The organism is Acinetobacter sp. UC24323 (assembly GCF_024151445.1).
GTDB classification, from domain to species: Bacteria; Pseudomonadota; Gammaproteobacteria; order Pseudomonadales; family Moraxellaceae; genus Acinetobacter; species Acinetobacter baumannii.
Map to the genome: position 1 here is coordinate 115344 of NZ_JAHIBY010000009.1, position 57545 is coordinate 172888.

Here is a 57545-nt window from a genome sequence, read left to right on the forward strand (position 1 = left end):
TGATTTTGGCTTGTTCAAACATGCAGCGTGCTTATCCGGCTGTGGCAATTGAAATCCAGTCAGCACTTGGTATTCAAGGTTATGCTTACGACATGAACGTGGCATGTTCAGCTGCCACTTTTGGTTTGAAACAAGCGGCAGATGCAATTCGTTCAGGTGCTCGCCGTGTTTTATTAGTGAACGTTGAGATTACATCTGGTCACCTAGACTACCGTAACCGTGATTGTCACTTCATTTTTGGAGATGTGGCGACCGCTTCTATTATTGAAGAAACCACTACTAAAACTGGTTTTGAAATTTTAGATATTTATTTATTTACCCAATTTTCAAACAACATTCGCAATAACTTCGGTTTCTTAAACCGTAGCGAAGATGCAGTGGTTGATGACAAGTTATTCCGTCAAGATGGCCGCAAAGTATTTAAAGATGTTTGTCCGTTGGTGGCAAAAATCATTAATGCGCAGTTGGAAAAAATGCAGTTAACTGCAAACGATATTAAGCGTTTCTGGTTACACCAAGCCAATGCCAACATGAATGAATTAATCTTGAAATATGTGGCAGGTAAAGATGCAGATCTAAGCCGTGCACCAATTATTCTAGATGAGTTTGCCAATACCTCTTCAGCAGGTGTAATTATTGCTTTACACCGTACAGGCCACGAAGTGGATGATGGCGAATATGGCGTGATTTCATCTTTTGGCGCTGGCTATTCAGTAGGTTCGATTGTTGTACAAAAGCATGTTGCTTAAGTTACTAGATTAATTAAAAACGCTCGTAAGAGCGTTTTTTTATGGCACAAAAATAATAAAGCGAGCCAAAATTAGCCCGCTTTAGTTGAATCAAAAATGATTAAAACTTTTTAGTGTAGTTTACAAACAAGCGATCTTCACCAAAGTCATTGCCATGTTTTACGTTGTAATCAATTCGAATATATTGCAGGGCAAAGCCTTTCAAGAAAGGCTGTTGAAACGCATAGTTTAAAATCACATTCGACTCGGTTTCGTGGTTTTTCTCCCCATTGGCTGCTTTAAAGTCATGACCGTAAACATATTTCACCATTGCATTTAAGCCCGGAACGTAATCTTTAAAGTCATAGCCATACATCACATGATAAGACTTCTCATCTTCTTTAAAGAAACCTGTAGCATTCCAGTTAATGAAATAGGTTTCTGGTAAAAAACCATCCGGTAATGGATAAGCCGACTCACCAATAATTTGCTGGTACCCCAAACCAAAGGTATGATTTTTTACTTTAAGTGTTTCTAGCACCCCGATGTTTTGCGCATCAATATCAAAAGTATTGCCATCATCTTTTGCATTGAAGTATTTAAACTTAGAGGTGAGGGCAAAATTAGGTTGTTTCCAATTATGCTCAAGCCCTACATAGTGTTTATTGTAGAGGTCTTCTAAGTTACCAAAGTAATATTCACCCTTGAGTGACGGCGTAAATTGATAACGTAGGTCAATGTAGTTCAGGCCATCGGATTCTTTGGTCATTCCATTTGCCGTGAATGAAAACTTTTTAAAGTCCTCTTCATTTCGTGGCGACACTTTTTCAACTCGACCAATTTCTGCATAAAGCTGATCTGAAATTTGCGACTTAAGATTGGTTCCCCAATAAGAGGCAAGCAATTGTCGGCTGGCATCCACAGCCGTTACTGGTAAGTCTAACCAGAGTTCACCGACACTTAAAAGGGTTTTGTCGTAGCCTAGTTTTAAAGTTGCGCCGTATTTTAAAAAGTCAGATGCTTGAGATTGCGTTTCCTTATTAAAAGGTAAGACCGTGTCCGCAACATGTTTGTCTGAACTCAAGCGCACGGCGTATTGAACAGAAGCATCGGCACCAATCGTAATTGGCTTGTCTGCAATTTGCAGAGGGGTGTCATGCATTTTCGATTTATAAAATAATAAGGCTGCCTGAGACCAGCTACCCGTATCTTTGAGTGCATCATTGTCAAAATTACGGTTGATATAGGCATTCTTTAGCGTGAATTTCCATTCATCTTCGCTTTGTTGAGTGGTGTCTGCTGCCCATAAACTTGAGCTAGTTAATAAACCGAATAATGTGGCTATTGCTAAATTACATGGTTTAAAACGGTGTAAAAATTCCATAATCCATTTCCAAAAAGATGCGCTACTCCTCGGCGCATTTGTGTTTACTGCTGGGTAAGCGTGTTTTGAGGGTTAAACGTTGATGGTGTTTGTGCAGCAACAGAGGCTTTTAAATTGACCATAAATATTGCAAGTGCAGCAATCACACCCGGAATAGCAATCGCCAAGAAATTCATTTGGTGAGGAAGTTCAAATGAAAGTAAAGCACCTGTTAAAACTGGTCCAATAATCGCGCCAATACGGCCAATTCCCGATGCCCAGCCCATGCCAGTTGAACGAAGTGCTGTCGGATAGAACTGCGCAACAAAAGTGTAGAGTAAGATTTGTGAACCAATTGTGGCAGCACCGGCAATCGCAATCAGGCTATATAAAATAAGTTGTGGACTATTAATGCCAAGCAGAATTAAAGCTGCTGATCCCACAATAAACATAATGGTAATGACAGGTTTTAAATGAAATCTGTCTGCTAAAGCACCGCCACCAATTGCACCGACCATGCCGCCAATATTAAGTGCAAAGAGGAACAACATGCTCGCACCTAACGAATAGCCCGCTTGCAGCATGAGTTTAGGCAACCAGCTTCCTAAGGCATACACCATGAGTAAGCACATAAAGAAAGCAATCCAGAACATAAACGTGCTGAAGGTACGGCCTTGTTGGAAAAGCGCACGGACAGGTGCATCTGTTGTTGTACTTTCATTTAACACCAGTTGAGTATTGGCATTGACTTGAGTTTGAGGCGCAATTTTACTCACTATATTTTTTGCCTGTTCGCTATGATTAGATTTCACTAAAAAGGCGAGAGACTCTGGTAAAAATTTCCAAATGAGCGGGAGCAGTAACAAGGGAATACCAGCAATTAAAAACATGATTTGCCAGCCCATATCTTTTACGAGCCATGCACCGAGTAGCGCAGATGTCATGCCACCAATTGCATAGCCACTAAACATAATTGCGACCAATGTACTGCGGATTTTTTTAGGTGCATATTCGGTCATAAGCGCTACAACGTTTGGCATAACGCCACCAATCCCAAGACCTGCAATAAAGCGCAAAATAGCAAACTCAGTTGGTCCTTTGGCAAAGGCACCTATAAAGGTAAATCCGCTAAATAAGGTGACACAAATCAGGATGGTTTTTTTACGTCCAAGTTTGTCTGAAAGTGTGCCGAAAATCATGGCACCAAACATCATCCCGAATAGTGCAGCACTGGCGAGCAGGCCTGCTTCTACCGCAGTTAACGACCATTGCTGCATTAATAGAGGAAGAGCAACCCCATAAATAACTAAATCATATCCATCAAAAATAATAATAAGTAAGCACCAGATTAAAACTTTCCAATGAAAAGATGTAAAACGGGCTTTATCAATTAAATCATTAATATTAACCTTGCTTGTATCCATTTTCTTCACCTCCAATTTGTGAAGCATCGCGTTATTTTTTAATAAACTATTTTGTTATTGGAATAGAGTCAAAAACCTAATTGATATATCTTTATGTCTTTAAGGTATTGTCTTTTTATTGGGTTAAGGTATTGAAAATTATAATTTATTTTAATAATTTTAGTTGTTGATTTTGTTATGTTTAAAATAGGGTTGAATATTGTATTGTGAGAATTTTAAGGATTTTATAGATATCTTTTTATAGATTTTATTGCTGAGAATCACAGCTAGAAATATAGCTAAATTTATATTAGGAATTAAAGTGGAAATAAATAAAACATATAAAGTCTATTATTTTAGAAACTCGTCTTAAAAATGAAATTGAATTTATATTAAATAAAAAATGCCAAAACAGGGATAGCGAATTATTTGCATCCTGATTTGGCGTTTGAAGCTTTATTTTAGTGGTGGGCACTTAGATAAAAATTTAATTTGTGGCTGGAGTTGAGCGTGGGGTAAGAATGAAATGGGCGATTACACCAATACAAATACCCCAGAAAACTGAGCTTAATCCAAGAAAATGCATACCTGATGCGCTAGCTAAAAAGGTAATAAGTGCAGCATCACGTTGACCATCATTTTTCATGGCAACAGAAATATTGGTGGCAATTGCACCAAGCAAGGCTAAACCTGCTAGTGCTGCCACCAACTCTTTAGGAAGTAAGCTAAATAGCATGACAATACTGCCAGCAAATAAGCCTCCTAAAATATAAAAAATTCCGTTGGCGATTCCTGCAATATATCGTTTTTCTTTAAGTTCATGTGCATCTTTACCCATACATAAAGCCGCGGTAATTGAGGCAAGCACAATGGTAATACCACCGACACAGGCAACGGCTAACGAGGCAATACTGGTGGCCGTAATAATGGGTTTGGCTGGCGTGTCATAACCGCTAAGTTTCATAATCGCCATACCCGGTAAAAATTGGCCGGTTAGACTGACTAAAATAAGAGGAACAGCGAGATTCAGTGTTGAGTTCCAAGTCCATTCCGGGCTAATCCACTGGGGGATTGCTAAATTAAAACTCACATCAACCGGATTCATTTTGCCTAAAATGAGGCTTAATAAAACTCCGGCAGCTAACACCCAAATCATGGTGTAGCGAGGCATTAAACGTTTGGCAATTAAAAAGACAATGAGCATACTAAAGACAATCAAAGGCATGCTATCAGATGCGGTAAATAGGCTAATACCAAACTGAAAAAGAATACCTGCCATCATGCCTGCAGCAACGTCTTGCGGAATCCACTTCAGTAATTTGTCGAAGTAACCTGTAATGCCAATTAAGAAAATAACGATGGCAGAAGTAATATAGGCGGCTACTGCTTCATTTAATGAGATGTTTGGAAATAGGGTAACTAACAGGGCAGTGCCTGGTGCAGACCACGCGGTAATCACAGGAGTTTTATATTTAATCGAAAGATAAATACCTGAAACGGCAGCGCCGATTGAAATTCCCCAAATCCATGACACCATCATATCTGTGGACACATGAGCACGCTGAGCAGCTTGGAAAAAAATAATCAGTGGGCCTGAGTAAGAAATTAAAACTGCAAGAAAGCCCGCAACTGTTGCTGATATGGACCAGTCATTTTTTAATGTCTTGAACAGGGTTGCCATGTCTGATTGCCTCCATGCAAATCATGTTATTTATCCAAATATATAAAAAGATCAGGGTTAACCCTGATCTCCACCTCCGACCGGAATGACCGATCCCGTCATATACGATGCTTCGTCTGATGCAAGAAATAAAATTGCATTGACTTGTTCTTGAATTGTGCCATAACGGCCCATAAATGTTCGATCTTTTGTTTGATCAACTACTTGTTGCATCCAGTCTTTTTCATTTTGACTTAACGGGTTGGCATTGCGTGGTACTTTGCGAGGTGGCGCTTCGGTTCCACCAGTCGCAACAGCATTGACTCGAATCCCGTCTTTAGCATGTTCAAAAGCAAGAGATGCTGTTAGGGCATTTACCCCACCTTTAGATGCGGAGTAGGGAATACGATTAATACCACGGGTGGCAATTGAAGAAACATTTACAATAACACCCGCTTGTTGCTTAATCATGGCAGGCAACACAGCGCGGCAGCACCATAAAGTTGGAAACAATGAGCGATTCACTTCTTTGATGATTTCTTCTTCGGAAAACTCTTCAAAAGGTTTCATCCAGATCGCGCCACCTACATTATTAATCAGGACATCGACCCGACCATAGTGTTCAATAGCTTTTGCAACAACAGCTTGCGCGCCTGCATAGGTTTCTAGGTCAGCATTAATCGTGACAGCTTCACCACCTGCACGCTGAATTTCTGTGAGAACCTCTTCAACATATTCAGAGCGGTCAGCCATGACGACTTGTCCACCTTCAGCTGCAACTTGCATTGCCACTCCGCGGCCAATACCTTGGGCACTACCCGTAATAATCACAACTTTATCGGTAAATCTTTGACGGTTTGACATAGATAATTTCTCCACCTGTTAATTCGCAGAGAATTTTTCAAACAAGAAATTAGCTGGTTTGATATTTTCAGTTTCTAACCAACCACGTACAGCTTCTACCATTGGCACTGGACCACATAGGTAAACATCAACGTCGCCACCGTTTAACCATTCACTTTCAATATGACCAGTAACATAGCCTTTGCGTTCATGATTGCTCTCAGGGCTTGCAACTACAGTGCGGTATTCAAACCATGGGAATTTCGCCTGCAACTCATTGAGTTTTTCTAGAGCAACCAAATCAAAGTCATTGGTGACACCAAAAACCAAGCGAACAGGCTGTTCAGAACCTTTTTCTTCAAGCACTTGTAACATCGACATAAATGGGGCAATGCCAGTACCGCCTGCAAGCATCAACACTGGACGAGCTACATTACGTAAATAGAAGCTACCGAATGGACCGGTAAAAGTCATTTTGTCGCCAGTTTTGGCATTCTTGCTTAAGAATTCACTCATTTTGCCATTCGGTACGTTGCGGACCACAAAACCAGTTAAACGATTACCCGGTTTTGAGCTAAATGAATAAGAACGTGTTTCGCCAGTTTCAGGAATTGCCACATTCACATACTGACCTGCAAGGAAATGAATATCCGGTTGGCCTTCATCAAGTTGAATATCAAATGTGATGGTTGAGTCTGATAAGTTTTCAACACGGGCTAAAGTACCTTGGAAGCTATGAATTTCTGTTTTGCAAACATCTGAAGATGCTTGAATCTGAAATACGGCATCTGAAGTTGGGCGACATTGGCAAGCAAGAATATAGCCTTGTTCAGCTTCTTCAGGGGTTAATGCATCTTCAATATAAGTTTCTTCTGGCATGTCATAACTACCGGATTCGCAAAATGCGCGGCAAGTTCCACATGCACCATCACGGCAATCCAAAGGAATATTAATTTTTTGGCGATAGGCTGCGTCAGATAGGGTTTCGCCTTGAGCTACGCTAATGAAACGTGTAACACCATCTTCAAATTGAAGAGCAACATTGTGGTTTGACATGGCATGCATCCTACAAAATATTTGAAACTTTTACCCTCAGACAACAGTCCGTTTAACTGAGGGGGTATGTCTTAAAGGTGGTAGATATCAATGACTTGATTGATGTAGTCATTTTTCAAAACGACATACTTGCTCAAGATTTTTGGTTGATCACTTGAAAAATCGATCACATAACGTGACATACCGAAATAGCTGTAATTTGTCTTGTAACGGAAACTCAAGGTATTCCAGTTAAAGCGAACAGTAACTTTGTCGCCGTCGCGATCGAGAACTTCAACGTTGGCAATATTGTGGCTTGTACGTGTGTCCGGCATGGTTGCAGATGAGCGCTCGGTTTTAATACGGAACACTCGATCTTCTAAACCTTGACGGTCTGGATAATAAATAAGTGAAATTTCAGATTGCGGATCTTCAGTTAATCTATCGTCGTCGTCCCAAGCTGGCATCCAGAAAGAAGCTTCCGGCGCATAGCATTCAAGCCAGTCATCCCATTGTTCATCATCTAAAAAGCGCGCTTCACGATAGAGAAACTGAGCAATATTTTCTAAAGTTGCTTTGTCTTGAGCACTCATGCTGTTTCTCCTTGATCAGCAATTTCTTTCTCTGATGCAATCGCGTGTTTCATGGTTTTTAACCAATATTGATGCTGGGCCAGATACAGGCCTTCATCTTCAGTTTTAATCCCACTTAACATCGGTTTTAAACCGATTTCGTTTGCTGCATCATCCGGTCCATAAATCCAGTGTTTTGAACCGCGGCACATGTCATTCCATTCAAGTGCAATACCGGCGTAGCCTGCCTGACAAGCACGGAATTCTTCTAAATCGTCTGGTGTTGCCATACCTGAGGCATTAAAGAAATCTTCATATTGACGGATACGGCGTGCGCGAGCTTCAGGTGCTTCACCTTTAGGCGCGATACAGTAAATGGTGACTTCGGTTCGATTGACTGAAAGTGGGCGAAGTACACGAATTTGCGAACCGAATTGATCCATCAAATAAACGTTTGGATAAAGGCACAAGTTACGTGAACGCTCAATCATCCATTTCGACATCGCTTCACCGTATTTTTCGGTATATTCATCTGCTTTAGGAAAGTTTGGGCGGTCTTCTGGGTTTGCCCATTGTGTCCATAGCAGCATGTGGCCATTTTCAAAGCCATAAGAGCCACCGCCTTGTTTACCCCAAGAACCTGCACTCATTGCACGGATGTTATCGGCAGCTTGAGTTTCTTTACGGTGTTGAGTCGTTGCTGCGTAGTTCCAGTGCACAGCAGAAACGTGGTAACCATCGGCACCATTTTCAGCAGTGAGTTTCCAGTTGCCTTCGTAGGTATAAGTAGATGAACCACGCAAAACTTCCAGACCATGTTCAGACTGATCAACAATCATGTCGATGATTTTGGTGGTTTCACCCAAGAATTCTTCAAGTGAAGGAACATCGGGATTTAAGCTACCAAATAAGAAACCTTTGTAGCTCTCAAAACGAGCTACTTTTTTAAGGTCGTGTGAGCCGTCTTGGTTAAAGCAGTCAGAATAGCCTGCTTCACTTGGATCTTTAACCTTAAGCAATTTACCTGAGTTATTAAAAGTCCAGCCGTGGAAAGGGCAAGTATACGTTGCTTTGTTACCACGCTTGTAACGGCAAAGTTGTGCTCCGCGGTGTGAACACGCATTGATCATGGCATTAAGTTCGCCGTTACGGTTACGGGCAATGATAATCGGCTGACGACCAATATAAGTCGTATAGTAGTCATTATTATTTGGAATTTGGCTTTCGTGTGCCAAGTAAACCCAGTTACCTTCGAAGATATATTTCATTTCGAGGTCAAATAAGGCTTCATCAGTAAAAACTGAGCGGTGAAGTTTAAATTCACCTGTATCGATATTGTCTACAAGTAATTCATCAATACGGTCAAGATGGCTGGTATTGATTACAGGAATACGTGGCATGTCCGTTCTCCGACTTTCCAAAGGGTGGAAGTCATCAAGACCTTCGCTACGATTTAAAAGGTCTTGATATCCTAATATGTCAATGAAGCGCATAAACGCGTCGGGTGTTTAACCGCGAATGGATAAAGATAGATAGATCGAATGTTGGCCAGTATGATTTCAATCGGTGCTATACAAGTGATCTATAACTTCATCGGGTTATTGCTTGTATATACCTTAAAAGAATGGTTAAACTGTGTCTAAGACTGAATTTGCATTTTAATATATCTTAAAGGTATGGAAACCTGATGGAACTAAGACATTTACGGTATTTTGTGGCTGTTGTAGAAGAACAGAGCTTCACCAAGGCAGCCGAAAAACTATTTATTGCTCAACCTCCTTTGAGCCGGCAAATCCAAAATTTGGAAAGCGAGCTTGGCATTCAACTGTTTGAGCGAGGAAGCCGTCCTTTACAAACCACACCAGCAGGGCATTTCTTTTATCAGCACGCTGTTAAACTTTTGTCGAATGCTGAAGAAATAAAAAGCATGACCAAGCGTATTGGTCTCATCGAAAGAAGTATGACCATTGGTTTTGTCGGGTCTTTACTCTATGGTTTATTGCCTCGAATCATTTATTTATTTCGCCAGCAGCAGCCGCATCTGAATATTCAGCTCATGGAATTAAGTACAACCGAACAGTTACAGGCATTAAAAGAAGGCCGTATTGATGTCGGTTTTGGGCGTTTAAGAATTAGTGATCCCGCGGTGAGACGCATTCTGCTACGTAAAGAGCGTTTGGTCGTTGCCGCGCATACCAGCCATCCAATTGCTCAGCGCACAGAAGGGGTATATCTGGCCGACCTCATTGATGAAAAGATGTTTATGTATCCCACCTCGCCAAAACCGAACTTTTCAACCCAGCTTTTGAATATTTTTGCCGAACATAGTTTGGTTCCCAAAAATATGCATGAGATACGAGAAATTCAATTGGCTTTGGGCTTAGTCGCAGCGGGAGAAGGGATCTGTATTATTCCGGCAAGTGCCGATACCATTCGATTTCCCCACTTAAACTATATTCCGATTTTAGATAACGGCGCGGTCAGTCCAATTTTTATTACTGCACGGGCAATGGACAGAAGTGAAGACTTACAATCATTGTTCGATTGTATTTATCAGGTTTATGACTTAGAAGGGATACCTTATCAACGGACTGTTTTTACACTCGATCAGAACCCGATAGATGATTCAAACGGTATCGATTTTTAAATAAAGAGAATGCATAGCCTCAAAAGCTGAAGCTATGCGGTTTTATATCTTATTGCACTTTCGCTGGGAAACCATCTTCTTCAAGTGCTTCGGTAATTTTATCGACGCTTTCACTGCTTTCAACAGTCACGATTTTGGTCGCTAAGTCTACATCTACTTTTGCATTTGGATCGACGTCCTGAATCGTCGCAGTCACGCCACGAGCGCAGCCACCACAAGTCATATTTTCAATAAGTAGTTTCATGTTCATACTCCATCAAGAATGAGATGTTTGTTTGGATAATACTGAGTCTAAACCTTGTCATGATTGTAAGGTCAAGACCAAATTTTTAAAAAAATATGCTTGACCTTCCCATGATGGGAATCTGTATGCTCAATACAGAATATTAAATTTTGCAGATTTGCAGAGGTGTTTGATGGACTCAAAAACCACAAAATTGCCAGCATATAGTGAAACACTCTCAATTGAGGGCATGACTTGTGCCTCTTGTGTTGGACGTGTCGAAAAAGCACTTAAGAAAGTTGAAAATATTGAGATTGCCAATGTTAATTTGGCAACAGAAAAAGCTGTTGTTTATTCAAGTCAACCGATTCAGCGTGATGCACTGGTTAAAGCAGTTGAACGTGCGGGTTATGATGTTCCAAAAGCTGCGCCAGTGGAGTTGTCTATTGAGGGCATGACCTGTGCATCTTGTGTTGCACGTGTAGAAAAAGCCCTAAAAAAAGTAGACGGTGTTCAAGAGGCAACCGTCAACTTAGCAACAGAGCAAGCTTGGGTGCAGGCAGATAATTCAGTCAATGTTGAAGACCTAATTCGCGCTGTTAAAAAAGCAGGTTACGACGCGAAAGCATCTGAAAAAAATCAAGATGAACAACTCGATAAAAAAGCTTCAGAGTTAGATCAGCTTAAAAAAGATTTGATCATTTCGATTGTATTGGCCTTACCTGTGTTTATTTTGGAAATGGGTTCACATCTCATTCCAGCTTTTCACATGTGGGTCATGCACACCATTGGTCAATACAATAGCTGGCTTTTACAGTTTGTTTTGACCACATTAGTTCTCATTTTTCCTGGTCGTCGTTTTTACCAAAAAGGGATTCCAGCTTTATGGCGTTTAGCACCAGATATGAGCTCGCTAGTGGCTGTTGGAACTTTGGCTGCCTACAGTTTCTCGGTCGTAGCAACCTTTATGCCGCATGTGTTACCACAAGGCACGGTCAATGTTTACTTTGAAGCGGCTGCCGTTATTGTCAGTTTAATTTTGCTCGGGCGATATTTTGAAGCCAAAGCTAAAGGACGAACCTCGCAAGCGATTCAACATTTGGTGGGAATGCAGCCAAAAACAGCCCGTATTCAACGTGGTGGACAAATAGTGGAAGTTGCAGTTGCCGAAGTGGTCAGTGGAACTATTGTAGAAATCCGTCCGGGTGAGCGTGTGCCAGTCGATGGTGAGGTAGTTGAAGGGCACAGCTATATTGATGAATCTATGATTACGGGTGAGCCTGTTCCTGTTGAAAAAATAATAGGGCAACAAGTAGTTGGGGGTACAGTTAATCAAAACGGTACTCTAAACATTCGGGCAACCGCCGTTGGTTCTTCGTCTGTACTTTCACAAATTATTCGCATGGTTGAGCAGGCCCAAGGTTCTAAACTTCCGATTCAGGGCTTAGTTGATAAAGTCACCATGTGGTTTGTACCGGCTGTCATGCTAATTGCTGCAATTACTTTCTTGGTTTGGTTTATTTTTGGGCCAGAGCCTGCGCTGACTTTTGGCTTGGTGAATGCTGTTGCGGTACTGATTATTGCGTGTCCTTGTGCGATGGGGCTTGCAACACCAACTTCTATTATGGTCGGTACTGGACGTGGTGCTGAGCTAGGTGTCTTGTTCCGTAAAGGTGAAGCTTTGCAGCTTTTACAAGAAGCGCAAGTGGTTGCCGTTGATAAAACAGGAACGCTCACCGAAGGCAAACCGACACTGACAGACTTTAATGTGCAATCTGGCTTTGAACGTAACCAAGTGCTGACTTTAGTTGCCTCTGTTGAAGCCAAATCTGAACACCCAATTGCCCTTGCGATTGTTCAAGCAGCAGAAAGCGAAGGCCTAAACTTATTACCAGTAACAGCATTTAACTCGATTACAGGATCAGGTATTGAGGCGGAAGTTTCTGGTCAAAAAGTACAAATTGGCGCAGACCGTTATATGCACCAACTTGGTTTAGACACCAACTCATTCCAAGCGACTGCTGCTCAATTAGGTGAAGAAGGCAAAACACCACTCTATGTTGCCATTGACCAGCAACTTGCAGCAATTATTGCCGTGGCAGACCCAATTAAAGAAACAACCTATGCTGCGATTGAGGCCTTACATCAGCTTGGGTTAAAGGTTGCCATGATTACAGGAGACAACCGTCATACGGCGCAAGCGATTGCCAAAAAGCTGAACATTGATGAAGTTGTGGCAGAGGTTTTACCCGAAGGCAAAGTGGACACAGTTCGCCAATTGCAAAAACAGTATGGTCGCTTAGCTTTTGTTGGTGATGGTATTAACGACGCACCAGCCTTGGCACAAGCGGACGTGGGCTTAGCCATTGGTACAGGAACAGATGTTGCTATTGAAGCTGCCGATGTGGTGCTGATGTCAGGTAGTTTAAAAGGCGTACCGAACGCAATTGCGCTAAGTAAAGCAACTATGCGAAACATACGCCAAAACCTGTTCTGGGCATTTGTATATAACGTTGCACTTATTCCAATTGCAGCAGGTGCCTTATATCCAGCATTTGGTGTATTACTTTCACCGATGTTTGCAGCAGGTGCGATGGCACTTTCTTCGGTCTTTGTTTTAGGCAATGCGTTACGCTTAAAACGTTTTCATGCGCCAGTACAGTAAGCGTGCTGAAAATCAACTTTTGGTTTAAGATCATGACAGCAGGTCTTAAACCAAATTTAATATTTGAGGTGTGAGATGAATATCGGTCAGGCATCCAAACATTCGGGCATTTCAGCGAAAATGATTCGCTACTATGAAGAAATCGGTTTACTTGAAGCAGCTCAGCGTTCTGCTTCTGGCTATCGTATTTATTCAGAAACAGACCTTAAAACTTTAAACTTTTTAAAACATGCCAGAGAATTAGGTTTTTCATCCGAACAGATGAAAGAGCTTATTTCGCTTTGGAAAAATACCGATCGGCATAGTGCAGAGGTGAAAGCTTTAACCGTAAAACACATTGCCGAATTAAAGCAAAAAATTGCTCATTTACAGGAAATGGTTAATATTTTGCAGGCTTCAGCTGATGATTGCTGTGGTGACCAACAGGCTTCGTGTGCGATTTTAGACCACATTGAAAAAGGTGTAGGCGTAAGTTAAACCTTATAAAAATAAAAAGGAAAAATCATGGCTTATACAGCTTCTTGTCTTTGTAATGGGATTCAACTTCGTATTAATGCCGAATTAGAACCCATCATGGTCTGTCATTGTAAGCAATGCCAAAAAGCACAAGGGGCTGCCTTTGCGGCCATCACTCAAGTACAAAAAAGCGATTTAGAGATTGTACAGGGTGAAAATCTTTTGCAAGCGTATTTTGCATCGCCTAATAAAAAGAGAGTGTTCTGTAAAATCTGCGGTTCACCTGTCTGGAGTGAACGTTTAGATAAACCTGATGTGGTGCGTTTAAGGGTAGGGCTCATTAATGAAGAAATATCGACGCCAGTCATCTCTCATGCATTTGTCAATTCACAAGTGAAGTGGTATCCAATTTGTGATACGGCTCGCCAGTACCCAAATGGCATCGAAAACCCTTGAAATATGAAGGTTTGAAGTATTTTATTCATTTGTAAAAAAACGTGAACAGCACTAGCCATGAATAAATAATGTGCTATAAATGTACTTAAGGTAATCGTAATATCTCCTCGATCCACAGGGAAAACTTGGGACAGGGCAAAAGATACGATAAGACCTTATAAACAGCTAGCAAAGAGCAAATAAAAATGGATAGACACATTTTTTGAGTGCTCAACGTTGCAGAAAAGCCCGTGAAACGGGCTTTTTTAATGCCTATGAAAAGTTATTTCTAAGTGTGGGATAGCTTATGTTTTTAAACTATTTAAGAAAAAGTAATGTAAAAATAATAAAATATTTCAAATATACAGACTATTCTGTATTGCAATTTATTTTTATTAAGGGTACATTTAGTTAACGGTTTAAAGTTCAAGCTTAATAATGAACTCATGGTCGTTGTGGGAGATCTAAGAGCCTGCATTTTCCCCAAGATGCGGGTTTTTTTTTATGCCTAAAAAAAGTAATGACTCATCTGATCTAAAAATTTAATTCTTTGTTCTATAAAGTTTAAAAACCTACGAACGTAATAGGCCGTAGGTTTCTAAACACGTCTAAAAATTAAGCACGATATGCCTGACAAGCTTGAGCACACGCTAAACATGCTTTTGCACAAACCTGACAATGCTCATGTTCGTGTTTACTACACTCAGCTGCACATAGTTGACATGCATTAGCACATAGCTGCATGGCTTGTTCAGCAAGCTCGGAATGTCTTAGTTCTAAAGATGTGCATAACTGACAGGTTTCTACACAGGTTAAGCAGTGTTTGATACACTCACGCATCATATGCACATGCTCTTCTTGTAGGCATGCAGAGGCACAATACTTACAAGCAAACATACATTCAATGCAGGCTTGAATAGAGGTAGATGCTTGATTAAACAGAGATTGATTTGGTTCTTGTGAGCTATTCATTTTAATATTCTCCTTTTGAAAGGCTATTATTAAAAAACCGAATATTGTTATCTTTTTTCATTTTATAAAATCATTTTTCCTATCGGGCACTTTGAAATGAAAGATCTACAAATGCTCAATACGAGATTAACCTCGTATAAGAATGTTACAGGTACTTTGTTAGCTAAATTCTAAAAAGACAGTAAAACCTTAAGAAGAGATACCTAAAAACAAAAAATAAAATTTGTTTGGATATAATACTTTTGGCTAATTTTTTAATGTATGAAAATTAGGCAAATTATTAGTGTGAACTTTAAGGGCACACGTAATGGAAAACATAGAACAGTACGCTCACGGAGCTGAGCATGAAGTCCACGTACACTGCAAACGATCATTAAGCACTTTAATACTGAGCTTGTTTGTATTAATTGCAACTGGTCGATAAAGAAAAAGCACCCACGGGTGCTTTTTCTGTATGACTTGACTATAGGTAAATTGAATTAAGAGCCTGTAAAGCCGCGGCGCTTTTTGTAGGCTTTACGATCATAAGAGGGAATATTGGACTTTTGAAGATCAATAGCCAATTGTTTTCTGCGTTGAAATTGCACTTCATTTAAAAGCGCATCATAGATTTTAGGTCGGTCAGTTTTAAACTTTTCTACATCCAGTGGAATCTTACTTTCCTCTTTAACAATATACAAAACTGAAACATTGGCATTGGTTTCATATACTGTCCAACCAACCCGTACTGTATAGAGGCCGGTTTTCTGATCCTTTCCTAAATAAGATTTAAAACCATCGGGATGAGGGCGTACATAAGCATTCATCATGCATCCTCCATCAACTATTTAATTCGATGAAAGCGGCGATCAATGAATTGATGGGAACGATACATCTATTCAGTAAAATCACGATTTTCATGTGTATATATATTGATCAATTTGATAATTTCAAGCTTTGTAATTTTTCTTTTTTGTGGGATGAAAAACGTAAGAATTTGTCTAAAAAAGATACAAAAATAACCACTTCATTTTTATAGATAAATTAAGTCTATTTTTAACTTAAATTTGGTTTTTTTTAAATTTATGTGACGTATTTTGCAAATTTAAAATTGAATAATTTATAGTGAAGCTTGAGTTCATTTTTTGTTAATGATTTGATTTTAAAAAATAAAAAATATTTGTAATATTTCTTGTTACAACGATTTTGTCGACAATACAGGATTGTTTTTGACATATTTCGCCTAGCGTAATCAATAGAGTTTTTTGCCTATGGTGTCATTTTTATTTATTGGACTTGTAGTCACTATTTTGTTGACTCCAGGACCAACAAATACATTATTAGCCTCGGCTGGCATACAAGCAGGGGTAAAGCATTCTCTTAAGTTGATTCCGGCAGAGGTCATAGGTTACCTGATCGCAATTACCTCATGGGGTGTTTTACTTGAATCGGTGTCTCATTTCATTCCATGGCTTCCAGCCATATTAAAGCTGATGAGTGCGGGCTTTATACTCTATCTTGCTTTTAAACTCTGGATGACATCGTCTGAAGATATTAAGTTAGACCGACCCCTTATTACACCAAAAGCTTTATTTCTTGCGACACTTTTAAATCCGAAAGCTTTACTTTTTGCTTCAGCGATTTTTCCACATGCAGCGTGGGAAGTTCCTCATTTATATTTTATTCACATTGTTGTCTTTTTAGCTTTAATTACCCCAATTGCTTTTTTATGGATTATGTTTGGTACAGTATTAATCTCAAATAAAGTCACTTGGTTAAATCAACGTAACTTACAACGTATTGCTGCATTTATTTTAACTTTTTTTGCCATGCCAATCGGCTATTCAGCGATTAGCTCATTTTAGACCTAACAAATTAATTTATATTAAAAAATTTAGTATACAGGAGTTTTTTCATGAAGAGATTAAAAGTTGTTATTAAAGATCAGTTTGACCAAGAAAGTATTGCTTTAGCAAAGGTTAGGCCTGCGAATGATCAGAAATTAGAGCTGTATAAAAGTGTAGAGCATATCGAAATTGATGACGATATTATTCTACCGAATATGGATTTACTCTATGAAAACCCAAAAGATGGAAAAATTTATAAATTAGTTGGCCCGTTTAATGAAGATGAATTATAGAGGGGCGAAGGAAAATCGATTTTTTCATCTGTTTTTAGTGTTGCTTAAAATAAAAGCAAACTAACGTATAGACACAATTAAAATCTTGAACACCAAGGGGTCCTTATGGGACTATGTTTTTGCAAAAATGTGACCTAATCCACATTTTTGTATTTCAGGACTAAGTGGTGTTCACTAAGCCCATTTCTTCAATGAGAAGTAGAAATGGGCTTTTTTTATGGAAATTTATTCTTTAAAAGTTTCATCTAAAGCTTGCTGGACTGCTTCAATGCGAGATTTGCAAGCTTTATAAGCACCAATGGATTCTTCAACAATCTTCATCAAATTATCAATATCCGGGCTTTCCTGAGATTCAAGTAATTCGGCATTTCGCTTTAAAATGTCATGACCTTCTTTAAAAGTCAGTTCTTTATCATTCATTTGGAATTACCTCGGTAATATTAGCGTTAATTGCTCCATCTTGCATATCAACAGTAATGGTAGAGCTAGTGATTTGGTGAATGGAACGAATTGCTTTGCCTTCTGATCTTACAATTGCATAACCTTTTGCTTGAATCTGTTTCGGGTTTTGCAAAAGAATTTCTCGCATAAGAGATTCAGTTTGCGATAGAGAAAATTTAACTTGTTGCTGTGAAACAAATTGAATGCGTTCCTTTATCTGCTCAAGGAACTGGTGAGCTGAATTAAGCTGAGCTTGGGCAGAGGATTTAATATGTTGTAGATATTGATCACTCTTACTTTGGTAGGTCGTAATTTGATGTTGTGACAAGAGTTTGATTGTTTGTAGGTTGTCTACAGCTTCTTGTACACGTTCAACAATATGGTTGCGAATACCCGCAATCACTTTACTTGGAGTGTCAAACGAACGGTGTGCAATCTCGTCAAGGATAGTACGATCTTTTTCATGTCCAATACCGACCCAAATCGGCACGCTGCGTTTACAGAGGAGGGCGGCGAGCTCATAATCATTTAAGTAAGCTAAGTCATTTACAGCGCCACCCCCGCGAATAATTACAATCAGGTCGGGTGGAAAGTTAAAATTATTTGCCCATTGTTTTAAACCTGTTGCCAACGACTCCATAAGACTGACGGCAGCCGTATTTCCCTGAAAGGTCGCACTTTGATAAACAAAATGACAAACCCCATTTCGCTCAAGAGCATCCGCATCCTTTTTAAAGTCACCTAAACCCGCAGCATTTTGAGGAGCAATAACTAATACATTTTGAATATCAAAAGGAGTAGGGAGAAGTTTATTCTTATGTATTAACCCTTCTTGAGTTAAACGTTCAACAATTTGTTGATAACGTTTTGCAATTTCTCCAAGTGTAAAACTTGAGTCTATTTCTTCAATATTGACTGAAAATCCATATTGTGGATCGAAACGCGCTCTAATTTTGATTAAAACGTTTAAATCACTAGCTAACTCAATACCTGTTTCACGTTCAAACTTTAGAACAATTTTACTGGCTGAAAATTTCCAGATGGTTGCTTTACAGCTTGCAATGACCTTGTCGGTGTCAGCATCTTTTTCTGCAAGCTCTAAATAATAATGTCCACCTTTAACATTTAAATTACGAATTTCCGCTCTCACCCATACAGGCTCGTCAAAAGTCAGGCGTATGACTTCTTGCACTGTACCGAGATATTCACTAAGAGAGAGCTGAGGATCAGACATATAAACTATAAATGATGGGTTGAGACTAGATAGTATAAAAGCTACCCAAGCATGGCAATTGTTGTCTATGGAATAACGGGTTCTGTTTAAAATAAATACAACAATTTAGAGTGATAAAATTGAAATTGAGGGGGCTTATTTAATTTGAACGGATAAAAAGAAAAATTAATAAAAAGATAATTCTTAATAATTACAACCGATTAAAAAATAAAGTTTGCTTTATAAAATATATAAGCGTATAAAGCTTACTTCCAATTGCGGGGTGGAGCAGTCTGGTAGCTCGTCGGGCTCATAACCCGAAGGTCGTTGGTTCAAATCCGACCCCCGCATCCAAAATATTATGCTCTGTGATGTACTACTTTTCATGATACGAAATCATGGAAAGCAATTAGCTTATAAATAACCCTATATCAAGCTAAATATTAAATTCTAGACGAATTGTCCATACCTTAAATCTAGCGTTCTAATTAAATACCGTTAAATCACATGAGCTCAGTGATGAGTGAATGATTGTGAATATAGTAAATGAGTGGCAAATCGCCACAGCCGTAAATGGCAATGAAATTAATGTGAGGATTGTTCCTCACGTCCGTAAGCAAAACTCGCTTGATGGTTATCGTTGGGTTGAGGTTGGAAAGAAAATTCAGCTTCAAACTGGTGAAGAAATTGAGTTAAACCAAGATGGAAAAAGCTTCTATGCTGGGTTTAATCAACTTTATCGTTTAAATACATATTGTTGATAAAATCATGGTAATAAAGCAAAAAAACCTATCCCTTTTAAAGGAGATAGGTTTTTTTATATCGAGAAGAAAGCTAAATAATTAAAGTTATAAAAAGACGAAAGTGATTAAAAAGGTCTTATTATTATTTTAGCTATATTTAATAACTAAATTAGCCTGCTCTCCAGAACTGACGCCCCATGACCTTAAAGTTTTTACCGTTCTCTTCAGTGACACGTCGGTCTCTAAATTTTTCATTTAAACTATGCAAAATTAAAGAGCCATCTGCCTCTTTAAAAATTTGTTTAATCATGCCTTCACCAGCAAAATAAACGGCATAGATTTCACCATCAATTACTTCTGTTTGAGAAATATCAATACCGACCAGATCACCATCTTTGATGTAATCGGTCATACTATCGCCCTTAGCTTTGATAATACGCATGCATTCCTGAGCAACACGTTTTTCTTTAAAGAATGAAGCGGGGAAAGGAATTTTTCCGTTAATTGCATCAAAATGAAATTCAATTGATTCGCCTGTACCACAAGAAAAACTCGCTTCAACTACTTCGATCCAGACATATTGGTCTGCTGCATCGTTATTCACGACAGTAGGACTAAATACATCACTTTCTCTAAAAGAGTCTTCTGAGTTTCCTGTAGTAAGCCAATAAGCATCTACACCTAAAAACTGTGCAATGAGTGGAAGAAAAGCAGATTTTAAATTCTTCCCCGATTCTAAAGCTTGATAAGCAGGCTGAGACATTTTTACTGCTTCAGCAACCTCTGCCTGTGTTTTTTTAGCTTTAATCCTTGAATCTTTTAAACGGTCTTTAAGAGCCATAATGATCGCACCAGCTAACTTATAACAAATATATAACTTAAGTTATATTTAGTAAAACAACTATAGTTATTGACTAATGATAACTATAGTTATAATATCAGTTATAAGGACATATTGATAGAACGAAAATAATATTTTATTTGAAATTGATTTCTTAATTTTATCAATACCTTATTAAGAAAGTAATGATTATTCTGCCTCACTGGACGACAGAATATAAAAATGGCGATAGTCGATGAGTGGTTTATACAGACTATTAAAAACAAGAAATGGAATAAAAAAAGCCCGATTCCGTGGATCAGGCTTAATGTTCGTCGATAAAGGGTATCAAGAACATGAAGAATCTAACAAAGAATTTAATGCGTCACAAAAGTTTCCGATATACGGCAACGTGTTATCTCAACTTTATGGTCAAAAAAGAGAGGTTATCTAGCGGTGCAGTTTTACTGAGGCTTATGTCATTCATAGCGGTTTAAAAAGAACAAGAGCGACTAGATTAAATCTGTGTACATAGCAGAGTTAGATATAAAAATATGAAAAATAACAAAGCAGTAGCCATGATTATTTTTCAAAAAATTACGCTTTAGGCAGGATTAAATTATGGAAAATTTTTTAACTTCAAATGGGCTAGCTGCCGCTTTTAACCTTTATGGCACCGTCATGATGGTGGTTTTAGCAGTGAGCTTAGTTGTTGCAGTAGTTTTAATTATGCGCTTTCCACGTTCACCTCAAGAATGGGTCGTTGGTTTGATTTGTACGGTTGTTTCAAGCTTGACTGGTGGCTCATTCATTATCATGAAATGGAATTTACATGAGTGGGTGACAGATATATGGGGAATGATCACTTTAGGTGGATTCTTCTTTATTTGTGGCTTACCTGGTTGGGCAATTGTGAGGTGGATATTTAATTTCATTAATAAACAAGAAGGAAAAACCATTGTTGAAGTCATGAAAGATCTAAAAAAAGCGAAAGATGATATCCAAAGCTAATAGCTGTTTGGCCCTAATAAAGATGAGGACAACTCTTATGAATATTGAACAATATTTAGATGCACTAATAAAACGCGAAGGTGGCTATGTAAATGATCCACTTGATCATGGGCATGCGACTAAATTTGGAATTACACAAGCCGTTGCTCGTAGTTATGGTTATCAAGGTGCAATGGAGAATTTAACGTTAGAGACAGCCAGAGAAATTTATAGGAATCAATATTGGCTTGAGCCGCGATTTGATCAAGTTAATTTGATCAGCGCACTTATTGCTGAAGAGTTATTCGACACGGGTGTGAATTGTGGCATTAGTTTCACAAAACCACTTTTACAACGTGCATTAAATTTATTGAATAGGCAGGGCAAAGAAGGCTGGGTAGACCTTAAGGTAGATGGTGAATATGGGCCAGCCACTTTGCAGGCTTTAATAAAATATATTAAAAACCGTGGTAAGGAAGGTGAAAAAGTGCTGGTACGGCTTCTTAATATTATGCAAGGCCAACGCTATATTGAAATTACGGAAACAAATCCGAAGCATGAGCAATTCTTTTATGGATGGCTTGCTAATCGTATCAGCTTATAAAAAAGCCAACTTGCTAAAGCTATTGAGTTATAGCCTTACAAGTTGGTTCACTTTCATAAAATAGTTTTATTGAGTAATAAGTAAAACTGCTAAAAGAAAAAATATACAACCACTGACTTTATTGAGCTTAGAAAAATTATTTCCGGCAAGCATCTTCTCTTTGAATATTGAGGAAAAGTTGGCATAAACTAAATGAATTAAAAATCCGATCAAGCAGAATGTTAAAGATAAAACCAAAAACTGATTTAATATTTCTTTTTTAATATCAATAAACTGTGGGAAAATGGCAATAAAAAAGACAATTGTCTTTGGATTAAGTAGTGAGGCAAACAACCCTTGATAGAAAAGCTTTGATTTCTTTATCTCTTTTTCATTATGTTCAGTTTCTAATAAGTCTTGAGTTGGGGATTTTTTAATAAAATTTTTATAACCTAAGTACATTAAGTAAAAGGCCCCAATAAATTTTAAAGCAGTGAAGATAGTAGGGTTGCTAGTAATAATAAGCCCGACACCGCTTGCAGAAATCACAGCGATAATAAACATACCAATAATTAAACCACTAATGCCAAATAAAGCTGTCCTCACACCATAATTTATTGAATTTGTTACTGTAAATAAAACGCTTGGGCCTGGGCTTGATAAAGTAAGAAAAGCAATGGTTATAAAAACTAAAAGACCACTCACGTTGATACTTCCTGTTTATCATCAATATGTTAATTGCATGCCTACTTTAAAGCAGAATAGGAATAGTGTATACAGACAAGTATGTATAACTTATAAAAAGGTAAATTAATAGGATAATATTTGAAAGTTCCTACACAATCTTATTTTTTAAACTCTAAATTATTTGAAAATTAAAAATCCAATGCTTTAAAAAGCATTAAATATGTTTAATTAATATATAGATACAGTGCTAGAAAATTATATTTAAATATCATTGAAAATCAGATAGAAAGTTAAAATTTGATACCTTTGTATTCAATAAGAAATGAATTAATTAAGATATCGATTGCAATTCGTTAAGAAGCGTGTATAGTCGACACTAACTACAAAAATATTCATGTTACCCAAAGTCTCTCTTTTCGCAGTTTTATTTATAATCCTCCGTATATTTTTAGATATTTAAGTAGAATGTGTATTTTTTAGTTCTATTGGTTTGCCCAATAATAAATGATAATGTTTTTAAAAGTTAGGATTAATTTATGTCTAATACTACTGGTACAGTAAAATGGTTTAATGAAACTAAAGGTTTCGGTTTTATTCAAACTGATGAAGGTAAAGATGTTTTTGCACATTTTTCTGAGATTCAAACACAAGGCTTTAAAGTTCTTTTAGAAGGTCAGCGTGTTCAGTTTACTGTAACACAGGGTAAAAAAGGCCCACAAGCTTCGAATATCACAATTGTGACGAATGCTTAAACTAAAGTAATTTGATGATTTTAGACGATTTGATCTGTAGTGATTTGCTTAATTAAACGGCTCTAATCATCAAGATAGTTAAAAAACCCACTTCTTCCTTTGTGGGTTTTTTATATGAATAATTAAATAAGTTGATTATTTGTTTTATATAATATAGAAATTAGAATTGTGTTGTATAAGTTGACTTTATAACTGGTATAAAAATGGATATTTGTATTGGCGGTATTTTAAACGGTAAAGTAAGAAAGAATAATGAAAATTATTTCTCTATAGGAAATCCTCATTCAGATGATGTAACGGAGTATCACAAGCAATATTTCCAATTGGATGGAAAGCTTTTATCATTTTGGGTGTGTAATGAAATCAATTTTCAAGAAGCCTCCAGAATAGCTGAAAGTTTCTTTAAAAAAGAACAAAGTTTTTATTAAGTAAATTTTAATTAAATACTTTAAGTCTGGATAAGCTTATTTCTTCAATGAGATAAGCTAAAAATTATTTTTAATTACATATTTTTAACAATTTAGATTAATTTGTTACTTATAAAGCCATAAGTAAAGAGTAATCTTAGCTCATAATATAAAATCGTTGTAAAATTAAACTTAACATTCATGAAAATTTATTAAATTTTTCTTGTCTTAACGGTCATGACTTAAGTCATAAATAATATTTCTTTTTGTAGTATATCTAAAGGAAGGAAATAATTCTAAATGTTGAATATAGTACAGCCTAATATTTGCTTCATGGGTAGCAGCAATTTGTCTTTAGCTTTAATTGGAGGTTTAGTTTTAAAAGGCTTTCAAAGAGAAAAAATTAATCTAATAGAGGAAGTCAAATTTGAAAATCAAATCATTCTAAAGCAAAAGCAACATGAGGTGAAAAAGGCAGATATAGTTGTTCTATTACTAGACCCGAAAGACTTAAAGGCCATACTAGCGCCATTAAAAAAATGGTTAGCTGATAAAACTATTGTGTCGATGATGGCCGGAGTTAATATTCAACAATTAACGAGCATTACGGGTTCAAAAAAAATTATAAGAGTCATTTCTAATCCCCCTGTATTAACTTATACAGGTACCCATGTGTTAATTGGTTCAGACTATTTAGAGCCTCTAGATAAAGAAGTGATAGAAACAATTTACTCAGCAACAGGGCGAACCTATTGGGCAAATTCAGAATCCCAAAGTGACGCGATTATTGCTTTATCCGGTTCAGGGCCAGCTTACTTCTTCTATATTCTGGACAGTATGGTGAAAACAGGTGTTTCTATGGGGTTAGATAAGCAATTTGCTTTAGATCTAATACTTCAAGCTGCATCAGGCGCTGTAGAAATGGTTCGTAAAAGTAATGTTCAGCCTAGTGAGTTATGTGGCAAGGTCACATTAGCGAATGGCATTACAGAGTCTGCATTACGAATGTTTGAATTAGGCAACCTCTCTGATGATATTCGGCTGGCTTTAAAAGCAGCTTACCATCGTAGTAAAGAAATAAGCTTAGAAATTAGTGCAGAAATTACGAGACACTAGCTTTAGCTGATTGCAAAGTACCTTCCAAATATTAACACCTTATATTTGGAAGGTACTTTTTTAACCAACCTAGTTTAGCCGTATAAAGGTAAAGCAAACATTATCTTTCAAAGAACCATCAAAACGTCTACTTTAAAAATCAATTATTAGCTTAAGTTATGGAATTTGTAGGAAATACTCCCAAATAATAAAACCTAAGCCAAACCCTAGCATTGAATAGAGGGTAATAATAAATAGTACAAAACTAGCTTTATTTTTCTTTCTTAAAAAACTCATGTTAGCTACCTCGTGTCTAGATACTTACTATCATGAAGAAAGGCAAGGTGTAATCATAGATACAGAATTTTTTCAAAAAAATATAACAGATGGGTAGGTGTTATAACCTCATCTTTAATTAAGTTTTTCTTCAAATTTATGACTGAAAAAAGACTAAAGTATGGTGAATCTAGAAGCATGAAAGGTACTTATAAAAATTATTTCTACATTGTTTTTTAATGATAATTTATTACTCATGTTGTGTGAAAAATAATCATTTACAATTGAAAGAAAACATTTCTAATTAGTTAAAATTATTAAATAAAAATGCGGATCAGTTAACACAATCTTAATTTTTTTGGGGTCCGTTATGGTGCGATTTTACATAATATCGGTAATCTTTACATTGAAATCTAATTTGTTTTCACTCAATTACAATTAATTCATCATAATCAGAAGATGAATTTTTTTTATTTTCAATTGTTTATAAGAATATTGAGGAGGAAGAAATGCCAAAGTATTTAGCTATAGCAGATAAAGTATATAAGGAAATTAAAAAAGATAATTTATTTACTGAAGATACGATTCAAAATTTAAACTGTTTAATTAGCTTGATTCGCAAAGCAATTAAAGGTACTGAGTTCAAACTTAAGTACAATTTTATAAATTTTGAAGAATGCTTAAATCAATTTAATAAAGAAAAATCAGTGCATATTGATTTAAGTCTTATGCCCAAGTTTAAAAATGAAGATGAATTCATTTTGTGGCTTGCAGGCTTTATTGAGCGAATGACGATTGGAGGGAAAGAGAAGCTTCCTCCAATTTCAAACTATATTCCAAAAGGCTTTAAAATTGATCAAGCTGAAATTCCTGTGGCTGCAGAACCAAGCAAAGAAGAAAATGCTGAGATGATTGTTAACTATTTTAAATCTGAGGATTTCATTAAAAATAATAAAATATCCTCTTAAATATAGAAGTATTTGTCCACCTTACTTCTATATCTGGCTGATAATATTCAGCTACCGCCTTCTGAGGCGGTTTTTTTATTTAACAAGTTTAAATGATCAGCATATAAAACTTATCAAAAATGTCAGTAAATATGGAAATGTTTTATAAAGAATTAATAATGACATAAAAAATAATAAGTTGGAGATTATATTGTTATTTTTATTAAAATATTTTTCACATAAAAATAATCTTAAATTACGTATAGAAACATTTACTGGTACATAATTTCCAAAAAAATAGGATGATGAAGAGATGAATGAGAATGCTGAACTCATTAAATATTTAGATATTGCCGAAAATGTATACGAAAATATGTATGAAAAGTACCAGATTACGGATAACCCTATAACCAATCTCAATAGAGTGATGGCAGAAATTAGAAAAGAAGCCGAACAAAATGATTTAAAGTTAAAATATACCAAAATTGATTTTGAAGAATGTTTGACTAAGCCTCTTTCTGAAAGAGAGATAAAAGTTGACTTAAGTCTACTTCCTCGTTTTGAGTATAGAGATGAATTTATTTTATGGCTCACTAATTTTATTAGAAATATTAGTGTGCAAAAAAAGTTCGTAAAACAAAAGTACTATTTTAATTAGCTTTATAAACTTTTTAACTACTCAAAACTATTAATAAATTTTATAGAACAGCGATATAAAAAGAAAAATAAAGTGCACCTTTGTAGAGGTAACTTACATGAAGAATATTACTGAAAAATCACTTTTTGATGTTTTTACCCAGCATCAAGCTTATCTCTACCGAGCATCATCGCGATCGGTAAATGAACTTTATAAGTTTTTTAATAGTGAAACGATGGATATGCTTGATCGGTTAAGCAATTTAATGAAAGAGCTGAATGAAACTGAGAGGTTTGCTCTTGCTGGTGGAGAGTATACAACTCAGCATCTAAAAAACATTCAACTTGTTATTTCGAACTGGTTTAATTCAATTAGCACTGTTTTACCGGAAATTTTTACTCACTCGGCAATTGCTTTGGCTATATATGAGTCAAACTATATGGCCAAACTATTTGGTAAGGTTATTAAAGATTTAGAGGGAGAGCAGCTTTATCAGTCAATAAAACGAGTGCCTTTGGCTGGAGGTACCTTGGTTGATGAATCCTTAGCTCAAATTGGTGAAAATGCCCTTCAACGCATTGAATATGCTATTCGGGATGGCATGAATACCAGGATGACGCCTCAGCAAATCATCAAACGTATTACAGGTACAAAACGCCTTAAGTACGAAGATGGATTGCTCAACAGTACCAGAATCGATATTGAAAGAATTATTAGAACGCTACGTAGTCATATATCAAATCAGGTCTATTTATATAATTTCAAAAATTTTAATTTTGAGTATGTAAGGTTCGTGAGCGTTTTAGATGGCAGGACTTCTAAAATCTGTGCAGCCGTTGACGGTTCTATTTGGAAACTGAATGACCCGGCGAAAAGAGTGCCACCTTTGCATCCGAACTGCCGAAGTATTCTGGTCCCTGTAAGTAAGGATGGAAGGCTTATTGGGAACCGATCTTTCGTTATGGATGAGAGGAAAGTACGAGATATTCCTAAAGATGAGCGGACTCAGTTAATGGGTCAAATAGATGCAAATATTTCCTTCAAAGAATTTTTTAATCTGACCGATAATTTTTTCCAAAAAGAATGGTTAGGCCCTAAACGTTATAAGTTATATAAAGAAGGGCAATTTGATTTTGATAAATTTTTTGATCCAAAGGGGCGGCTCTATACTTTGGATGAATTGAGAGAATTAGATGAACGAACTTTTAAAATACTTGGGTTATAGCTTCATTGTTCTCCACCAAAATAATAATGCCAATAAACTCACACATGCGCCTAGACTACATACACCGAGCCATCCTGCATAAGCATAAGTCGCTGTTGTGCTGATTGCACCCAGTCCACTACCTATTGCATAAAAGAGCATGTATAGACCCACAAGCCGACTATGCGCTTCTGGGCGAGTACGAAAAATCATACTCTGGTTGGTCACATGCAGGGCTTGTCCACCTAAGTCGAGCAATACTATGCCAATCACCAGCGCCCAAAGTGAGTAGGCCATGAGTGAAAGCGGCCACCATGCGAGCAGCAATATTAACAGTGCTGCCAAGCTTGTGCGCTGAGCATATCCGCGGTCGGCCCATTGGCCAGCACGAGTGGCGGCTAGAGCACCGATTACACCGAACAGTCCAAAAGACCCAATTACAGTATGTGAAAAGTTATAGGGTGGTGCACTTAACGGTAGTACCAATGCGCTCCAGAAAATATTAAATGCCGCGAACATGAGTAAAGCTAATACGCCGCGCACCTGTAGGACTTTTTCTTGGCGCAGTAGCTTTAACATAGAAGATAGAAGTTGCGGGTAGCGCATGGTAATAGGCTGAACATTTAAATGAGGAAGTCGCCTCCAAAGTGGTAAGGCAATCATGAGCATAATGATAGCTGCGCAAAAGTACACGCCGCGCCAACCCGCCACATCACTAATTCCTCCTGAAAATACACGGGCAAGCAGTAACCCAATGAACACACCACTCTGTGCAGTACCAACCACATGCCCTTGCTCATGTGGGGCCGCAGCACTTGCAGCATAGGCAATAAGTCCTTGTGTCATGGCTGTGCCGAGTAGACCCACCGCAAGCATTCCTGTCAAAAGAACAATTGTAGAGTGGGCAAAGGCAACCATTAGCAATGCAGATATTAAAGCCAGTAACTGTATAGCCATTAACTGACGCCGATTTATAAGATCACCCAACGGCACTAAAAACACGAGGGCAAGTGCACAACCTATTTGAGTGGCTGTAACCACACCACCAATGGCGGCATGACTAACATTAAAGTCACTCGCTAAGACGTCGAGCAAAGGCTGTGCATAATAGACATTTGCTACGCTTGCACCACTTGCTATAGCAAATAGTAAAACTACGCTACGAGGTAGGTTCGAATGCGTTTTATTGTTGTTTACCGGAGACGTTGAAGATACAAGAGAAGCTTTCATTATTCTAAATCCATCCAATCTAGTTTTAAAATGCAACTAGTTGAATGTTAGATCGACTGGTTTTAAAATGCAACTAGATATCTTGTTACTGATTATTGGTAAGGAAACTCAATGGCTAACTCTACATTGATGAAAGAAGAACCTTGTCCTGTTGCACGCTGCGTCAATCTCATAGGAGATCGCTGGTCACTGCTTATTGTGCGCGATGCATTTGACGGAATGCGCCGTTTTGGAGATTTCCAGCGGAGCTTAGGCGTTGCACGAAATATTCTTTCTGACAGGCTGAAAAAGTTGGTGGATGTTGGTGTTCTTGAAATGCAAGATGCTTCAGATGGTACGGCTTATCAGGAATATGTGCTAACCCCTAAAGGGGAGAGTTTATTTCCTGTGATTGTTGCTCTACGTCAATGGGGAGAACACAACTTATTCGAAAGTGGTGAGCGCCATTCTCTGTTAATTGATAAAAATACAGGTCAGCAAATTCCATTTATGGCACCAGTCACAGCAGATGGAAAAGTGCTAAAAGCCTCTGATACTCAAGTGCAAAAGGTGAAATAAAATAAGAGAATAGAAAAATTAACCTTTTTTAACTTAAATTTTGGGAGATTAGTTGCTAACCTTGCGCGTCAAATTAAGGTGAGATTATGAGATTTATATTCCTCTTTATAAGCGCAATTTCAATTCAATGTTATGCAGCATCGGAAGCGATGGAACTTCATTACTGTGAAACTGTGAAAAAAGCAGCGAGTGGCGTGATGGATGCTAGACAACATGAAGTGCCAGCTAAAGAGTTACATGACATCGCCAATCATCTTGAAGAGCAACAAGCCAAACAACTTTATCAAGAGCTTATCAAATCTGCATATTCTTCAAAGCTATTTGAAGACCCTCTCATTAAGTCAAAAGCTGTCGAGAATTTTCAAACCACTTGGCATGAACAATGTTTGGCAAAAGAATTAGCTAAAAATATGTGAGTGTTAGGGGGAAATGGCTAGCTTAGGTTGGAAGATAGAACTTTATTTCTTACTTACCTCTTCGCTAACACTGGCTAAGCGCGGTAAAGAAGGGGAGAAGGTATTAGTTCGGGTTCTTAATATCATGCAAGGCCAACGTTACATCGAAATTTGTGAGTGAAATCCCACGCAGGAACAATTCCTTTATGGCTGGATTGCTAACCGCGTTTCACTATGAAGGCTCTGATTTCGCTGTGTATTCTACTTTCAGGTTGCACAGCTCATACGATATCTACAAAAGTGCATGTCACTGTTTGTGTGCAGTGTGTGAATTAAAGTCTTTAGAAGAACGCTTTTTTATAGATGGGTGAATAAGTTAAATTGGTTTAAATTTTCTTTAAATATATTTAATTTTAGCTTTAGTATCTATAAGTTAATATAACGAGCTTTATTGTTATTTTCGTAAAAATAAAAAATAAAAATTGTTTTTAAGTTAATGTTTTTTAAAATTATATATATTTTATATTTACATTAATAAGATTGGATACAGAGGCATGATTCATTATTAAATTTATATCATCTATAAGTAGAAATACTCATGAATTAAGTTAAAGGATATTGGTATGAAAGCTATTTTAACGAAGAAAATTATTAGCTGTATCGCAATTAGTGGTGTTTTAAGCTTCAGTGCATTTGAGATTATGGCAGCGAATCAACAAACTATAAATGATGGGAAGAATCACTCTAAAATATTAAATGAAAACCATGAAAATTTGACTGATAGTCAAATTTTCAAGATATTAAGTACAGCTAATAATGGTGAAATTAAGCAGGCAAAAACTGCATTGCCAAAACTAAAAATGGATGAAGCTAAGAAATATGCTGAAATGATGATTAAAGAACATTCTGCCAATGAAAAAAATGCACAAGCGTTGGCAAGTCGGTTACAGTTGATTTCACAAACCAGTAATCTTAGTAAATCATTGCAAAATGATAGTGATAAAATTGTTAGTAAGCTTAATCAAATAACATCAGATACTGATAAAAATTATATGATGAGTCAAGTTAAAGTTCACCGTAAAGTTTTGACGATAATTGATAAGCAGTTAATACCAAACACGAAAAGTTCTGAATTAAAAAATATGCTCGTACAAACACGTGATGCTGTTGCGAAACACCTAAAAGCAGCTGAAGATATATTTAAAAATATGAAATAATATAATTATTTTCTTTTAAAAATACATTTAAAAAGCCTAGTATTAATTAACTAGGCTTTTTTAAATTGCATATACATAAAATCATAATTTCCTGCAGGACAGTGTAAAACTAGAATGTTATGGGTAATGTTTAATCTAGCGAAATATAATAATTATGGGGTAAAGGATGATATAATTGTGATGTCTATTTGAATAAGAATTTTTATTGATGAGAAATAATTTCTTTAATTAATAACATCTCCTTACTTAATAGGGGTATTTATAAAACATAACTAACCTAAAGGTGAATTATAATAATAATTGTCAAGCATATTTCAAAAGTTCTTTTAATATTCTAGCTCTTTTGAAAGACACTAGATTTTAAAATATAGGGAGTAAGAAAATGGTAAATATAAAACAATCAAATTTAGATGGTAATCATACGACTCAAAAAGAGCCATCTTCTAATGGTAATGTATCAAATAGCAAACCATTACAAGACATTTCATCCACAATTGATAATGCTCGTCCAGATTTAAACTCTCCACCGACTAATACCGATATGAATGAAGGGGGAGAGAATTTGGTTGCTACAGGTGCAGGAACCTTGGGAGGAGCGGCGGTAGGTGCTGCATTTGGTGTTGTTGGTGGCCCTCCAGGTGCTGTTGTTGGGGGGATTATTGGTGGTGTGGTAGGGGCAATAGCAGGTAATGATATAGCTCAAACAAATAATCAAAAAGATGATAGTAATTACTGGCAAGAAGAAGATAATTATTGGCGAGAAAACTATAAAAAAATGCCATATTATACTGAAGACAAGAATCTAGAATATGATCGTGATTATCGGGCGGCTTATCGTTTAGGTTATGAAAATCGTGTACCTAATAATGCAGAAATTAATTTTTCCGAGGTTGAATCTAAATTGAAAACTAAATGGGAACAAGTTAAAGGCAGTTCACGTTTGCAGTGGGAGGAAGCTAAATTTGCTGTAGAAGATGGATTGAAAAAAATTCATCCTTAAGTCATTTAATACTTAGAAAGTCTCCTCAATGGGGGAGACTTTGCGATAATATACTTTTAAGCTAATTTTTAATTTCAATATCAATAAAAACTTAATGATGGGTTTAATCATAAAATATTAATTATATTTTCATTATTCTTTTTTCTTTAGGCATTTAAGTATTTGAACAATTAAGCGGGCACTCTTCATTTTTCTGCCTTCTTCTTGATAGTACTGTTCAAAAAGGGCATAGAAGGGGATATGGATTTTTCAGACTCAGGATTAGCCTGTTAAGATTGTAATTCTAATAATTTTTTAGCGGCCCATTGTTCACACTCACTCGCAGTATCTCGAGTAGCTGTATAATGTTTACCTAAATAACGGACAGTGATGCGCCACGCGTCTCCGCGCTTAACCGGCTTTTGCATAATAACACTCCAAATTTCATGGTACTGCAATGGAAATATAAAGCGTTTTTTAATGCGAATTTTGAATTGACCTATAGACAATAAAAAAACCACCTAACTCTTTCGAATTAAGTGGTTTTTGAATTTTGGAGCGGGAAGTAGAGTTCAAACTCATAACTCCAGCTATGGCTGGATCAAAAGAGTTTTACCGGCACTCCTTCTGGCGCATATAGTAATTCAGTCACGGCTTAAGATGATGCGAGAAGACTATTCGCAGTCAGATGCATGTAACGATGTTAAAAGTGGCTTGGCAGTGTTGCATTGTGGAGATGAGGTTATAAATTTTTAAAATTGTTTTACATAGCTTGGATAAGTGTTTTTTGTATTTGCATATATAACAAAATAATATTTTTCGACGGAAAAATACCCATTATGGACAGGGAAGTTCAATTTGCCTCTTGAAACACTTCATTTATCCTGGCACTCTTGCTTCTACAAAAAAAGGTGTATTTGTGGTATGACTGCCGTTAGCTCTTCTTTCAGATTTTTAGATGTATTTGCCGGTGCTGGAGGGCTTTCAGAAGGATTTATTCAAGCTGGTTTTATGCCGGTAGCGCATGTGGAAGCTGATGAAGCGGCTTGTGCTACTTTAAAAACACGTCAAGCATATCATTGGTTAAAAGATAATAATAAAATCGATATTTATAAAGACTATCTAGAAGGAAATATTACACGTAATGAGTTTTGGGGAATGGTGCCTCAAGAGGTTCTAGACTCAGTTATAAATGAATTTATTGGTCCTGAAAGTTTAAAATCTATTTTTGAAAAAGTTGATAAATTTTTAAATGGTAAAAAATTAGATATTATCGTTGGAGGACCACCTTGTCAGGCATATTCAGTTATCGGCAGGGCACGAGGAAATATGGAAAATGATCCTCGTAATCATTTATATATTTATTACGCTGAATTTTTAAAAAAATATGAACCTGAATATTTTGTTTTTGAAAATGTACTCGGGCTCTTATCTGCAAAAGATAGAAATGGTGATTCATATTTTAAGAAGATGTGTAATCTCTTCAATGAAATGGGTTATGCTGTTGAATATAAAGTATTAACTGCTGCAGATTATGGGGTTTTACAGAATAGAAAGCGTGTAATTCTAATTGGTAAAAGAGGTGTAGAACACAAGGAATTCTATCCAGAGCTTTTGAAAGTTGATTTAAACGCTATGGTTTGGGATGCATTGGAAGATCTACCAAAAATAAAAGCTGGCGAAGGAAGTCATTTACCTTGTGAAGTTTCCCAAAATTATAGTCATTGGTTATTACAAGCGAATATACATACAGATTTACCAGTAACATGGCATCAAGCTCGTCCAAATACTACACAAGATTTGGAAATTTATCGTATAGCAGTGGATATTTGGAATAATAGTAAAAAAAGATTAAATTATAATGACTTGCCAAATAAATTAAAAAGTCATAAATTTAGTGAATCTTTTACTGATCGTTTTAAAGTGGTCGCTGGTGATTTAACTGCGTGTCATACAGTAGTTGCACATATGGCAAAGGACGGACATCATTATATTCATCCTGATATTGAGCAGAATCGCTCTTTAACTCCACGTGAGGCTGCACGATTACAAACTTTTCCTGATGATTATTTCTTTGAAAGTCAAAGCGGGAAACCTAGTCGTACGAGTGCCTATAAACAAATTGGTAATGCTGTGCCCGTTCTATTAGCAAATAAAATTGCAGAAAAAATTATGGAGTATTTAAATGGCTGAAGATAAAAGAATTATAATAAGACCAGCTGGGCGACACATACTTACGATTGGAAGAGAGTTAATTCAAGACCATGCCGCTGCAATAATTGAATTGGTTAAAAATGCTTTTGACGCTGATTCACCGGCAGTAGATATAAAAATTAATAAAGATAATTCAAATAAAAATTATAAAATTATCATAACTGATTATGGTCATGGTATGTCTCGTGATGATGTATTATTAAAATGGTTAGTTCCCTCTACTGATGATAAGCTTAAGAGAAAATCCACTAGAAATGGACGAGTAATGCAAGGCCGTAAAGGAGTCGGTCGATATGCAGTAGCATTATTAGGAGATCTTTTAAAAATTCAAACAGTAACTGAAAAAGGAGAGTGTACTACAGTTTCTTTGTGCTGGAGTGAGTTTGAGAAAGCCCAGTATCTAGATCAAGTTGATATTAAAGTAGAGACAATTACTGATAATAATTTGAAGAAAGGTACAACAATTGAGATTTTTGGTGATGAAAAATTTTATGGTGAATGGACTGAAAAACAAGTTAATAAATTGATTTTTGAATTAAAAAAGTTGGTAGTGCCTTTAGATTTAAGCAGAAGTAATGAAAATAAGAATTTAAATTTTAATATTTATCTCGAAGTAGAAAGTGATAACAATGATGAGGTGATGAAAAAAACTGAAATTAAATCATATCCGATTGTAGATTATTTTGATTATCGAATATCTGGAACAGTTGAAAAAGATGGTACAGGGAAATTAATTTATTCTTGTCAAAAGGCAGATAATATCCCGAATGAAGAAATCAGTTTCCAATTTAAAGAAGCTGTAACTATTGATAATAAATCTTATATGAGAAACTCTCCTCTAAATTGTGGAAAGTTAATTTTTGATATTAGGGTTTATGACCGTGATCCTGAATCACTGTTATCATTAATTAAGCGAGGAAGCCTAACTAAAAATATTGAAAATACTCAATTAGAATTGGGTGAGCCTAAGGGGAAGAAAAAAGTTCAAGAGTTTACTAAGACTGATGCGAAAAATTTATTAGATGAATACAATGGTTTGGGAGTTTTTAGAAATGGCTTTCGTCTTAGACCTTTAGGTGATCCTGGATATGATTGGTTACTATTAGATAGCCGACGTGTTCAAAATCCTTCAATGAGAATCGGTATTAACCAAGTAATTGGTTATGTAAAGATACAATCAGAAGAAGACTCTAATTTAATAGAAAAAAGTGCTCGTGATGGTTTAAAAGATAATAGAGCCTATGAGGATTTAATGAATGCTACTCAGCAAGTAATTGCTGAGTTAGAAACCCGAAGATTTAATTATAGAAAAATTAATGGACTTTCGAGACCTGCTTTAAAAATTGAACAAGAGTTCGAAAAGTTATTTAATTTTGATGATTTGAAGTTTGATATTAAGAAATCTTTAGATGAAGAGGGTGTCTCTTTGGAGACCTCTGATAAAATTTTAAAATCTATAGATGAGAAATCAAAAGAGCAGAATAAAGCCGTAGAAGAAATACGCAAAGCCGTTTCTGTATACCAGACTCAAGCTATGTTAGGAAAAATTATAAATCAGATTTTGCATGAAGGCAGAAGACCTTTAAATTTCTTTAAAAACGAAATACCTAGTTTTAAATTCTTCTTACAAAGTTATATTGAAAACAATAATGAAGATGATTTGAATGAAATTTTGAGTATAGCTGAAGGAATTAATAAAAACTCAAAAGATTTTGTAGAGCTTTTTAGCAAAATATCTCCTCTAGCCGCTGCAAAAAGAGGGAATAGAAAGCAAGAGTTTATCTATAAATGTATTGATGATGCTTTAAAATTATTTTCTAATGATTTAAATATTTTAAATATTGAGGTTAAAATTAATATAAATAAAAATCAAACCCTACTTTGTTGGAAGCAAGACATAGATATTATATTTGCGAACTTAATTGAGAATAGTATCTATTGGTTAAGTCAGATTAATGAGTCTCGTAAAATTGAGATATATGAAGGCTTCGATGAAGGTAAACCAATAATTTTATATAAAGACAATGGACCTGGGATTGATGTAGATAGTATTAAATCAAATGCTATTTTTGAACCAGGTTTTACTAAAAAGACTGAAGGTACTGGATTGGGGCTTTCTATTGCAGGTGAGGCTGCTGATAGAAATGGTTTGGAGTTAAAAGCACAAGAGTCAGATGAGGGTGCTTTATTTTTGTTGTTAGGAAAATAATATGAATTATTTAAAATTAGCTTTAATTGAAGATGATCAAACTACAATTGAAACTTTTGAAAGATCTTGTAAGGTTTTTGAGAGACAGGTTGAAGTCAAAATAGATATTATTAAATGCAGAAATTTATCTGAATTTCAATCAAAAATTTTAGATATTATAGGTTGTGATGGATTAATTGTAGACATGGCATTAACACAGGCTTCAGAAAATGAAGAAAGTGGTTTGCAAGTAATTGAATATTTTTCTAATAATAAAATTATTATTCCAACAGTGGTCTTTACTGGTACACAAGATCCGGTAATATCAAGCCATCCATTCATTGATATAATGGTTAAAGGGGAGGTTGCTAATGAAGAAATTATAGATAACTTTCTAAAAATAAAATCTTCAGGAATATTAGATATTTTAGGGGGGAAAGGATTGTTAAAAGAATACATGTATAATGTTTTTCATAATAACATTAATAAACAAAAGAAAAGATGGATTGACCATTCAGGAAATAACTTGGAAGAAACAAAAAAAGCTTTATTAAGACATACAATAAATCATTTATTTCAATATCTTGAAGAAGATTCAAGTAAAGTTTTTGTTGAAGAAATGTATATTTATCCGCCTATTTCAAAAATCATAAGCCCTGGATGTATTGTTCGTAAAGATAAAACAGATTATTTAGTTCTTACACCTGCTTGCGATCTCGTACCTAGAGCCTACAAAGAAAAAGATGAAAATGGAGAGGTTAAAAAATCATCTGAAGGGGAGCCTATAATTACCATGAAACCAAAAACTAATTGTGTTCTTTTAGCTGAAATTCAACCTTTAGAAAAATCATTACAAGAAGTTTTAGAAATGGATAATTTGTCCCGATCACCTAAAAATATTAAAAAGTGTTTAGATAAAATTTTTAAAGATGTCTTGGAGTACTATCACTTTTTACCAGATGCTTTTGATTTTAAGGGGGGAACTGTTCTATTTAGATCTATTACTTCAGTCGAACCTGAAAAATTAGCTAACGAATATAGCTCAATTATAATTCGAGTTTCTCCTTTCTTTTTAAATAATATTCAAGCTAGATTTTCTCGCTACTATGCGAGACAAGGACAACCAGATATTGATTATTCTAGTTTTATGGAAGAAAAAATAGCTATGTATGGCGTGAATACTTAAAAACTATATGAATAATATAGGGGCTTTATGCAATTTCTTGATTTTTCCTAAATAAATTGATTCCTTAATAGGGGGTAGGCTAGCCTTCTATTAAGAAATTATTTGTTCATTTATTTCTAGTAATGGTTCTGAATCCAATAGCCATTTTGTAAGGATATCTATAAGTGCTACAGGATCTTTTTTAGAACGACGTATCGCACACTCCCATATAGTACATATTCTCCAGCCGCTATCTAAAAGAAGGCTTTTAGTTTTCAGATCATTTTCCTGATTTTTAGAAATTTTTGCTTCCCAGAATTCGGTGCGGCTAGCCGGTAACTTGAACAACCGACAATTCTGATGCCCATGCCAGAAACAGCCATGTATAAAAATGATAGCCTTGTATTTTGGTAATACAATATCAGGTTTACCGGGTAAGTCTTTGCGGTGGATACGGAAGCGGAAGCCCTGTGCATGAAGAAGGCTACGGATGAGCAATTCTGGTTTTGTATTTCGTCCTTTAATATTTGACATCATACGGCTGCGCGTAGCGCTATCGACAATATCTACCATTATTATTTATACCTTATTTTTAATAACGATCAGTTTAGCAGTACTTGAACTTATGAATGGTATATACATTTTTTGCTTTATAGTGGACGAAATGTAAATGTGCATCGCACCCGATAGTTAGAAGCGAAAGATGAGTTGTGATATTCATGATGTTGCAGCAGAATATAAGATGTTTGTTTAATATGATTTCGATTGGTCAAAGCTAATTACCAGACAATAAAAAAACCACCTAATTCTTTCGAATTAAGTGGTTTTTGAATTTTGGAGCGGGAAACGAGACTCGAACTCGCGACCCCAACCTTGGCAAGGTTATGCTCTACCAACTGAGCTATTCCCGCAATGTGAGCACATTATAGAGTGTTTCATTAAAGTGTCAACACTCTTGTGATCTAATTGAACGTTTAATCAGCACGACGCCAAACTGTACCTTGACGTGTATCTTCAAGAACTACGCCTTGCTCAAGTAAAGACTGACGAATGCTATCTGCTTTCGCAAAGTCTTTTGCTTTTTTCGCATCAACACGTTGTTGAATGAAATCTTCAATTTCAGCATCAGACAAAGCAAGTGCATCTTGTCCAATATCTGATTTTAAGAAATCGTCTACATTGTGTTGTACCAAACCTAAAATGTTGGTGAGGTGACGTAATGTCGAATAAAGCACAGTCGCTTGGTCAGCTTGCTCTTCTTTTACGGCACGGTTTAACTCTTTATTGAGTTCAAACAATACAGCCATTGCTTCGGCAGTATTGAAATCGTCACACATTGCATTGTTAAAGCGTTCAATAAAGCTTTGATCAAGCGTTTCAGTTGTCGTTTGACCGTACACTTGTTGATAAGCTTTAAATGAATGATAGAAACGAGTTAAAGAAGTTTTTGCCTCTTTAAGTGCTACATCAGAGAAGTTCACAGGGCTACGATAGTGTGAAGACACAATAAAGTAGCGGATCACTTCAGGGTGGAATTTCTCCATTACGTCACGAATCGTAAAGAAGTTGCCTAAAGACTTAGACATCTTTTCACCATCAACGTTAATAAAGCCAACATGCATCCAGTAGTTTACATATTGCTCACCAGTCGAAGCTTCACTTTGCGCAATTTCATTTTCATGGTGCGGGAACATTAAATCTGAACCGCCACCATGAATGTCAAAGTGATTGCCTAGGCAGCAAGTCGACATTGCAGAACATTCAATGTGCCAACCCGGACGGCCATTACCCCAAGGGGATGCCCAAGATGGTTCATTTTCTTTTGCATGTTTCCAAAGCACAAAGTCAAAAGGATGTTTCTTTTCAACTTCTACATCAACACGCTCACTTGCGCCAGCTTGCATATCATCAAGCTTACGGCCAGAGAGGCGACCATATTTTTCAAATTTGGTGACTTCAAAATATACATCACCGTTTGAAGCAGGGTAAGCAGCGCCTTTATTCACCAGATTACCAATCATATTTTGCATCTGGTCAATATATTCAGTCGCTTTAGGTGCTTCATCTGGTGCTAAACAGCCTAAGTTCGCTGCATCTTCATTCATGGCGTCGATGAAACGCGTGGTGAGCTGTTGGATTGTTTCACCATTCTCATTCGCACGTTTGATGATTTTGTCATCAATATCGGTAATGTTGCGAATGTAGCGGACTTTCCAGCCTTGACTACGCAAAAAACGGATAATGTAGTCAAATGCAACCATAACTCGAGCATGCCCGATATGACAGTAGTCGTAAACGGTCATACCGCAGACGTACATATCGATGTGACCTTCTTTGCGAGGTACAAATTCAACTTTTTTTCGTTGCTCAGAGTTATATAAAACAAACGGTTGCATAAGGGTTTTCAAACACTCAACAAAAATAGTGTTACATCATAACTGATGCATCATTTTTAACAAAGTTTTATGCATGAATTTTATAAGCTTGTGAAATCTTATACATTTAAAAACGTGTAACTGATTGAGTTATGCTAGAATGCCCCCAAATCTTTTGATTAAAATCACCGATCTCAACCAGAGATCAGATCAATTATTTTGAGTCAAACTCGTATGCCTAATCCTACAGATTTCCAAAGCAGTGCTTTAGCGACATTGCGCATTGAGCAACAAGCCATAGATGTATTAGCAACACAAATTGATGACCGTTTTAATCGTGCTTGTGAAATATTATTACAATGCAAAGGTCGTGTTGTGATCACAGGTATGGGTAAATCTGGGCATATTGGCCGAAAAATGGCAGCGACATTTGCTTCGACAGGCACGCCGTCTTTCTTTATGCATCCTGGTGAAGCAGGACATGGTGATTTAGGAATGCTTGTTCGTGGCGATGTACTTATTGCAATTTCCAACTCAGGAAAAAGCGATGAAATCATGATGTTGATGCCACTCATTAAGCATCTTGGTGTACCTCTTATTACGATTAGTCGTGATGATAAAGGCCCAATGCCGCAAAATGCAGATATTGCTTTAACTCTGGGTGAGTCTGACGAAGCATGCCCTTTAGGCTTGGCGCCTACTTCAAGTACGACAGCGACTTTGGTTTTAGGCGATGCTTTAGCAGTTGCTTTACTTGAAGCTCGTGGTTTTACTGCTGATGACTTTGCACGTTCGCATCCGGCGGGTGCGTTGGGTAAGCGTTTACTGTTACATGTAAAACATTTAATGCATACAGGCGACGAGTTACCAAAAGTTTCACCTGATACACCAATGAATCAAGTACTTTACGAGATCTCAAATAAGCGTTTAGGTTTGACAACAATTGTTGATGAACAAGACCATCTACTTGGTATTTTTACAGATGGGGATTTACGTCGTCTCATCGATAAACAGCAAGGGTTTGATGTAAATTTACCTGTGTCTGAAGTGATGACAAAGAAACCGTCAACGATCTCTCAAGAAGCACGAGCTGTAGAAGCTTTACAACAACTTAACCAGAAAAAAATCAGTCAGTTTGTAGTAGTCGATGACCAGAACAAAGTGATTGGTGTAATTAGTATGCATGACCTTATTCAGGCAGGGGTGAATTAATCAATGGCATCGTATGCATTGTTAGAACAAGCACGTCATTTGCAGGCATTGGTTCTGGATGTTGATGGTATTTTAAGTGATGGCTTTGTGACATTAACCAACACGGGTGATGAAATTAAATCATTCGACATTCGTGATGGTTTGGGTATGAAACTTGCGCAACAAGCGGGTATGAAAGTCATCATTATTACTGGGCGAAAAAGTAATATCGTTGAAAAACGCATGTCCGATTTAGGTGTCGATCTAGTGTTCCAAGGCCGTGAAGATAAAGGTTCGGCGCTACGTGAAGCGTGTGCACAGTTTAATATCCTGCCTTCAGATTGCTTATATATGGGTGATGATTGGCCGGATCTTTCAGCATTTGCCATTGCCGGAATGAGTGTTACTGTTCCAAACGGGCATGAAGAAGTGCGCCGTCGTGCGGATTTGGTAACACAGGCGATGGGTGGCCGTGGAGCTGTGCGTGAAGTTTGTGATATGTTGCTGATCGCAAAAGGCATTTACCAAGAACTTCTTGAAAAATATCTTGCAGTACCGCATTAATAACAAGATTACTTAAAAAGGTAGGCTATTCCTGCTCATGGATACCAGAGTTTTATATATTGTTGCTGTAGTGGTTGCTGCTGTGAGTGGTGGTTACTACTACTATAGTGGCAAGGCAAAAAAACTGGACATTGGTTCGGCGAAGAATATGACTTATTCGGCGCAGGGCGTCCATTTGACTCAAACTGATGATAAAGGCAATTTGTATATTCGTGCTGAAGTTCGTCAGCTTGAACAGGATATGCAACAAAAAACGTCAAAGTTGGATCAACTCAATGCCACTATGTATAAATTAGGTAAAGTTGATGCAACATTCTTTGCTAAACAAGCTTATGGATATGATGATAATCAAAAGGTTGTGTTATCGGGTGACGTGGTAGCCACTAAGTTGGCACCGCAAGGAACCATTGAGTTTCAAACCGATGAATTAACTGGTTATCCAAAAACTAGAGACATTGAAACTAATCATCAAGTGACAGTTCAGTCTCCACAAGGCGAGTTTGTGAGCAAAGGTCTAAAAGCCAATTTGAATAATGGTCAGTACGAATTTTTTAATATTCGAGGAAAGTATGCACCAAAGTCTTAATTTAAAACGTTCTTCAGCTTTCCTAAAACAAGCTGCGGTAATTACATTCGTTGCTTTATCATCTGCTTCGACTTTTGCTTTGCCGTCTGACCGTAATCAACAAATTTCGTTAGTGGCAGACCGTGCAACTTATAATGAAAAAACCGGTTTGACAACTTATACGGGTAATGTCGTGATTGAGCAGGGCACCATGAAGCTTCAGGCTGACTCAATTGTTGCTACGCTAAACTCTAAACGTGAAATTCAAACGATCACTGCTAAAGGTAGACCGTCTAAGTTTCAGCAACAAATAAGTGCTGATAAAGGTATTGCACGCGGTGAAGGACAAACGATTGTTTATAATGCAGATACAGGCATTATTACCTTGTCTGGCGGTGCATATTTATACCAAGATGGTTCAAGTATTCGCGGTAACACCCTGAAATATAGTATGAATAAGGGTGATGTTGAAGCTCAAGGTTCTTCTTCAAACCGGGTACAAATCATTATTCCACCTTCAAGTTCAAAAAGTTTCCCAGGAGCGCGTGACTAATGCAGCAAGCTCTTCAACAACCGCAAACTTTGTGTATTAAACACTTAGCAAAAAACTATAGTAAGCGTTGGGTTGTCAAAGACGTCTCTTTTAGTATGCAAAGTGGACAGATTGTTGGTTTGCTTGGTCCTAACGGCGCTGGAAAAACCACCAGTTTCTATATGGTGGTTGGACTAGTGCGCATGGATAAAGGTGAGATTCATCTTGATGACCTAGATATGTCAGACCTAGCGATGCATGAACGTGCGCGTAAGGGTATTGGTTATTTACCTCAAGAAGCTTCTATCTTTAGAAAATTGACGATTGCTGAAAATATTATGTCGATCTTAGAGACACGTAAAGATTTGAATAAACAGCAACGTCAGCAGCGCCTTACTGAGTTATTAAATGACTTTAAAATTAGTCATATTAAAGATTCATTGGGAATGAGTGTATCTGGTGGTGAACGTCGTCGTGCAGAAATTGCACGTGCTTTGGCCGCAGATCCGAAATTTATGCTTCTGGATGAGCCGTTCGCTGGTGTTGACCCAATTTCAGTAGGCGATATTAAAGATATTATCCAGACCTTAAAGGATCGCGGTATTGGTGTCCTCATTACCGATCACAATGTTCGTGAAACTTTAGCAATCTGTGAACGTGCTTATATTGTAAGTGAAGGCTCGGTAATTGCCGAAGGCACACCACAAGAAATTTTAGACAATGAACAGGTACGTAAAGTCTATTTAGGTGATGATTTCACAGTTTAATTAAAGACATTAATCTGTTTGGTTAAAAAGAGGTCAAGGCCTCTTTTTTTATTTTTTAGTATTTTATAAATAAAAACAAATACATATATCAATCATTTAATGAAAAAATAATGTGTGATTTATTCCATCAATTATGCTGCTTTAGGTGAAAAACTATGTAGAATGTAGAAGCTTTTAAACGATAACAAACAAGATCAACAAGATAAGCATGATTGGATATAACCAAAGAAGAGTAAGAGGGATATGTAGAAAGCAGGCTTTCCTGAAAGGGCTTATGCTTTTAAGTACACTACATGTACCTGTCGTGATATACGCTGCTAAGCCAAGTGAGCAATACCACACCCTGAAAGAGAACTTGTCACAACTTTTTGTCCCTAAAAGTAGTGATGACTTTAAAGTTGCCAAAATGCACAAGCTTAGTAATTTTAAGCTAGACCGTTCTATTGTGCAGGAATTTCCTACTGTTCAACTTAATGATAATCGAGCTTCATCTTTTTCTAACTTGCCATCTAGAACGATGACATTGCAAGATGCGGTAAAAATTGCCATTCAGCGTAGCCCCGATATTTCACAATCTATTGCAACTTTAGCAGGTCAAAATTCAGGAGTTGATGTTGCTAAAGCCGGTTACTATCCCCAGCTTTCAGGAGGGATTACGACTGGTGATTTAAGCAGTGGAGAACGAGGTCGGCAGTTATTAACCTTAAGTGCTACCCAAATGCTTTATGACTTCGGTAAAGTCAAATCAGGTGTTGATGTTGAAGAAGCGAAAGTTCAGGTTGAACAAGCCAACGTCTTGGTTAGCGTTGATACTCTAGCTTTGGATGTTGCACAGACCATTGTGAATATTCAGCGTTATCTACAGCTTAATAAAATTGCTGAGCAGCAAATTGCCGGTATTCGACGTATTCAGGAAATTGCTAACCTGCGTGCAAACGCTGGTGTCGCGAGTCAAGCCGACCCAATTCAGGCGCAGTCATACTTACAGGCAGCGCAGTCTGCTTTGATTGCTCAGCAATCATTATTACGTCAATACCAACAGCATTTAAGAACCTTATTAGGTGCAGATGTTAGTCATACCGGATGGATTATTTCCGATGATCTCGTGAAGCAATCTGATCTTTATGGTGAACCTGAGTTTAATACCATTCCAAAAATGATTGCCGCGCAGGCAGGTGTTGAGGTTGCAAAAGCTCAAAAACAACAAACCCGTTTAACCCGATATCCGACCTTGGCTGTGAAAGGTTCGGTAAGTCAGGCGATTAATGGTAAAAACCCGAATAACGACAAAGATGACGGTTTATATAGTTCAGTCATGCTTGAAGCAACCAGTCAGTTTTACCAAGGTGGTGCTACAGCTTCACAAGTAAAAATGGCAAGTTATGCCGAAGAAGCTGCAAAAGCCAAAGTGAATTCGGTGTATATGGATGTTCTGGACCAAATTAGAACAAGTCGCGAACAGATTGAAAATAAACAGCGTCAAATGCAGGTTTTGGCAAGTCGCCAAGCAACAACGGTTCGTACACGTGAACTCTATCAAGAGCAATACAAGCTCGGTACGCGTTCATTGGTCGATTTATTAAATGCTGAACAAGCTATTCATAGTGCCAACTCAGAACTCGAATCAGCACGTTATGACATTTATAGCAGCATTGTTCAGTACATTGAAGCAACAGGACGTTCCCGCCAAGCCTATGGCTTAAATAATATTTCAATTCAGGGGTTCGAAGTACAACCATGATGACAAAAATAAATTACCAGCCTTGGCTACAGGCGGTCTTAACTATTGCTAAACATTATCGAATAGAGCCTTCAGAAGAAAGAATTCGCTTACAACTTGATTGGAACCAAAATCAGAATTTAGATAACGTCTTGCAGTTAATGACACGTCAAGTCGGTCTGAATCTTCGTAAGGCACCATTTTCCTTAGACTTACTCAACCCATGGCGTTTACCTGTCATGGTGGAGTTTAATGATGGTCAAGTCGGTGTAATCGATAAGGCCGATACACAAGGAAATGTGAGTATCCAGTTCAGTGGAGATCAGGGCCTTTCACAAAGTTTATCTTTAGACGCTTTAAAAACTACACTTAAAAATGTCTATATCTTGCGTCCTGAAACGTCTATTCCAGATGCACGTATTGACGAATATATCAAACCTTATGAAGCCAACTGGTTTTGGTCAATCGTTTTAAGAGACTGGAAACGCTACGTTGATATTATGTTTGCCTCGCTGATTGCCAATGTGCTGGCACTAGCAACCATTATTTTCTCGATGCAAGTGTATGACCGCGTGGTTCCTTCCCAGTCAATTCCCACTTTATGGGTTTTGGCGGGTGGTGTACTGATTGCCGCTCTTTTTGAGTTTACCTTACGTGTTTCACGAGTATATTTATCCGATATTATTGGTAAACGTGCTGACTTACGTGTGTCGGATCGTGTATTTGGCCATGCCTTAAGAATTAAAAATAAAGATCGCTCGAAATCTACAGGTAGTTTTATTTCCCAGATTCGTGAACTCGAAGGCGTTCGTGAACTGGTCACCTCAACTACAATTAGTGCGATTGCCGATTTTCCGTTCTTTTTCCTATTCTTAGTAATTTTTGCCATTATTGGTGGAAAACTGTTCTGGGTAATGCTACTTGTTGTGCCGCTTATGATCTTGCCAGGTATTTTGGTACAGAAGAAGCTGGCTCAACTTGCACAAGAGGGTATGAGAGAATCTTCAATTCGTAACGCAATTTTGGTAGAAGCGGTACAAGGTATTGAAGACATTAAGCTCTTACGTGCTGAATCACGTTTCCAAAACCAATGGAACCATATGAATGAAGTCTCAGCCGACATTGGTATGAGGCAGCGTAAAATTGTGGGTACCTTAATGGCTTGGACCCAAATGGTTCAGGGTTTAACTTATGCCATTGTGGTGTTAGTGGGCTGTTTTGCGGTAATGGACGGTGAAATGACCACAGGTGCGTTAGTCGCATGTTCAATTTTATCTTCGCGTATGTTAGGGCCAATTGCCCAGATTACGGGCGTATTAGGTCGTCTACAACAGGCAAAAGTTGCTAAGCAAAGTTTAGATGAACTTATGCAACGTCCGATTGATCAGGCCGACCGTTCACATCTGGTACACAAAGCTGTTTTAAATGGCGACTATGAATTAAAAAATATCTTGTTCCAATATGGGGAAGAAGATCCGAGACCAAGTCTTGCGATCCGCCATTTAAAAATTCGTGCCGGAGAAAAAATTGCGATTTTGGGCCGTAATGGTGCTGGTAAGTCGACATTACTTCAGCTTTTATCCGGTATGCAGGTTCCAACTCAGGGAGCTGTGCATTTAGATGGACTCGATCTTTCCTTAATTGATCCATCAGATGTGCGCCGAGATATGGGGCTACTCAACCAGAATGCACATTTATTCTACGGAACAATCCGTGAAAACCTGACTTTAGGTGCACCGCTTGCAACAGATGAAGACATTCTTCGTGCATTGGTGGTAACAGGTGCTTTATCTTTTGTTCAAGAGAAAAAAGAAGGCTTGGATTACTTGGTTTTAGAAGGAGGCGTTGGTTTCTCTGGTGGTCAGAAACAAGCGTTATTATTGGCTCGTTTATTGATTCGTCAACCGAATATTTTATTGCTTGATGAGCCGACAGCAGCCATTGATGATGTTGCAGAGAAACAATTAATTGATCATCTCAAAGGATGGTTAGCACACCGAACGTTGGTTGTGGCGACCCACCGCCGAGCTGTTCTTGAACTGGTCGATCGAATTATTGTCGTCAATGAAGGCAAAATTGTGATGGATGGACCACGAGATCAGGTACTTAATCAATCTACAGCCCAACAAAAACAAGTGAGCCAAGGGGGCAATTCATGAGCGAACAACAACAAGAACTTACCCGTTCAATGAATGTATCTTATAGTGAACCACCATTACCGCGTGCCAGTTTAGTCATCTGGATCGTGGGCATTGGTTTAGTGATTTTCTTTATCTGGGCATGGTTTTTTAAGCTTGAAGAAGTTTCAACTGGTACAGGTAAAGTTATTCCATCCTCTAAAGAACAGGTCATCCAGTCTTTAGAAGGTGGTATTTTAACTAAGCTAAATGTACAAGAAGGCGATATTGTCCAAAAAGGGCAAATTCTTGCTCAGCTTGACCCAACCCGTTTTGCTTCAAATGTGGGTGAGTCGAGATCTTTATTAATTGCAGCTCAAGCCACAGCAGCACGTTTACGTGCGGAAGTGAACGGTACACCACTGGTTTTCCCTGAAATAGTTGCACAAGATCCGAAGCTTGTTCATGAAGAGACTGCTTTGTATGAATCACGTAGAGCCGATCTTGAACAAACGCTTTCAGGATTAAGACAGGCTTTACAACTGGTTCAGCAAGAATTGGCCATGACAGAGCCTTTGGTTGCCAAAGGTGCTGCTAGTGAGGTTGAGGTTTTACGCTTACGCCGTGAAGCAAATGATTTGCAAAACAAGATGAACGATGCACGTAACCAATACTACGTTAAAGCACGTGAAGAGTTATCTAAAGCAAATACTGACACGCAAACTCAACAACAAGTTGTCATGGGCCGTAATGACAGTTTACAACGTGCCGTATTTAAAGCCCCTGTGCGCGGTGTGGTAAAAGAAATTACAGTGACAACGCATGGCGGTGTGATTCCACAAAACGGTAAGTTAATGACCATCGTGCCAATTGATGAACAGTTATTAATTGAAGCCCGTATTTTGCCACGTGACATTGCATTCATTCGTCCTGGTCAAGAAGCTTTGGTTAAGATCACGGCCTATGACTACTCAATTTATGGTGGTTTAAAAGGTAAGGTTACGGTTATTTCTCCAGATACCATTCGCGATGAAGTGAAACAGGATCAATTCTATTATCGTGTTTATATCCGAACTGACTCCGACAAGCTTTACAATAAAGAAGGTAAAGCATTCGGTATTACACCGGGTATGGTGGCAACTGTAGATATTCGTACGGGTGAGAAGACTGTACTGGATTATTTACTTAAACCATTTAATAAAGCCAAAGAAGCATTAAGAGAAAGATAAGAAAAAAGCCCCGAAATTCGGGGCTTTTTTATAGGTTTGCTTCTATTAAATTCACGTTATAATTTGATTTTTATTATGCTTTATTTCATTTATGGCTTTTACGATTGCATCACCCGTTACTTTTGAAGAAGAAATTAAAAAAAGTAGATTTCAGGCGATTGCTGCGCCAGTAGAAAATGAACAGCAAGTGAAAGAGTTTTTAGAATTAAATAAAGATATCTCGACCACACATCAATGTTGGGCATGGAAAATTGGGCATAACGTTCGCTTTAATGATGATGGGGAACCATCTGGTACAGCGGGACGCCCAATTCTGGCAACTATTGAAGGAAATGACCTGACTAATATTATTGTCATGGTGAACCGCTGGTATGGCGGTATAAAACTGGGAACTGGTGGCCTTGTTCGAGCGTATGGTGGTTGTGCCGGACAATCATTATTATTAGCTGAACGTATTGAACTGATTGCCAAGAAAACAATTCATTTTTCTTGTCATTTTAATGAGTGGGCCATTTTTCAGTATGAGCTGACACAGCAGCAAATTGAATATCAGGAAAGTTATACTGCAACAGGTGTCGATATTGAAGCGAGACTACAGGTTCACCAAATTGAACCACTCGCTCTAAAACTACGAGATGTGACTCGTGGTCGCGAAGAATTAAAAGTTGAGGAGGAATTGACTGATGACTGATTCTTTACTCAAGTACCGCGAGCAACATAAACACCGTTTAAATTATATGCCATGGCTATATTGGACATTGAAACCCAAACACCGTGTTTGGGCGGAAGAATGGCAAAAAGAATATCAGGCTTACTTAATGGATATGGAAACGGTCGAGATCGGGGAGAACTGTTTTATTTCACCGTTAGCCCATATTTTTGCCGAGCCAGGTCGGAAAATTAAGATTGGTGATAATTGTTTTATTGCGGCAGATTGTAGTTTGCATGGACCGCTTGAGATTGGTAATGAAGTTGCTATTAACCACCACTGTATCTTAGATGGCGGTCGAGCAGGGATAAAACTACATGATCAAGTTCGTATTGCTGCTTATTGTCACCTCTATGCATTTGATCATGGCATGCAACTCGACCGTCCACTTTATCAACAGCCGGTTCGCTCACAGGGTATCGAAATTGAAAAAGATGTTTGGTTAGGTGCGCATGTGGGGATTAAAGACGGGATTAAAATTGGTAAACATGCTGTAGTTGGCATGAATAGTATGGTGACAAAAGATGTGGAGCCGTACCATATTGTGGGAGGAAACCCAGCAAAATTTATCCGTTTAAGAGAATAATGCAGTCTCAAGAATGTAATAAAATGTTTGATCTTTAAACAAAAAAGTGGATTTTAATACATAAACCTTAACATACGGATTTTTATCTATGTTAAGTTAAAGCTAAGTTATAGAAAAATCTCCAAGGCAAATAGACCTGAAGAAGAGAGGCAAAAATGAACCGTGTTATTGCGTGTATTGACTCATCACCTTGTATTAATGCTATTGCAGATGCAGCGGCTTGGGTTGCGAAAGCAACTGGACGAGAGCTTGTATTATTACAAATTCTAGATTACTACCCGGCAAGTTATCACCTTGGTGAAATTAGTGGCGTAATCGGCTTTGAAAGCAATGCAATGTTACTTAAAGAGTTAGCTGAATTAGAGCAAAAACAAAGTGAACTCGCTTTAGATTACAGCAATAATTTACTCAGACATATTTCTGACTTAATTAAAGAAAAACACGGAATTACTTGCTCAAAAATTCAGGAAAAAGGGGATTTTCTAGAGCAAAGTTTTAATCTCTTACACGAAAACGATATCGTGATTTTAGGTCGCGTAGGCGAAAGAGCTGCCGAAAAACATAAACCGATTGGCAGCAATGTTGAAAACTTTATCCGCGGTGCAAATTGTACGGTTTTGACCATTGGTGAAAACTTCAAAGTACCGACACGTTTTATTTTCGCTTATGAATACTCTCCGACATGTCAAAAAATGATGCGCCGTATTGCGCAAAGTGACCTATTAAGGACTTTACAGTGCCATTTAGTCTATGTCGGTGACCATCCTGAAATATTGAATGAACCAGAGCATTACTTGAAACAAGCGGGGCTAGATGTAGTGACCGTTTATAGATACGGTGATGTGGCGCAAAATATTCTAGAGTACCAACAAGAACATGGTATTCAAATTATTGTGCTCGGCGCATTTAGCCATAGCAAAATACATCAGTTCTTCTTGGGAAGTATTGCAACCACGATTTTCCGTAACGCGACTGTACCATTACTTGTGGCTAAATGATGAGATTTGCATATAGTTATCCGCAAATCTTGTGGATAACTATATGGAAAAGCAGGGGTAATAAAAGTAATTTGTTGATTATAAATAATAAAATGAAAAAGATGATTTTTTAACCATTATTTCACAATTGCAATTGCAAAACCATCATGACCTTTTGAGCCAACCGTTTGTAAAGCTGTGCAAGACAAAATTTGCGGATGATTTTCTAGGGCTTTAAAGGTTTCACGTATGCCTTCAATACTTGGTTTTTTGTTTTCAGGATTCAAAATATCACCAGCACGAATGACATTATCTAGCACAATAATAGTGCCCGATTTTGAAAATTTGAGACTGAGTTCTAAATATTCCGGATAGCCCTGTTTATCGGCATCGATAAAGATAAAATCAAAAGGCTCAATCGATTGAGGGTCAATTGCGGAAAGTACATCGGCAGCACGGCCTAATTTAAGCTCAACTTTTACAGGCAGGTTGGCATGATCGATATTCTTTTGAGCCATTTCTGCATGAGTATCACGACCTTCAATGGTAAGCAAATAGCCATCTTCAGGCAGTGCACGTCCTAACCAGATTGTACTGTAGGCAGCAAAGGTCCCAATTTCTAAAACACGCTTGCACTTATTCATCTGAATGAGCATTTGCAAGAACATTCCTTGATTTGGAGCAACTGCAAGATGATTTGAAAAGCCGTGTTCGTCGGTATTTTTTAATGCAAAGTCGAGTCGAGGATCTTCGGGAATTAAATGTGAATCGATATATTCGTCAATGTCTGTCCACATCTGCTGCATAGTCAAATTTACCTGTATGTTGATAGGCGTATTTTAAACGTTTATGACTAGAGTGCAAAAATCTTCGATTCAAGAAATTTTGGTTGATTATAGAATGAGCAAATCCCCTTAAACTGAAGCGCATAAGGGGATTTATATTTTAGAAATTACACATTGATGTATTGCGGGTTAAGTCAGGTCCCCAAGTACGATAGCCTTGAGTATCAATATGGATTTGTCCTGAACTATATAATCCAATACCTAAATTTAAACTTTGGCCGTGCTGAGCCCAGAACTGACACAATTTAAACTTCGTATTTTCAATAAACGCATAGTCTTGTGGCTGTGGAACTTCTGGCCCAATACGGAAATCGATGGCAGAGTTAAATAAATGCTTAGAAGAACTTGCGCCGCCTGCACATTCATTTAAAGGTAAGTCTCGGTAAACTGAAGTTACCTCAAAGTCGGTTAAAACTTTTGCGGCAATAAGATATTTAAAGACACGTAAGGTCGATAAAGAATTATTCCAAAGTTCACGGTTAGGTACCGCATATTCTGAACGGCCACACTTCTGCCAATCACGAGCGGATCTTAATAATTCAAAACTTGGTACGATACCTGCCACATCATGACGCGCCAGGAATTTTTCATATTCGCGTACACGTTCATAATGATCGCCTGTATTTAACCAAGCGCGATAGGAAGCAGGTTCAACTTTAGGTGGAATAGGACGTTCGATAATAACGCGCTCTTGAGGAATAAAGATGCGCTTACCGCTTGGAGAGGTTTTGCCTGTTGTTGTGTGTTGAGGAGAGCTGGCGCAACCCACCATAATCGCAGGGATTATGCATAGGGGCAGCATGCTCTGCAAAAACTTCCGCATAAGAAAAATCAAAAGCTTATAAATATTGCGCCTATTTTAATGCAAAACAGTGCACAAATTACGAGGAATTTGCAATGAAATGTTTGAATAGGGTATAAAAAAGATCAGCGGTTGCTGATCTTTTTGAAATTATTTTTCTAGATACTGTAACTTATCTGGTTTGCCGTTCCATTCTTCGCGGTCAGCAGGTTGTTCACCAATTTGAGTAATGTTAGGCCACTTTTGAGAAAGTTCAGCATTTAATTCAATAAATACTTCTTGACCTTCTGGTAGCTCATCTTCAGAGAAAATTGCATTTGCAGGGCATTCTGGTTCACACAATGCACAGTCAATACATTCATCCGGATTAATCACTAGGAAATTCGGACCTTCGTAAAAACAGTCTACAGGACAAACTTCTACGCAATCTTGGTATTTACATTTAATACAATTTTCAGTGACAACAAAGGTCATGGCGACAGCTACCTAAAAAATATGGTTTCATTTCGAATAGCTTATTTTAGGCAAAAAAGGGGTAAACAAACAATTGCTTTTATTGATATTGTTTATTTATACATATGAAGATAAGTTAATACATTGATATTCAAAAGAATGTTTCAGCTTAAACAAGAGCTAAATTATAAAATCAGGATAATAATAAGTTTTATAAAACAATAGTTTAAATAATTTTTTTGTCATGAGTTTTAATGTCATTTGGGTCAAGGTATCTGTTTAAGCAGACACCTCAACTACAACATTTACTTTTAAATTTTGCCTCTATGCTGAATTGATATACAAAAAAATCGTCAAGTAATGAGCTTAAAGTGTACAAAGTAAATGGATGTCTTCTGGTTCAAGTTCCCATAATTGACGATCTGGGTGCTTTAATACGACCGCGCCATGCTTTATATAGAAATCTACTGTACGCTTACTTGGAGTGGCTGAAATATAAAGTTGATGGGCTTCCAATTGCTTGGCCGATTCTTTTGCCGCTTGCATCAGCTTTGCACCAATACCTTTGCCTTGTTGATCGGCATCGACGTAAAAATATTGCAGTAATTTTGCATCGGGATAATCAGTAATAGTCTGATTCGAGACTACACTAATGCCAGCCAACTGTTCAGACGCATCAAAAGCACCGATAAATAAAGCCCCTTGTTCATAGAGTTCTTTTAATTTGGGTGGATCATTTTCTAAATGATAAGCATCCCAATGTTTAACATCATAAAAACAATCTGTTAATTCTAAGTGTTCTTGCTTTTGTAAGTAGAGTTGGGTAATCAGTTCACGACGATTAATCTGTTGCCAAATTAAATCGATCTCTGTGTATTGTAGTGGCCTTAAGAAAATAGAAATTTTATTCTCCTTAAAGTAAGAGCAAACATGCCTATACACATGTTTGCTCAATGAGTGATTATGAATTAAGCGCTGCTTTTAGCTCATAAAGCTGTTCAAGTGCCTGACGAGGAGTCAGGTTGTCTACTTCGATTTGCTTAAGTAAATCGAGGGCAGGTGAAGAGACTTCAACTTCTATCACTTTCTCTATGACTTGAGTGCTTGGGGTAACTTCTGAATCTAAAGTTGCAAACAAATCACTTTGAACACTAGTTTGTAAGTGCTGCTGTTGTTGCTTCTCTAAAATACGTAAACGCTTCTGAGCTTCTTTAATCACGTTAGCTGGAATACCGGCTAATTTTGCAACCTGTAAACCATGACTTTGGCTTGCTGGTCCTTGTTGGACTTTATGCAATAAAATGAGATTACCGTTTAACTCTTGAGCAGTGACATGGTAGTTATCAATACCAGGTTCGCTACCCAACTCTGTTAATTCGAAATAGTGAGTTGCAAACAAGCAAAGACATTTAACGCGTTTGGTTAAATCAACCACACAAGCCCACGCTAAAGAAAGACCATCGTAGGTACTGGTTCCGCGACCAACTTCATCCATTAACACGAGCGATTGATTCGTTGCATGGTGCAAGATTTGTGAAGTTTCAGTCATCTCAACCATAAAGGTCGATTTGCCTGTCGATAAGTCGTCGGCTGAACCAATACGGGTAAAAATACGGTCGATTGGGCCAAGTTTGGCAGCTCGTGCCGGAACGTAACTACCGCAGTAAGCAAGCAAACTAATTAATGCTGTTTGGCGCATAAAGGTAGACTTACCGCCCATGTTTGGACCGGTAATAATTGCCATACGGTGCTGCACATCAAGGAAAGTATCATTTGGTGTAAATGGCGCTTTACTTAACGCTTCAACTACAGGATGACGGCCACCTTGAATCTTAATACCTGTCTCTGGTGTAAATTCAGGGCGTGCCCAGTTGTTTAAACGCGCTTGATGAGCAAAGTTTGCAATTACATCAATTTGCGCGATTGCTGAACTCATCATTTGTAGGTGAGCAATATTTTCACGAAGGTTTTCAAGTAAAGCTTCAAATAATGCTTTTTCACGAGCTAATGCACGCGACTCACTGGATAAAACTTTATCTTCAAAACTTTTTAGTTCAGGCGTAATGTAGCGCTCAGCATTCTTTAAGGTTTGACGGCGAATATAATCGGCAGGGGCTTGCTCGGCTTGAGCGCGAGTCAGCTCAATGTAGTAACCACTCACACGGTTATAACCGATTTTTAAGGTGCTAATACCAGTACGTTCACGCTCTTTTATTTCTAAATCAATGAGGAATTGACCTGCATGATCACGAATTTGGCGTAATTCATCAAGTTCAGCATCATAGCCTTCTGCAATTACATTGCCATCACGAAGTAATACAGGCGGATTTTCAACAATTGCAGCCATTAAATGTTGATGAAGCGATTTAAAGTCACCCAATTCCTGATCGAGCTGTCCTAATAACTTAGATTTCTTTGCTTGTACAACAGGTGCTAAAGCATTTCGTAAAAATGGAATTTGCGCGCAAGCATGACGAAGTTGAACTAAATCACGTGGTCGCGCACTACCCAGCGCCACACGACTAAGAACACGTTCAATATCCCCAATTTCTTTAAGCACCAGACGAACAGGGCTTTCATGGTAGCCTTGAATCAATTGCTCAATCGCATCTAAACGTGCATCAAGTAATGCTGTATCACGGACAGGCTGCATAAGTGTGCGGCTAAGTAAACGTCCACCCATTGCGGTTTGGCAATCGTTCACAAGTTGAAATAAAGAAGTTCCATGCTCAAACAAAGGTTCAATAATTTCTAAGTTACGGCGCGTGATTGGGTCGAGCGCAATAAAGTCAGTACTTTGTTCTAAAAGAATTGAACGGATATGAGGTAACGCCGTTTTTTGAGTTTCTTTGGCATAGTGAATAAGTGCTGCCGCGGCGGCTTTAGCTAAAGGTAACGGGTCTAGTCCGAAACCAGAGAGTGTTGATACAGAGAACTGGTCACATAAGGTTTTTTGCGCATTGTTTAAATTAAAATCGACATTTGGGCGCTTGGTTACCGGGCAATCTAAATGTTTTTTAATTTGTTCGATAATATTCGGGTCAACCAGATCTTCATCAATCAAAATTTCACTTGGCATGAGGCGAGCCAGTTCAATTGGAAGTTGTTCCGGTTTGTAGTCTTGTTGTTGAACTTTAAAAATACCCGCACTTAAGTCGAGTAAAGCAAAACCGATCTGGTTTTGATGGATACATAGCGCAACAAGGTTAGACGACTGATAACTTGTAAGTAGTGCGTCGTCGGTTAAAGTACCCGGTGTAAGAATACGAACAACTTTGCGTTCAACCGGGCCTTTGCCAGTAACTTCGCCGACTTGCTCACAAATAGCTACAGTTCGGCCGGCTTTTACTAAACGCGCCAAATAACCTTCGGCTGAATGGTAGGGAACACCTGCCATTGGAATCGGGTTGCCATTTGCTTTACCCCGATGGGTTAAGGTAATACCTAAAAGTTTGGCTGCTAAATGCGCGTCTTCAAAGAACAATTCATAAAAGTCGCCCATACGATAAAACAGCAACGCATGTTGATAGTCTTTTTTGACTTTGAGATATTGCTGCATCATTGGAGTGTGGTTGGAGAGATCAGCCATGATTTCAGCGCTATTCATGCGTAATAAACCCTTAAAAAAACGAAAAATCTACTTTTGGTTTATTAACCAATTTCAAGTCTTTAAAAATGAATGTAATTCAAGAAAAGTACAACAACTGGATGAACTTTAGAATCAGCATCCCTAGTATAAAGTGACTTCAGACCATTCCAGTGGTGCAATGGTAACAAATTTGAGTTAACGAAAAAAAGTGATCAAGCATTGAAATAGAGGTTGAATGTAGCAAGACATAAAAATAGAACAATTGGGTCTTTTAAGCCAAGGATTGAAAAACTTAAATATTCAACTCAAAGCTTACTTTTACGCGATCTAAAACAATGAGTGTTCTATAAGTTTTTACATCCTCATTATCAGCGAAATGTTTTCTAACTAAACTTTCAAAATGAGATAAGTTATTGCTCAGCATGATAATTATAAATGAGACTCCTCCATTCACGAAGTAGCACTGTTGAATTTCTTCAACAGAAGCAAAGTATAGCTTCGCTCTGTCCATAACTACTGAACGATCTTCGCTAAGGCGGACCTCAATAATGGAAGTAATTTTTTCACCAAATTTGAGGGGATTTAAGATAGCGCAATTTTTTAAAATAATTTCCTTTTCTTCCATCCGAGTTATACGCCTTTGTACAGATGCCACGGATAGA

58 protein-coding genes, 2 tRNA genes and 1 pseudogene (2 of these 61 cut by a window edge) are annotated in these 57545 nt (G+C 37.5%); 35 read left to right on the plus strand and 26 right to left on the minus strand.

Features of this window, described 5'->3' with window-relative positions; all coding sequences use genetic code 11:
* Positions 1–749 carry the 3' portion of a beta-ketoacyl-ACP synthase III gene (locus KNQ97_RS13550; RefSeq protein ID WP_253612353.1) on the plus strand. The gene continues 358 nt to the left of window position 1, outside the view, so only the last 749 of its 1107 coding nucleotides appear in the window; its start codon lies beyond the left edge, outside the window; it ends in the stop codon at positions 747–749.
* Positions 750–849: 100 nt separating this feature from the next.
* Here KNQ97_RS13550 and KNQ97_RS13555 read toward each other — a convergent pair whose 3' ends face one another.
* From KNQ97_RS13555 to benA, 7 genes and pseudogenes are all read right to left on the minus strand, one after another.
* Positions 850–2112 (minus strand): OprD family outer membrane porin, encoded by a 1263-nt coding sequence (locus tag KNQ97_RS13555; RefSeq protein ID WP_253612354.1) that lies wholly within the window; start codon positions 2110–2112, stop codon positions 850–852.
* Positions 2113–2156: 44 nt separating this feature from the next.
* A complete protein-coding gene (locus KNQ97_RS13560) occupies positions 2157–3515 on the minus strand; it encodes an aromatic acid/H+ symport family MFS transporter (protein WP_253612355.1) in 1359 nt (452 codons plus the stop codon).
* 466 nt (positions 3516–3981) lie between these two features.
* Positions 3982–5175 carry a benzoate/H(+) symporter BenE gene (gene benE, locus KNQ97_RS13565; protein WP_000212307.1) on the minus strand — a complete coding sequence of 398 codons (1194 nt, stop codon included), beginning with the start codon at positions 5173–5175 and terminating at the stop codon, positions 3982–3984.
* A 57-nt stretch (positions 5176–5232) separates the two neighbouring features.
* The gene (locus KNQ97_RS13570) at positions 5233–6018 is read right to left on the minus strand and encodes a 1,6-dihydroxycyclohexa-2,4-diene-1-carboxylate dehydrogenase (protein WP_047480261.1); all 786 of its coding nucleotides are present in this window, start codon (positions 6016–6018) and stop codon (positions 5233–5235) included.
* Positions 6019–6036: 18 nt separating this feature from the next.
* On the minus strand, positions 6037–7053 hold the full coding sequence (gene benC / locus KNQ97_RS13575) for a benzoate 1,2-dioxygenase electron transfer component BenC (protein WP_253612356.1): 1017 nt from the start codon (positions 7051–7053) through the stop codon (positions 6037–6039).
* Positions 7054–7105: 52 nt separating this feature from the next.
* Positions 7106–7625: pseudogene (benB, locus tag KNQ97_RS13580) on the minus strand (benzoate 1,2-dioxygenase small subunit).
* Positions 7622–9004, minus strand: a complete 1383-nt coding sequence (gene benA / locus KNQ97_RS13585) for a benzoate 1,2-dioxygenase large subunit (protein ID WP_022574724.1) — start codon at positions 9002–9004, stop codon at positions 7622–7624. The pseudogene benB and the gene benA overlap by 4 nt, the downstream one beginning before the upstream one ends.
* Positions 9005–9291: 287 nt before the next feature.
* Between benA and KNQ97_RS13590 the strand changes: the two genes are divergently transcribed.
* Positions 9292–10251, plus strand: coding sequence for a LysR family transcriptional regulator (locus tag KNQ97_RS13590; RefSeq protein WP_000423280.1), 960 nt, complete (start codon positions 9292–9294; stop codon positions 10249–10251).
* Between the two features lie 49 nt (positions 10252–10300).
* Here KNQ97_RS13590 and KNQ97_RS13595 read toward each other — a convergent pair whose 3' ends face one another.
* Complete coding sequence (locus KNQ97_RS13595; RefSeq protein WP_001985155.1) at positions 10301–10501, minus strand: heavy-metal-associated domain-containing protein; 201 nt, start codon at positions 10499–10501, stop codon at positions 10301–10303.
* Between the two features lie 166 nt (positions 10502–10667).
* Here KNQ97_RS13595 and KNQ97_RS13600 point away from each other — a divergent pair, with 166 nt between their 5' ends.
* The 3 genes from KNQ97_RS13600 (at position 10668) to KNQ97_RS13610 (ending at position 14051) form a co-directional block, all read left to right on the plus strand.
* On the plus strand, positions 10668–13139 hold the full coding sequence (locus KNQ97_RS13600; RefSeq protein ID WP_253612357.1) for a heavy metal translocating P-type ATPase: 2472 nt from the start codon (positions 10668–10670) through the stop codon (positions 13137–13139).
* 75 nt (positions 13140–13214) lie between these two features.
* Positions 13215–13616, plus strand: a complete 402-nt coding sequence (cueR, locus tag KNQ97_RS13605) for a Cu(I)-responsive transcriptional regulator (protein ID WP_001020650.1) — start codon at positions 13215–13217, stop codon at positions 13614–13616.
* Between the two features lie 27 nt (positions 13617–13643).
* Positions 13644–14051, plus strand: coding sequence for a GFA family protein (locus KNQ97_RS13610; protein WP_253612358.1), 408 nt, complete (start codon positions 13644–13646; stop codon positions 14049–14051).
* Positions 14052–14645: 594 nt separating this feature from the next.
* Here KNQ97_RS13610 and KNQ97_RS13615 read toward each other — a convergent pair.
* Together KNQ97_RS13615 and KNQ97_RS13620 are read right to left on the minus strand one after the other, a co-directional pair.
* Positions 14646–15002, minus strand: a complete 357-nt coding sequence (locus KNQ97_RS13615) for a four-helix bundle copper-binding protein (protein ID WP_005132734.1) — start codon at positions 15000–15002, stop codon at positions 14646–14648.
* Positions 15003–15481: 479 nt separating this feature from the next.
* Entirely contained in the window at positions 15482–15811 is a 330-nt protein-coding gene (locus KNQ97_RS13620; protein ID WP_000980496.1) for a hypothetical protein, read from the minus strand.
* A 441-nt stretch (positions 15812–16252) separates the two neighbouring features.
* Between KNQ97_RS13620 and KNQ97_RS13625 the strand changes: the two genes are divergently transcribed.
* A complete protein-coding gene (locus KNQ97_RS13625) occupies positions 16253–16846 on the plus strand; it encodes a LysE family translocator (RefSeq protein ID WP_000253369.1) in 594 nt (197 codons plus the stop codon).
* 50 nt (positions 16847–16896) lie between these two features.
* The gene (locus KNQ97_RS13630) at positions 16897–17121 is read left to right on the plus strand and encodes a hypothetical protein (RefSeq protein WP_000825869.1); all 225 of its coding nucleotides are present in this window, start codon (positions 16897–16899) and stop codon (positions 17119–17121) included.
* Positions 17122–17346: 225 nt separating this feature from the next.
* On the opposite strand, the gene xseB is transcribed toward KNQ97_RS13630, so the two are convergent.
* Together xseB and xseA are read right to left on the minus strand one after the other, a co-directional pair.
* The gene (xseB, locus tag KNQ97_RS13635; protein ID WP_000998196.1) at positions 17347–17541 is read right to left on the minus strand and encodes an exodeoxyribonuclease VII small subunit; all 195 of its coding nucleotides are present in this window, start codon (positions 17539–17541) and stop codon (positions 17347–17349) included.
* Complete coding sequence (xseA, locus tag KNQ97_RS13640; protein WP_001283231.1) at positions 17534–18796, minus strand: exodeoxyribonuclease VII large subunit; 1263 nt, start codon at positions 18794–18796, stop codon at positions 17534–17536. The genes xseB and xseA overlap by 8 nt, the downstream gene beginning before the upstream one ends.
* A 256-nt stretch (positions 18797–19052) precedes the next feature.
* Here xseA and KNQ97_RS13645 point away from each other — a divergent pair.
* Together KNQ97_RS13645 and KNQ97_RS13650 are read left to right on the plus strand one after the other, a co-directional pair.
* Positions 19053–19129 (plus strand) — tRNA-Met (locus KNQ97_RS13645).
* Positions 19130–19302: 173 nt separating this feature from the next.
* Positions 19303–19536 (plus strand): transposase, encoded by a 234-nt coding sequence (locus KNQ97_RS13650; protein ID WP_000636785.1) that lies wholly within the window; start codon positions 19303–19305, stop codon positions 19534–19536.
* Between the two features lie 151 nt (positions 19537–19687).
* Here the strand turns inward: KNQ97_RS13650 and KNQ97_RS13655 are convergent, their stop codons facing one another.
* A complete protein-coding gene (locus tag KNQ97_RS13655; protein WP_001185369.1) occupies positions 19688–20359 on the minus strand; it encodes a LexA family transcriptional regulator in 672 nt (223 codons plus the stop codon).
* Between the two features lie 600 nt (positions 20360–20959).
* Between KNQ97_RS13655 and KNQ97_RS13660 the strand changes: the two genes are divergently transcribed.
* Together KNQ97_RS13660 and KNQ97_RS13665 are read left to right on the plus strand one after the other, a co-directional pair.
* Positions 20960–21349: a hypothetical protein gene (locus KNQ97_RS13660; protein ID WP_000427184.1), complete on the plus strand. Its 390-nt coding sequence runs from the start codon at positions 20960–20962 to the stop codon at positions 21347–21349.
* 37 nt (positions 21350–21386) lie between these two features.
* Positions 21387–21932, plus strand: coding sequence for a glycoside hydrolase family 108 protein (locus KNQ97_RS13665; RefSeq protein WP_001019685.1), 546 nt, complete (start codon positions 21387–21389; stop codon positions 21930–21932).
* A 66-nt stretch (positions 21933–21998) separates the two neighbouring features.
* Here KNQ97_RS13665 and KNQ97_RS13670 read toward each other — a convergent pair whose 3' ends face one another.
* Entirely contained in the window at positions 21999–22616 is a 618-nt protein-coding gene (locus KNQ97_RS13670; RefSeq protein ID WP_253612359.1) for a LysE family translocator, read from the minus strand.
* 518 nt (positions 22617–23134) lie between these two features.
* Here KNQ97_RS13670 and KNQ97_RS13675 point away from each other — a divergent pair.
* The 3 genes from KNQ97_RS13675 to KNQ97_RS13685 all read left to right on the plus strand — a co-directional run bounded on the left by KNQ97_RS13675 (position 23135) and on the right by KNQ97_RS13685 (position 24873).
* The gene (locus KNQ97_RS13675; protein WP_000072673.1) at positions 23135–23350 is read left to right on the plus strand and encodes a cold-shock protein; all 216 of its coding nucleotides are present in this window, start codon (positions 23135–23137) and stop codon (positions 23348–23350) included.
* 203 nt (positions 23351–23553) lie between these two features.
* Positions 23554–23778, plus strand: a complete 225-nt coding sequence (locus KNQ97_RS13680; RefSeq protein WP_002048033.1) for a hypothetical protein — start codon at positions 23554–23556, stop codon at positions 23776–23778.
* 279 nt (positions 23779–24057) lie between these two features.
* A complete protein-coding gene (locus KNQ97_RS13685) occupies positions 24058–24873 on the plus strand; it encodes a pyrroline-5-carboxylate reductase (RefSeq protein WP_253612360.1) in 816 nt (271 codons plus the stop codon).
* 156 nt (positions 24874–25029) lie between these two features.
* Here KNQ97_RS13685 and KNQ97_RS13690 read toward each other — a convergent pair whose 3' ends face one another.
* Positions 25030–25149: a hypothetical protein gene (locus KNQ97_RS13690; RefSeq protein ID WP_001982898.1), complete on the minus strand. Its 120-nt coding sequence runs from the start codon at positions 25147–25149 to the stop codon at positions 25030–25032.
* 488 nt (positions 25150–25637) lie between these two features.
* On the opposite strand from KNQ97_RS13690, the gene KNQ97_RS13695 reads away from it, so the two are divergent.
* The 3 genes from KNQ97_RS13695 to KNQ97_RS13705 all read left to right on the plus strand — a co-directional run bounded on the left by KNQ97_RS13695 (position 25638) and on the right by KNQ97_RS13705 (position 27937).
* Positions 25638–26096, plus strand: coding sequence for a hypothetical protein (locus KNQ97_RS13695; protein WP_253612361.1), 459 nt, complete (start codon positions 25638–25640; stop codon positions 26094–26096).
* Between the two features lie 292 nt (positions 26097–26388).
* On the plus strand, positions 26389–26733 hold the full coding sequence (locus tag KNQ97_RS13700) for a hypothetical protein (RefSeq protein WP_031960182.1): 345 nt from the start codon (positions 26389–26391) through the stop codon (positions 26731–26733).
* Positions 26734–26830: 97 nt separating this feature from the next.
* Positions 26831–27937 carry a minor capsid protein gene (locus tag KNQ97_RS13705; protein WP_253612362.1) on the plus strand — a complete coding sequence of 369 codons (1107 nt, stop codon included), beginning with the start codon at positions 26831–26833 and terminating at the stop codon, positions 27935–27937.
* Here KNQ97_RS13705 and KNQ97_RS13710 read toward each other — a convergent pair.
* Positions 27932–29146, minus strand: coding sequence for an MFS transporter (locus KNQ97_RS13710; protein WP_253612363.1), 1215 nt, complete (start codon positions 29144–29146; stop codon positions 27932–27934). The two genes, KNQ97_RS13705 and KNQ97_RS13710, sit on opposite strands and share 6 nt — an antisense overlap.
* 111 nt (positions 29147–29257) lie before the next feature.
* On the opposite strand from KNQ97_RS13710, the gene KNQ97_RS13715 reads away from it, so the two are divergent.
* The 4 genes from KNQ97_RS13715 (at position 29258) to KNQ97_RS13730 (ending at position 32316) form a co-directional block, all read left to right on the plus strand.
* A complete protein-coding gene (locus tag KNQ97_RS13715; protein WP_000024024.1) occupies positions 29258–29704 on the plus strand; it encodes a helix-turn-helix domain-containing protein in 447 nt (148 codons plus the stop codon).
* Between the two features lie 86 nt (positions 29705–29790).
* On the plus strand, positions 29791–30120 hold the full coding sequence (locus KNQ97_RS13720) for a hypothetical protein (protein WP_001210983.1): 330 nt from the start codon (positions 29791–29793) through the stop codon (positions 30118–30120).
* A 602-nt stretch (positions 30121–30722) separates the two neighbouring features.
* A complete protein-coding gene (locus KNQ97_RS13725) occupies positions 30723–31316 on the plus strand; it encodes a DUF4142 domain-containing protein (protein ID WP_000644342.1) in 594 nt (197 codons plus the stop codon).
* A gap of 382 nt (positions 31317–31698) precedes the next feature.
* A complete protein-coding gene (locus tag KNQ97_RS13730; RefSeq protein WP_005129039.1) occupies positions 31699–32316 on the plus strand; it encodes a hypothetical protein in 618 nt (205 codons plus the stop codon).
* 269 nt (positions 32317–32585) lie between these two features.
* On the opposite strand, the gene KNQ97_RS13735 is transcribed toward KNQ97_RS13730, so the two are convergent.
* Entirely contained in the window at positions 32586–32723 is a 138-nt protein-coding gene (locus tag KNQ97_RS13735; protein WP_001171614.1) for a hypothetical protein, read from the minus strand.
* A gap of 496 nt (positions 32724–33219) precedes the next feature.
* On the opposite strand from KNQ97_RS13735, the gene KNQ97_RS13740 reads away from it, so the two are divergent.
* Genes KNQ97_RS13740 through KNQ97_RS13750 form a run of 3 tightly spaced genes read left to right on the plus strand, consistent with a single transcriptional unit; the run spans position 33220 to position 37883 of the window.
* Positions 33220–34488, plus strand: a complete 1269-nt coding sequence (locus KNQ97_RS13740) for a DNA cytosine methyltransferase (RefSeq protein ID WP_253612364.1) — start codon at positions 33220–33222, stop codon at positions 34486–34488.
* Positions 34481–36718, plus strand: coding sequence for a sensor histidine kinase (locus KNQ97_RS13745; RefSeq protein WP_000796695.1), 2238 nt, complete (start codon positions 34481–34483; stop codon positions 36716–36718). The genes KNQ97_RS13740 and KNQ97_RS13745 overlap by 8 nt, the downstream gene beginning before the upstream one ends.
* A gap of 1 nt (position 36719) precedes the next feature.
* Positions 36720–37883, plus strand: a complete 1164-nt coding sequence (locus KNQ97_RS13750; RefSeq protein WP_001108425.1) for a hypothetical protein — start codon at positions 36720–36722, stop codon at positions 37881–37883.
* 90 nt (positions 37884–37973) lie between these two features.
* Here the strand turns inward: KNQ97_RS13750 and KNQ97_RS13755 are convergent, their stop codons facing one another.
* From KNQ97_RS13755 to cysS, 3 genes are all read right to left on the minus strand, one after another.
* Positions 37974–38435, minus strand: coding sequence for a very short patch repair endonuclease (locus tag KNQ97_RS13755; RefSeq protein WP_000227708.1), 462 nt, complete (start codon positions 38433–38435; stop codon positions 37974–37976).
* A gap of 262 nt (positions 38436–38697) precedes the next feature.
* Positions 38698–38773: transfer RNA gene (locus tag KNQ97_RS13760), tRNA-Gly, on the minus strand.
* 63 nt (positions 38774–38836) lie between these two features.
* Complete coding sequence (cysS, locus tag KNQ97_RS13765) at positions 38837–40258, minus strand: cysteine--tRNA ligase (RefSeq protein ID WP_001182279.1); 1422 nt, start codon at positions 40256–40258, stop codon at positions 38837–38839.
* 213 nt (positions 40259–40471) lie between these two features.
* Here cysS and KNQ97_RS13770 point away from each other — a divergent pair, with 213 nt between their 5' ends.
* From KNQ97_RS13770 to KNQ97_RS13820, 11 genes are all read left to right on the plus strand, one after another.
* Positions 40472–41449, plus strand: a complete 978-nt coding sequence (locus KNQ97_RS13770) for an SIS domain-containing protein (protein WP_001133552.1) — start codon at positions 40472–40474, stop codon at positions 41447–41449.
* A gap of 3 nt (positions 41450–41452) precedes the next feature.
* On the plus strand, positions 41453–41992 hold the full coding sequence (locus tag KNQ97_RS13775; RefSeq protein ID WP_000179337.1) for an HAD family hydrolase: 540 nt from the start codon (positions 41453–41455) through the stop codon (positions 41990–41992).
* Positions 41993–42029: 37 nt separating this feature from the next.
* Entirely contained in the window at positions 42030–42578 is a 549-nt protein-coding gene (lptC, locus tag KNQ97_RS13780) for an LPS export ABC transporter periplasmic protein LptC (RefSeq protein WP_000381220.1), read from the plus strand.
* On the plus strand, positions 42562–43110 hold the full coding sequence (gene lptA / locus KNQ97_RS13785; RefSeq protein ID WP_000554244.1) for a lipopolysaccharide transport periplasmic protein LptA: 549 nt from the start codon (positions 42562–42564) through the stop codon (positions 43108–43110). The genes lptC and lptA overlap by 17 nt, the downstream gene beginning before the upstream one ends.
* Positions 43110–43856: an LPS export ABC transporter ATP-binding protein gene (gene lptB / locus KNQ97_RS13790; RefSeq protein WP_001183458.1), complete on the plus strand. Its 747-nt coding sequence runs from the start codon at positions 43110–43112 to the stop codon at positions 43854–43856. The genes lptA and lptB overlap by 1 nt, the downstream gene beginning before the upstream one ends.
* A gap of 274 nt (positions 43857–44130) precedes the next feature.
* Positions 44131–45597: a TolC family protein gene (locus tag KNQ97_RS13795; protein ID WP_000927323.1), complete on the plus strand. Its 1467-nt coding sequence runs from the start codon at positions 44131–44133 to the stop codon at positions 45595–45597.
* On the plus strand, positions 45594–47735 hold the full coding sequence (locus KNQ97_RS13800; RefSeq protein WP_000988402.1) for a type I secretion system permease/ATPase: 2142 nt from the start codon (positions 45594–45596) through the stop codon (positions 47733–47735). Before KNQ97_RS13795 ends, KNQ97_RS13800 begins: the two co-directional genes overlap by 4 nt.
* Positions 47732–48922, plus strand: a complete 1191-nt coding sequence (locus KNQ97_RS13805) for an HlyD family type I secretion periplasmic adaptor subunit (protein ID WP_000003555.1) — start codon at positions 47732–47734, stop codon at positions 48920–48922. Before KNQ97_RS13800 ends, KNQ97_RS13805 begins: the two co-directional genes overlap by 4 nt.
* Positions 48923–49013: 91 nt before the next feature.
* Positions 49014–49613 (plus strand): YigZ family protein, encoded by a 600-nt coding sequence (locus tag KNQ97_RS13810; RefSeq protein ID WP_000885988.1) that lies wholly within the window; start codon positions 49014–49016, stop codon positions 49611–49613.
* Positions 49606–50217 carry a chloramphenicol acetyltransferase CAT gene (locus KNQ97_RS13815; protein WP_000132356.1) on the plus strand — a complete coding sequence of 204 codons (612 nt, stop codon included), beginning with the start codon at positions 49606–49608 and terminating at the stop codon, positions 50215–50217. The genes KNQ97_RS13810 and KNQ97_RS13815 overlap by 8 nt, the downstream gene beginning before the upstream one ends.
* Before the next feature lie 155 nt (positions 50218–50372).
* Positions 50373–51215: a universal stress protein gene (locus KNQ97_RS13820; RefSeq protein WP_001082436.1), complete on the plus strand. Its 843-nt coding sequence runs from the start codon at positions 50373–50375 to the stop codon at positions 51213–51215.
* 116 nt (positions 51216–51331) lie between these two features.
* On the opposite strand, the gene KNQ97_RS13825 is transcribed toward KNQ97_RS13820, so the two are convergent.
* From KNQ97_RS13825 to KNQ97_RS13850, 6 genes are all read right to left on the minus strand, one after another.
* Positions 51332–52000, minus strand: coding sequence for an O-methyltransferase (locus KNQ97_RS13825; protein ID WP_001186837.1), 669 nt, complete (start codon positions 51998–52000; stop codon positions 51332–51334).
* 139 nt (positions 52001–52139) lie between these two features.
* Complete coding sequence (locus KNQ97_RS13830; RefSeq protein ID WP_001986294.1) at positions 52140–52862, minus strand: D-Ala-D-Ala carboxypeptidase family metallohydrolase; 723 nt, start codon at positions 52860–52862, stop codon at positions 52140–52142.
* Positions 52863–52991: 129 nt separating this feature from the next.
* The gene (gene fdxA / locus KNQ97_RS13835) at positions 52992–53315 is read right to left on the minus strand and encodes a ferredoxin FdxA (protein ID WP_000144889.1); all 324 of its coding nucleotides are present in this window, start codon (positions 53313–53315) and stop codon (positions 52992–52994) included.
* A 345-nt stretch (positions 53316–53660) separates the two neighbouring features.
* On the minus strand, positions 53661–54191 hold the full coding sequence (locus KNQ97_RS13840) for a GNAT family N-acetyltransferase (RefSeq protein WP_049081181.1): 531 nt from the start codon (positions 54189–54191) through the stop codon (positions 53661–53663).
* 64 nt (positions 54192–54255) lie between these two features.
* A complete protein-coding gene (gene mutS / locus KNQ97_RS13845) occupies positions 54256–56901 on the minus strand; it encodes a DNA mismatch repair protein MutS (protein WP_001083263.1) in 2646 nt (881 codons plus the stop codon).
* A 274-nt stretch (positions 56902–57175) separates the two neighbouring features.
* Positions 57176–57545, minus strand: partial view of an Lrp/AsnC family transcriptional regulator gene (locus KNQ97_RS13850; RefSeq protein ID WP_021510503.1) — the 3' portion only. 98 nt of this gene lie beyond the right edge of the window; the window shows 370 of its 468 coding nt (coding positions 99–468); the start codon falls outside the window, past its right edge; it ends in the stop codon at positions 57176–57178.

Bases quoted from the DNA above. Each gene is read 5' to 3' on its own strand.
- KNQ97_RS13555 (WP_253612354.1), bottom strand. From the start codon at position 2,112: ATGGAATTTTTACACCGTTTTAAACCATGTAATTTAGCAATAGCCACA.
- KNQ97_RS13560 (WP_253612355.1), bottom strand. From the start codon at position 3,515: ATGGATACAAGCAAGGTTAATATTAATGATTTAATTGATAAAGCCCGT.
- benE (WP_000212307.1), bottom strand. From the start codon at position 5,175: ATGGCAACCCTGTTCAAGACATTAAAAAATGACTGGTCCATATCAGCA.
- KNQ97_RS13570 (WP_047480261.1), bottom strand. From the start codon at position 6,018: ATGTCAAACCGTCAAAGATTTACCGATAAAGTTGTGATTATTACGGGT.
- benC (WP_253612356.1), bottom strand. From the start codon at position 7,053: ATGTCAAACCACAATGTTGCTCTTCAATTTGAAGATGGTGTTACACGT.
- benA (WP_022574724.1), bottom strand. From the start codon at position 9,004: ATGCCACGTATTCCTGTAATCAATACCAGCCATCTTGACCGTATTGAT.
- KNQ97_RS13590 (WP_000423280.1), top strand. From the start codon at position 9,292: ATGGAACTAAGACATTTACGGTATTTTGTGGCTGTTGTAGAAGAACAG.
- KNQ97_RS13595 (WP_001985155.1), bottom strand. From the start codon at position 10,501: ATGAACATGAAACTACTTATTGAAAATATGACTTGTGGTGGCTGCGCT.
- KNQ97_RS13600 (WP_253612357.1), top strand. From the start codon at position 10,668: ATGGACTCAAAAACCACAAAATTGCCAGCATATAGTGAAACACTCTCA.
- cueR (WP_001020650.1), top strand. From the start codon at position 13,215: ATGAATATCGGTCAGGCATCCAAACATTCGGGCATTTCAGCGAAAATG.
- KNQ97_RS13610 (WP_253612358.1), top strand. From the start codon at position 13,644: ATGGCTTATACAGCTTCTTGTCTTTGTAATGGGATTCAACTTCGTATT.
- KNQ97_RS13615 (WP_005132734.1), bottom strand. From the start codon at position 15,002: ATGAATAGCTCACAAGAACCAAATCAATCTCTGTTTAATCAAGCATCT.
- KNQ97_RS13620 (WP_000980496.1), bottom strand. From the start codon at position 15,811: ATGATGAATGCTTATGTACGCCCTCATCCCGATGGTTTTAAATCTTAT.
- KNQ97_RS13625 (WP_000253369.1), top strand. From the start codon at position 16,253: ATGGTGTCATTTTTATTTATTGGACTTGTAGTCACTATTTTGTTGACT.
- KNQ97_RS13630 (WP_000825869.1), top strand. From the start codon at position 16,897: ATGAAGAGATTAAAAGTTGTTATTAAAGATCAGTTTGACCAAGAAAGT.
- xseB (WP_000998196.1), bottom strand. From the start codon at position 17,541: ATGAATGATAAAGAACTGACTTTTAAAGAAGGTCATGACATTTTAAAG.
- xseA (WP_001283231.1), bottom strand. From the start codon at position 18,796: ATGTCTGATCCTCAGCTCTCTCTTAGTGAATATCTCGGTACAGTGCAA.
- KNQ97_RS13650 (WP_000636785.1), top strand. From the start codon at position 19,303: ATGATTGTGAATATAGTAAATGAGTGGCAAATCGCCACAGCCGTAAAT.
- KNQ97_RS13655 (WP_001185369.1), bottom strand. From the start codon at position 20,359: ATGGCTCTTAAAGACCGTTTAAAAGATTCAAGGATTAAAGCTAAAAAA.
- KNQ97_RS13660 (WP_000427184.1), top strand. From the start codon at position 20,960: ATGGAAAATTTTTTAACTTCAAATGGGCTAGCTGCCGCTTTTAACCTT.
- KNQ97_RS13665 (WP_001019685.1), top strand. From the start codon at position 21,387: ATGAATATTGAACAATATTTAGATGCACTAATAAAACGCGAAGGTGGC.
- KNQ97_RS13675 (WP_000072673.1), top strand. From the start codon at position 23,135: ATGTCTAATACTACTGGTACAGTAAAATGGTTTAATGAAACTAAAGGT.
- KNQ97_RS13680 (WP_002048033.1), top strand. From the start codon at position 23,554: ATGGATATTTGTATTGGCGGTATTTTAAACGGTAAAGTAAGAAAGAAT.
- KNQ97_RS13685 (WP_253612360.1), top strand. From the start codon at position 24,058: ATGTTGAATATAGTACAGCCTAATATTTGCTTCATGGGTAGCAGCAAT.
- KNQ97_RS13690 (WP_001982898.1), bottom strand. From the start codon at position 25,149: ATGAGTTTTTTAAGAAAGAAAAATAAAGCTAGTTTTGTACTATTTATT.
- KNQ97_RS13695 (WP_253612361.1), top strand. From the start codon at position 25,638: ATGCCAAAGTATTTAGCTATAGCAGATAAAGTATATAAGGAAATTAAA.
- KNQ97_RS13700 (WP_031960182.1), top strand. From the start codon at position 26,389: ATGAATGAGAATGCTGAACTCATTAAATATTTAGATATTGCCGAAAAT.
- KNQ97_RS13705 (WP_253612362.1), top strand. From the start codon at position 26,831: ATGAAGAATATTACTGAAAAATCACTTTTTGATGTTTTTACCCAGCAT.
- KNQ97_RS13710 (WP_253612363.1), bottom strand. From the start codon at position 29,146: ATGAAAGCTTCTCTTGTATCTTCAACGTCTCCGGTAAACAACAATAAA.
- KNQ97_RS13715 (WP_000024024.1), top strand. From the start codon at position 29,258: ATGGCTAACTCTACATTGATGAAAGAAGAACCTTGTCCTGTTGCACGC.
- KNQ97_RS13720 (WP_001210983.1), top strand. From the start codon at position 29,791: ATGAGATTTATATTCCTCTTTATAAGCGCAATTTCAATTCAATGTTAT.
- KNQ97_RS13725 (WP_000644342.1), top strand. From the start codon at position 30,723: ATGAAAGCTATTTTAACGAAGAAAATTATTAGCTGTATCGCAATTAGT.
- KNQ97_RS13730 (WP_005129039.1), top strand. From the start codon at position 31,699: ATGGTAAATATAAAACAATCAAATTTAGATGGTAATCATACGACTCAA.
- KNQ97_RS13735 (WP_001171614.1), bottom strand. From the start codon at position 32,723: ATGCAAAAGCCGGTTAAGCGCGGAGACGCGTGGCGCATCACTGTCCGT.
- KNQ97_RS13740 (WP_253612364.1), top strand. From the start codon at position 33,220: ATGACTGCCGTTAGCTCTTCTTTCAGATTTTTAGATGTATTTGCCGGT.
- KNQ97_RS13745 (WP_000796695.1), top strand. From the start codon at position 34,481: ATGGCTGAAGATAAAAGAATTATAATAAGACCAGCTGGGCGACACATA.
- KNQ97_RS13750 (WP_001108425.1), top strand. From the start codon at position 36,720: ATGAATTATTTAAAATTAGCTTTAATTGAAGATGATCAAACTACAATT.
- KNQ97_RS13755 (WP_000227708.1), bottom strand. From the start codon at position 38,435: ATGGTAGATATTGTCGATAGCGCTACGCGCAGCCGTATGATGTCAAAT.
- cysS (WP_001182279.1), bottom strand. From the start codon at position 40,258: ATGCAACCGTTTGTTTTATATAACTCTGAGCAACGAAAAAAAGTTGAA.
- KNQ97_RS13770 (WP_001133552.1), top strand. From the start codon at position 40,472: ATGCCTAATCCTACAGATTTCCAAAGCAGTGCTTTAGCGACATTGCGC.
- KNQ97_RS13775 (WP_000179337.1), top strand. From the start codon at position 41,453: ATGGCATCGTATGCATTGTTAGAACAAGCACGTCATTTGCAGGCATTG.
- lptC (WP_000381220.1), top strand. From the start codon at position 42,030: ATGGATACCAGAGTTTTATATATTGTTGCTGTAGTGGTTGCTGCTGTG.
- lptA (WP_000554244.1), top strand. From the start codon at position 42,562: ATGCACCAAAGTCTTAATTTAAAACGTTCTTCAGCTTTCCTAAAACAA.
- lptB (WP_001183458.1), top strand. From the start codon at position 43,110: ATGCAGCAAGCTCTTCAACAACCGCAAACTTTGTGTATTAAACACTTA.
- KNQ97_RS13795 (WP_000927323.1), top strand. From the start codon at position 44,131: ATGCTTTTAAGTACACTACATGTACCTGTCGTGATATACGCTGCTAAG.
- KNQ97_RS13800 (WP_000988402.1), top strand. From the start codon at position 45,594: ATGATGACAAAAATAAATTACCAGCCTTGGCTACAGGCGGTCTTAACT.
- KNQ97_RS13805 (WP_000003555.1), top strand. From the start codon at position 47,732: ATGAGCGAACAACAACAAGAACTTACCCGTTCAATGAATGTATCTTAT.
- KNQ97_RS13810 (WP_000885988.1), top strand. From the start codon at position 49,014: ATGGCTTTTACGATTGCATCACCCGTTACTTTTGAAGAAGAAATTAAA.
- KNQ97_RS13815 (WP_000132356.1), top strand. From the start codon at position 49,606: ATGACTGATTCTTTACTCAAGTACCGCGAGCAACATAAACACCGTTTA.
- KNQ97_RS13820 (WP_001082436.1), top strand. From the start codon at position 50,373: ATGAACCGTGTTATTGCGTGTATTGACTCATCACCTTGTATTAATGCT.
- KNQ97_RS13825 (WP_001186837.1), bottom strand. From the start codon at position 52,000: ATGCAGCAGATGTGGACAGACATTGACGAATATATCGATTCACATTTA.
- KNQ97_RS13830 (WP_001986294.1), bottom strand. From the start codon at position 52,862: ATGCGGAAGTTTTTGCAGAGCATGCTGCCCCTATGCATAATCCCTGCG.
- fdxA (WP_000144889.1), bottom strand. From the start codon at position 53,315: ATGACCTTTGTTGTCACTGAAAATTGTATTAAATGTAAATACCAAGAT.
- mutS (WP_001083263.1), bottom strand. From the start codon at position 56,901: ATGAATAGCGCTGAAATCATGGCTGATCTCTCCAACCACACTCCAATG.